This window comes from bacterium (genome assembly GCA_040754625.1).
Classification (GTDB): Bacteria; JACRDZ01; JAQUKH01; order JAQUKH01; family JAQUKH01; genus JAQUKH01.
Genome location: JBFMCF010000113.1, coordinates 1 through 43,175 on the forward strand (window position 1 = coordinate 1; position 43,175 = coordinate 43,175).

Consider the following 43,175-nt stretch of genomic DNA (forward strand, 5'->3'; position numbering starts at 1 on the left):
ACCGGAGGAATTTTAGTCCGAGAGAACTGTTATGACAAGAGGAATGTGAAAGGTTTGTTGTTGTGGCAGGTAAACCGGTGGATTAACTGTCTGTTTTGGCTACCGCGAAGCGGTTTCAGTTCAACATGAAATCATGTTATTGTCAAATTAAAAAGGCGTACCGGATAAACGGCACGCCTTACTAAAACAAATTTTGGTAATAAATTACAATTCCAGGAACGAATCCGCGAACATGATCTCGCCTTTGAACATACGGATGGCTTTATCGACGTGGCTGGCGGGAAAAACTTTTCTTATGTCTTCGCCTTTGACTACTGCCATGAATTTTTCATCATTGACATCAACAATGGCTCCGCTTAAGCCGGCTTCTCTAAGCAATGTCCAATAGACCGATGTTAAAAGCGGTTTCATGGAAGCAGGGGTCATGTTGACGACGTTGCTTAAGCCGACCAGGGAATGCATCGGCGGTTCATTCATTGTCTGGAACATCTGGACGGACTCGATTACAAACCTTGCCTGGTCCTGGTTTCCTTTTACGGTCATCGCAAGAGGATCGAGATAAATATTTTCCATCGGGACGCCAAGTTCGGCGGCTTTGGTCATAATATCGACAGCGATGGAGGCCCTTGTCGCGGCGTCGGGAGGTAAGCCGACGCCAGCCAGTGTCAAACCGATTATATTGCAGTTGTATTTCGCGGCAAGCGGCATGAATGTGTTTAATCTCTTTGTTTCGCCGGAGCATGAGTTTATCAGGGCCTTGCCATAGGCATCATTATAATGCTGTAATCCCATTTCCATTGCCTTTGGATTTGTCGTGTCAAGAGAAAGAGGGACTTTAGCCACAGCATGAACGATCTCGCATAACCATGGCAGTCTTTCCGGATCATCTTCAACAGGGCCGATATTCATGTCAAGCATGTTCGCGCCGCATTGGACTTGTTTTACCGCCATTTCCTGTAGCGGGCCTTTGTCGCGGTCTTCCATGGCCTTTCGCAGTACCTTTGTTACTACATTGATTCTTTCACCGATCAATAACGGATTTGGATACACTTAAAGCCTCCTTTAGAATTACATAATTTCTGAAAAAATTGCAATATACTATAAAAGTGTCACAAGTGTCAATGTGTCATATACTGTAAACCCTTGACACTCTGATACATGATACTTTGATACTTTTTAAAACAATCCCTTGACTTTGCCGGTTTCCACATCCACATCCACTCTGCGGTAAGCTGGATCGGAAGATGTCCCGGGCATAAGTTTAATGGCCCCCGCGATCGGCACGACAAAACCCGCGCCCTTGTATATCATTATGTCCCTGATATGGAGTCTCCAGCCTTTCGGAGCGCCTTTAATGTTCGGGTTATCGGAAAGTGAAAGGTGCGTTTTAACCATACACGTTCCAAGTTTCGCGATTTCCGGGTCCGCTTCCATACTTTTAGCTTTTGTCAAAGCTTCAGGCGAATAATCAACCCCATCGGCGCCGTAAACTTCTTTCGCGATCAAATCAATTCTGTTTCTCAACGGAGTATCAAGCTCATAGAGGAATTTAAATTTATTGGGTTCGTTGCACGCTTCTATGACGGCATCAGCCAGCTCCAGCGCCCCGTCGCCGCCTTTTTCCCAGTGTTTGGAGAGCGCGACACGCGCCCCGGCAGCTTCGGCTATCCTGCGGATTGTTTTAATTTCAGCGTCTGTATCAGTATGAAAAGCGTTGATACAAACAACAGGATTGATGCCCGCCTTTTTAACAACTTTAATTAAATGTACCAGATTGCTTGACGCGCCGGCTTCCACCCAGCCGACGTTTTCTTTTTTATATTCTTCAGGCAATGGGCGTCCCGGCACCGGGAGAGGGCCTCCGCCATGGCACTTTAAGGCTCTGACGGTGGCAACGACAACCGCCGCGTTAGGATGATTACCTGAAAAGCGGCATTTAAGGTTCCAGAATTTTTCAAATCCGATATCTGCCCCGAATCCCGATTCCGTTACATGGTAATCGCCAAGTTTTAACGCTATTCGGTCCGCGACTATTGAAGACTGGCCGATCGCAATGTTCGCGAACGGACCCGCGTGGACAAATACAGGCTGGCCTTCAACAGTCTGCATCAGATTCGGGTTAATCGCTTCAACCATCCAGGCGGTCATCGCGCCGTCCACCTCGAGGTCCGCGGTAGTAACAGGCTTTCCGGATTTACTGTAGGCAACAACTATTTTACCCATTCTTTCGCACATATCTTTCAGGTCTGTAGCAACTGCTAAAATCGCCATAATTTCCGAGGAAACGGCAATGGCAAATCCTGATTGCATCATAAAACCATCCATTTTCCCGCCGATACCGATTACAATATCGCGAAGCGCCTGGGCACAGAAATCCATGATCCATTTCATCTGGACGCTCCTCGGATCAATATCCAGGCGTTTAAGTTTGCTTTTTGCCAGCTGGGCATCATCATAATTAAATTCATGCTGCATTCTTGATGTCAGCGCCACCATTGCCAGATTGTGGGCGTTCATGATGGCGTTGATGTCCCCGGTCAAACCCAGGGAAAACGGGGTCAGCGGGATACATTGTGAAAGCCCGCCGCCCGCGGCAGACCCTTTAATATTCATTGTCGGTCCGCCTGACGGCTGTCTGATCGCGCCCACAACGTTTTTATTTCTTTTACCCAAACCCTGGATCAAGCCGATTGTGGTGGTTGATTTCCCCTCACCAAGCGGAGTAGGGGTGATAGCGGTTACGTCAATAAATTTCGCGTCCGGTTTATTTCCCAGCCGGTTTAAAACTTTTTTGTAGTCTATTTTGGCGACATAATGCCCGTGAGGAAGTAATTCCTCTTTTTTAAGGCCCATCTTCTCTGCCAGCTCATAGACGGTCTTCATACTTTTTTCTGAATCTTCAGCTATTTCCCAATCCGCGTGTTTTTTAGGGTCCAATGCCATAAAATTTACCTCCTCTTTTAAAAGCCGTTTAAACGGTTCAAACGGTTTAAACCGTTTAAACCGTTCTTAAATTTATATTCCCAGTTTTTTTCTTTTTGCCGCGATATGATTTAATATTAATTCGGCGGCTTTATACGGGTCCGGTTCGACCGCGAACCTTCCGCCGGTTACCTTTTCAATGTCCTCGTACATCAGTTTTCTTAATTTTGGGGCTCCTGTTACAGCGTGTGAAAGACCAAGCACCACGAGCGCTCCCTGGGCCACGAAATAATTACCAATCGTCATGGCCTTTTCGGACATCCATTCAAGGGCGGCCCCGGCGATAGGGAGTTCATCGTAATCCGTTCCAAGTCCGTGTTTAATCATCTCGGTGCAGGCCACAAGTATCCTGCTGTTGTCGACGCATGAACCCGCGTGAAGGACAGGGGGGCATCCGATTGCCTCGCAAACTTCGCGAAGTCCTTTACCAGCGAGTTCCATTGCCTCAGGTACCATAAGCCCGGCTTTAGCGGATGCTATTGCAGCACAGCCTGTATTTACAACGAATACATTATTTTTTATCAATTCTTTTGTTAGAGTAACGTTCGCGTAATCCTGCTGGATTTTACAGTTACTGCACCCGACAATCCCGACAACACCGAAAATCCTGCCGTTTTTAATGTTTTCCACGAGAGGGTTGTAAGAGGCCCTGTAAACGCCTCCCTGCATATAACTCAATGTTTCCGAGCTGAAACCCGCGATGATATCCATTGATTCGGACGGTATGTTTACTTTTGCCTTGTCCCTGTTTTTATAATTATCGATTGCTGTTTTTAATATCTCTTTCGCTATATCATATGCTCTTTTTTCATCAAATTCGATGTGAATCGCGTTTGGCATTTTTGCCTTCGGGGATGTAGTTATGATTTTTGTGTGAAAACAGCCCGCAACGTTAGGCAGTGAAGGGAAAAGGCACTGGACATCGACAACCATCGCCTCAACCGCGCCTGTAATTATCGCAAGTTCCTGCTGTAAAAAGTTTCCCGCTATCGGAACGCCTTCGCGCATAAGCACCTCGTTCGCGGTACAGCATATCCCGGCGATAACCACGCCTTTAGCGCCGGCCTTTTTGCATAATTCCAGGATTTCCTTGTCTTGGGAAGCCTCGACAATCTGCATCGAGAGCAGGGGCTCATGGCCGTGTATTATGACATTGACCTGGTCCTCGGCCAATACGCCGAGATTGACCTTGCTTCTTAACGGTTTAGGGGTGCCAAACATCACATCGGTCAATTCAGTGGCTATCATCGCACCGATCCACCCGTCGGCAATACCGACTTTCAGGCTGTCCATGAAAGTGTCATAATAATCCGAACCCATCCCCATATTTGTCCTGTGCATTGCCTGGACAATCTCTGAATTCACGCATTTGGGCACAATCCCTAATTTTTCCCATAATTTAAGCCTTTTTTCAGGCATTCTTTTCAGGAACCTCGGAGAACCGTGCGGGTTGGTAAATTCATCGAGGGCGATCTTCGCGACTTCTTCAGCTATTTTATTGATTTCTTTGTTTTCAATTTCAATGCCGTATTCTTTGGCCAGGGAAAGCAGTTTTTTGGTGTCTTTTATTTTGTAATTTTTGGCTTCTCCTGTCGCCGCCATCAGAAGAGTATGGGCTATTTCATAACCATGGTCTGAATGCGCCGCGCACCCGGCCGCCACGGAACGGGCCAGATTACGGCTCGCGATAGTGTCCGCGTCCGCTCCGCAGATACCACGGCTTGATTCATCTTTCACATTTATCCTGCAGGGCCCGAGCATACATGTTCTGCAGCAGATGCCCTGGACGCCGTATGAACACTGGACTTTTATGGCTTCGAACCTGTCCCACGCCGTTTGTATTTTAGCCTCGCAGGCTTTTTCCATCATCTTTTCGGAGGCCTTATCGATTGTCCGGGACTTTACATTTTTTATTTCCTGAGTCATATGCTCTCCTTGTTTTAAAATTTATTCAAACAGTTCAAACGGATTAAACCGTTCAAACGGTTTGAACTGTTTTTATTAAATCATCGGCTCCATTGTTAACGCCGGGTGGTTCACCCTCTGCAGAAATTCACAAACGGCACTGCTTTCGGTCCCGACAGTTTCATCCGCTATTTTATCAAGAAGGTCAGGTACACCCGCCTCAGCGGCGCGTTTCTGAATACCTTCCTTTAATTGTTCTTTTAATTCCTTGGGCATCCATACGATCCGTTTGATTCCGCCATCCGCGAGAAGGAATTTTTTACTTGTAAGGTATAATCTCCCGACACCGAGAAAACCCGGGGTCTGGTTTCCCCCGCCGACTGAACCGGCAAGCGTGGAAAATTTCATCCCGCACGGTGTCATATCGGTGAATCCCCGGTTTACTATCATTACGCCGTTTGCCTCGGGGAGAAGGGCGATAATACATTCAAAGCAACCGCATGATGTCATTGGATTGTCCATCATGGAGTATGCGTTAAACACGCTTATTGCCTGGTTTGATTTGTTATATACAAATTCATTGACACCTTCCCATTGTCCCTTGACGGAATCGATAATTCGTCCTTTTTTGATTGGCTGGTTCGGCCCCGTAGCGTCGATTTCATAGGCGGCTTTCCCGTCAAGCCAGTTATAAGCGCCGCAAAGCCCAAGACGCTCGGGTGTGATTACACACACATGATTTGGCGCGTAAGACTGGCATAAAGTGCAGGAGTAATAGATGTCGACAGTTTCATCGGTCAGCCCCGCGACTCTTTCATCTCTTTCCTTATAGCTTTTTTGCGCTTCAACTAAAAGCTTTTTTGCTTTTGCTTCATCGGTGATAAGCATTACTTCAACCTTGTCCACTATCGCCGGGAATTCGGAATGCATTCTCGCGTGAAGAATTTTACCCAGATGTTCCAGCCTGAATCCCGACTGGTATGCCTCTTTGCTTATCCTGATCCAGTTCATATCGCGCTGGCCCATATGAAATACGCCGTGGGCCTCGCTTAAAAAATGGTGGATTTTTCTCTCTAATATTGATTCAAAGTCTTTCTGCATTTTTCGCCCGGCCACTTCAACAAGGATTCCCATCGGGTATAATCCTTCTTTTTCGTCTATTTTTGGGCCGTCAATGATTATTTTGCCGTCAGAAACATCATCCATGTTTTTCATGCGTAAATATTCGAATGACATGGTTTTATTGGCGCCAATGTCAAGATATGTATCTTCTTTCCTTACACGCTCGCCTTCGAAAGCCGGGCCGTAAGGGACCGGGATATCTATTTTTTCAATCTCGATTTTTAACCCCCTGACTTCGATTGATTTGTCCACAATCTTGTCTATGTCGGGTTCCCAAACGACTTCCTCATACCTGCATACCCCGTTAGGCTTGATTTCAGGGACCTTGCTGTGCGATATCGCGGGGAAGCCCATACTGATCGCACCGGCGCCCGTGGTCCATTTTATATCATCCAATTCTCCAAGGACAAGGGCAAAGGCGTGGACCCTGTCAAGAGTGTATTTAAGAATGTCTTTGTAATTTCCTTTTTTGATTCCCCCGAACATCATTGCCGACCTTATTGCCCAGTTAAGAGCGTAAATTACAGAGATTGTGTCTTTCCCGAGCGGGACAATGTAAGTTTCCCAGCCCAGGTCGATATTTTCCTGGCGCAGTTGTTTGGTTACACTGTTGCCGTTGGTTTCCCCTGCAAGAAATATAAGGATTTTTCTTTCCTGCAGCTGCCGGATGACTTTTACGGCTTCCTTGCTGTCTTTCGCGGCGCCAAGCACTGCCGCGAAACCGGGCATCCGGCCGTCAACCAGCTGAATGCCGAGGTCTCTCAATATTGTGTCGGTAATGAACCCGTTATACGTAAAACCGTCCGCTTCTTTGGCCGGTTCTTCACCGTAAATGTAGCGGACAGCCTCAATAATTTCTTCCGCGAAAAGCGTGGCAATGCCGGCGTCAAGCGCTTCGCCGAGATAAGGCAGCCAGGACTTATCATCGGGTTCCGCGGAAAGCATGGATTTAGCGTGGTTAAGCGAGATTTCCATGTCGCCCAAAGTTTTTAATTCTTTCCCTGTAATGGCGTAATAAAAAGGAAGATAAAAAGCGGTATCTGGAAATTCAAATTTTAAATCTTTTCCTTTTTCAGAGATTGCTTTTTTAAGCGAAGTTTCCGCGTGATTCACTACCTGGTGCGAGCCGCGAATGACTGCCGTTGCGATAAATTTGGACATAGTTCCTCCATAGTAAAAAACAGTTTGAACCGTTTAAACAGTTTAAACCGTTTAAACGATTAAGTTATTTCCATTCATTCTTTAAAAAGACTGGAATGGCATTTGCCTCTCTCGGCCCGACAATAATCTTCCAGTCGGGCAATTTTTCCTGCAATGAACCGCTTAAAACGGACACGTAACCGGGAAGTATCAGCTTTTTATGGCTTACCAGTTCACCCGCTTTAAGGCTGGTAATCAACGCGGCAATAGTTCCGGCTGAGAATTTACCGGCCGCCCAGGCTGTCATGACTGATAAACCCTCGGAATCCTGGACGGCGAGCCAGGCGGAAACCTTGCTGTTTTCAATTTCCCCGGCCACGAGAAAATAAGTCAGTGAAAAATTTGTTGTAACCATCAGAGGCGAATTTTTATCAGGTTCGCCGATTTTATATATTTTTGGTTCAACTTTCATAGGTTTTTGCGGGTCGGTATAAATATTTTGCCTTAAGGCGAACAAAGGCAGTACCTTCCATATTTCAGGAGAAGATAACGCGATAATCGAGCCGTATTTTGCGATAGAAATACTCGCGAGCATCGTTTCGAGCATGTTATCGCCGGTTTTATGGAAGAAGGATATTATGGGATAACCCAGCGGCCTGAAAGATTTTCTTATCGCGGACCTTCTTATAATTGTGTTTTTTTCGATTATATCTTTTGCCTTCGCGGTTTGTGGGTCTAAAATAATGTCCTTGATACCCAGAGCGCTTATTTTTTCTGATAAGGCTGTCAGTTTTTCCAGGTCAGGCGCAGAAACAACCAGCGGACAGTTATTTTCTTTCGCGAGCTTTGCCATATTTTCATAGTTTGATTCATTCGCGGCAGATAAAAGGGGCCTTTTCCCTGAAACAACGGGCAATGCGGATTTCATGGCATCTGCGTTATCGGATTTTAAAATTAAAGGAAGACTGGTCAATCCCGCAATTTTCTTTACCGCATTACTGAATACCTGTATGTCTCCGGATTCGTTTTCGATGGTTATTAAATCGACTTTCAGGTGTTGTCCGACTCTTTCTACCGCCGCGTTTTTTGTTTCTTCTATTTTTCGCGCTATTTCGTTGTCGGTGGATTTATCGGATATAACGACCGCGAAACCCGGTGTGTGATAAAATGTTTTTTCATGCCGAAACATGACAGTTTCCTCGCCGACGGACACCGCGTTTTCGCCGGTGCCGATTGTGACAAGTCTGATCGGCGGGGCGGACGCCTCGCTTAATTTCGCTTTTGCCTCGGACGAAACATCGGGGCAACTGTCCAGTGATGCCTGTTTTACCGCGAGTTTCATCGCGAAAGCGAGACATGTCGGGAATTTGCATTTTCCGCAGTTTGTTTTAGGCAGGTATTTGAAAATTTCTATTCCTGATAAAGCCATATGTTCCTCCGTTTATTGTAAATAATTGTAGGGGCGTGATTTATCACGCCCTGTTTGGGCATTGTGCCATTTTTGGGCGCAATGAATTGCACCCCTACATTTCATATCATTTGTTCCACAGTTTTTCTTACCAGATTCATTGCCTCCGGGTGCCTCATAATTAAAAAATTCCCGCCGGCAGACAAAAAAGTTATTCCTGTAACTGCTTCCCAGAGTATACCCCGTTTTTCCGTATCACCCCATTCGGAAATATCAGCTTTTGCTTCCTTCGCCTTCCATGATTCAGGCCCGATATCGTTTACAATGGGCATTTGCATCATACCGTCATTTTGCTGCAAAGCCGCCAGCTTGCACCTTTCAATTACTGAAAATGTATATTCAAGCCCATATCCCAGCGCGCTTGACATAGTATCCATTATTATTTTTTCTTTTGGAAACCCTGATTGCGTGAGAAGGATATTCAATTGTTTCGCGAGGTTGATATCAAGGTCTGATAACGCGATTAAATAATGGTTAAAAGCCTGTGCGGCGGCGGCAAATGTTTTAAAATTTTTTTCCTGCGCCTTGCCGATAATAGACGGCTTTCCGCAGGCGGCGGCACACGGATTTATTAATTCAGTGTCCTTGTCCACGTGATTGGAACCGAGCAATATTAAAGGGACGGATATACTTGATGAAACTTTGGCGACAACATTCGCCGCGTCTTTCGCTGATTTATTTTCTCTGTCAGGGTGCGTCCCGGCCAGCCTTAAACATACAGCGTCCGCCTTCAATTCCTTTTCGCAGAATCCGGCCCATGCCACAGGGTCTGCCATTACTTTGCCGTAAATTTTAGTTAAAGCTTCCGGCCAGTCCTGTGGGACCACGTCCTGTATTTCAAGGGCCACTATGGGTTTTTTGGCGGGCACGCCCTCGAATGAAAGAAAGGGCAGGGTGTTTTCGCCGCCGATATCTATTCCCCCGAATTTAACTTCATTGATTTTCCCTGAATATGTTTCTTTTGGCAATGTGAATGGCATTTTTTCCTCCATGTATTTATATATTTACAAATTTATCCAATATTTTCTTTAAAGCCTCATAGGATTTTGAATCCCGGGGCAAATCAATCAGCGGTTTTCCCTCGATATCAAAATTCCTGACATTTTCATCCTCAGGAATTGTACCCGCAAGCTTAAGGTCATTCTTTTCTATCTCTGAGGCAATGGAAGCGTCTATTTTTTCCGGGCTTCTATTTAAAACAAGATAATTCCTGTCTATTTGCAGATTCAGCTCTCTCACTAACTGTTTAATTTTGCCCGCGGCTTTAATACCCCTGACATTATAATCAGAAACCAGTAAAAGCAAATCCACCTTTTGGGTGGTCCTGCGGCTGAAGTGTTCCATTCCGGCTTCCGTGTCTATTATGACAAATCTATATTTAGATGACAGTTTATCTATAAATTTCCTTATCAGGTTGTTAGTGTAGCAATAACAACCCGGGCCTTCGGGCCTTCCCATGGCCAGAAGGTCAAAACCGGAAGCTTCAACAAGCGTCTTGGTTATTTCATATTCAATAAAATCGGGTTTACTCATCCCCGCGGGAATGTTTTTTTCTCTTTCAAGAGATTTTTCACGGATGTCCGCCACATTCGCGTTTATGCTGACCCCTAAGCATTCGTTAAGATTTGAATTTGGGTCAGCGTCAACCGCGAGAATGGGAGACAGGTTTTTTTCCTTCAAAAACCTTATACAAAGAGAGGAGAGGGTGGTTTTCCCTGTCCCTCCTTTACCTGAAAGAGCGATAGTAAATGACATATTTAGTTTATAAAGTTTTTAAAGTTGTAAAGTTTCTACTTTATAACTTTTAACTTTATAACATCTTCTAATTAAATTCCCGCTTTTTCCAAAATCAGCGGCACCTTATCCTCCATGCCGATTGCCATAACATGGACACCATCGCAGATTGAGCGGAATTCATTAATCTGCCTGGCAGCTATTTGGATGCCTGTTTCCAATGGTTTTTCCGATTTCTCCAATTCGTTGATAAGCTCATCCGGCACCCTGATACCGGGCACAAATTTATTCAAAAACCTTGCCATCTTGGCGCTTTTAAGAAGGAGTATCCCGCCGATTATTTTTACGGGGAAATGGCGGGCTGTTTCCATGAATTCTTCCATTTTTTTTGTGTCATATACTGCCTGTGTCTGGAAAAATTGCGCGCCAGCTTTAACTTTTTTCTCAAATTTTAAAATCTGAGGTTCAATAGGGTCTGCCTCAGGCGTAACTGTGGCACCCATTGTAAACTCTGTTTTTCCTTTAAGCAGGTTTCCATTCATGTCCATGCCCCTGTTTAGCGTGGAAATGACCTGCAATAACTGGACTGATTCAATGTCAAAAACGGGCTTCGCCTGTTTATGGTCGCCAGCCTGCGTATGGTCGCCGGTCAGCGCAAGGACATTCCTGATACCAAGGACATGGGCTGATAAAAGGTCGGACTGGATTGCCAGCCGGTTCCTGTCCCTGCACGTTAACTGGTATATCGGGTCCAAACCATGTTCCAAAATCAGTTTTGAAGCGCCGAGCGAACCCAGGCGCATTACTGAACTCTGGTTATCGGTAACATTGACCGCGTCAACTTTTTCCTTCAAAAGGGAGGTGGAGTGAAGCATTTCCTGAACATCCGTCCCTTTTGGAGGGCCGGCCTCGGCGGTGATTATAAACTTGTCAGTTTCAAGAGCATTTTTTAAAGTGTTCATGATAATATTTTTTTGTAGGGGCGTGATTTATCACGCCCTGATTGGGCGCAATAAATTGCGCCCCTACGTTATTTCTTTCTTTCCAATATAAGCCTGTCAGGTTTTATATGTTTACTATAATTTTTAGCGGGCTGTATATTTTTAAATTTTTCAAGATGATTGAATTTTTTAAGCCTTTCATAAATCAGTACCCACGCGCAGTCAACAGGCCGCTCTTCAGTTGAGATCTCGCACTTTCCCTTGTTCATTCCCCCGCACGGTCCGTTTAACAGTCCTTTCGCGCAATTTGTTATAGGGCATATGCCGTCGGTGAATGAAATCACGCATTCCCCGCACATTGAACAATGTTCGTGGAAATGCCCGTGCCTTTCGATGTTTCCCAAAAACAGGGTGTTGCTTGCGGGCCGGACCGGTTTTTCGATTATTTCGGAAACCGATTGCGCGCATGCCCCGCACGCGGTTATCAGGATGGCGTCGGATTTATCAATCGCCTCCTTATGCACCTTTAAATCTTTTTTTGTAAGGAGAACATGGCAGGGCGCGTTGATTACGGCGAAACCTGTCACATTTTTGCCAGATGTTTTAAGTTTTTCAATTAGTTCTTTAGTCGCTGTTTCCCCGCCTGTCTGGCATTCATCGGCGCAGACCGAACAGCCGACAAGAAAAATATTATTTTCTCCCTCGAGGGATTTAACTATTTCTTCTATGGGTTTTTGTTTTGTTACTATCATAAATATTCCCGTAACCAGTAATTACCTGATTTTTATTCTATTTTATCAATCCGTTTGCCATTTTCACGGACTTAACCGTGTTATGCATCAGCATTGTTATTGTCATCGGGCCGACGCCGCCCGGGACAGGCGTAATCATTGACGTTAAATCCTTTACATTATCAAAGTCAACGTCGCCGCAAAGTGTCCCGTCAGGTAAACGGTTTACACCGACATCAATTACAACAGCGCCTTTTTTTACAAAATCCTTTGTTACAAACTTTGGTTTTCCGATAGCCGCGATTAAAATATCCGCGCGGCGGCTTACCGCCGGCAAATCCTTGGTTTTTGAATGGCAGATTGTTACTGTAGCGTTTTCCTGCATTAAAAGCATGGCGACGGGCTTCCCGACAATATTGCTCCTGCCGATGACAACTGCCTCTTTACCTTCCATGTTAACCTTTGAATATTCAAGCAGTTTTATGACCCCGTATGGCGTGCAGGCCACAAATGTAGGTGTTCCCGCGACCAGTTTCCCGACATTATAAGGATGAAACCCATCAACGTCTTTTTCAGGAACTATACTTTCTAAAACTATATTTGTGTCAATCTGCTTCGGAAGAGGGAGCTGTACCAGGATACCATTTATTTTAGGGTCATTATTTAACTTTTTAATTAATTTAATAAGAGTTTCCTGTGATATGTTTTCCTCAAGTTTATGTTCTTCAGAATATATCCCAAGGCTGTTGGAGGCCTTTTGTTTCATGCTGACATAAACCTTGGAAGCAGGGTTAGCGCCCACAAGAACAACCGCGAGACCCGGGATAATTCCTTTTTGTTTAAGTTGTTCAATATCTTTTTTTAGTTCAGATTGTATATCACCGCTTATTTTTTTCCCGTCGATAAGTTCAGGCATTTATATTCTCCTATGTTAGTTTATAAAGTTATAATGTTCTAAAGTAGTAAAGTTAAATCCATACGTTACAAATTTTATAACTTTCAACTTTATAACTTATTCAATTGCTTTTTTAAGTGTTCAATAACACTTTTGACTTCTTCCGCTGTTTTGCTGTTTTTATCAAACTGGTAATTTCCAGTCTGGTCCTGCTTAAGTATATCAGTGCTGAAAGAAATAAGACCAAGCACCGGCAAATTTATTTCTTTCTGAATAGATTCTATTTCATTATGATTTCTAACACGGTTTATTACAACAAAAATGTTTTTAATTGTAAGTTCCCTGGCCAAACGTTCAATCGTTAATGCCGTTTGCAGGCTTTTCCGGCCCGTGTCAATGACTATTATCAGGGCATCCACTGATTCAGCTGTCCCGCGGCTGAGATGTTCAATGCCCGCCTCCATATCTATTAAAATAATTTCTTCCCTGTTTACCAGGATATGTTTCAAAAGTGTTTTTAAAAGCGCGTTTTCAGGGCAGAAACAACCGCCGCCGCCTGATTTTAATCCTCCCAACATAAGAAATTTAATATCCGCATTGATATTTTTACTATATTTTTCAGGAATATCATCCACTTTTGGATTCATTTTAAAAAAGGGATTATTTATTCCCGGTTTAGTTCCTGTTCTTTCAGCAATGAGTTCTTTCATTTCAGAAAGAGGCACTATATCTTTTGTTTCTTTTAAACTTAATCCCAGTGACAGGCCTAAGTTTGAATCAGGGTCAGCGTCAAGCGCAAGGACCTTATTTCCGGCAGACGAGAAAGTAAATGCTAACAGGCTGGTTAATGTTGTTTTTCCGACTCCGCCTTTTCCAGAAACAGCGATTTTCAACCGCCTACCCGCCTTTCAACTCAACATTCATTATCCTAAACAAAAACAGGATATTTTTTACTTTTTTAAATTATTAATTTACAGTTATAGATAGTATATTTTAAATTAAATTTTATTTCTATAAAAATATTTCTCTTTAAAAGGTTATTTTTTCAGGTTGGATGGCAAAAAATAATTGTTAATGGCAAGAGGGCGGTATTATTTAATATCGAGATATTTTTTAATTTCATCTTCAATCTTTGTATTATATCCAATTATTTTATTTTTAATTTGGCCTTCAATATCCAAAATAAAAGTTACGGGTATGGATTTTATACCGCCATAAGCGGAGATTAAATTATCATTCGCCATAATTATTTTTATCGCCGGTTGATTTTCTTTAACATATTTTTTGACTTCATTGATGTCCTGGTCAACGCTAAAAGCAATAATTGATAACCCGTTATCTTTATATTTTTGGAAAAATTTTTCCATCTCAGCCAGTTCTTTGCGGCAGGAAGGGCACCATGTCGCCCAGAAATTCAAGACCGTGACCTTTCCATTAATAAGTTTTTTTAATTCAATATCTTTTCCCTCAAGGTCTTTGACGATTATATCAGGGACATATTTTTTAGCAGGGGAGGAAGATTCAGTGCTGATTTTATTTGTCGAAAATTGAATAACAGCATATACGGTTATTACTGCTATTAGTAATAATATTTTCTTCATTTTACCCCCCCCGTTCTCTCAGGAAACATATTTTTCAGCGGCCATCGCCGCGGTTGCTCCGTCTCCAACAGCCGTGACTACCTGCCTCAGAAATTTTTTTCGTATGTCTCCGGCCGCAAAAATACCAGGCACATCGGTTCGCATGTCTTCATCTGTAATTATATAACCATTTTCATCTGTCCGCACTATATTTTTTAATAAATCGGTATTAGGTTTATGGCCCGCGTAAATGAAAATACCCGAACAGGCCAGAAACGAAATTTCTTTAGTTTTGACATTTTCTATTTTAATTTTTTCAACCTGGTTATTTCCAATTATCTCTTTTACTATTGAATTTAAAACAGTTGTAATCTTAGGCTGTTTTAAAACGCGTTCCTGAAGTATTTTCCCCCCGCGGAACTCATCCCGCCTGTGTATCAAATAGACTTTGTTCGTGAATTTTGTAAGGAATACAGCTTCTTCAAGCGCGGCGTTACCTCCCCCGACTACAGCAACATCTTTATTCTTGAAAAAAGCACCGTCACAAGTCGCGCAGTAGGAAACGCCTCGGCCTCTGAATTTTCTTTCGCCCGGGACATCCAATTCATTTGGTTTCGCGCCGGCCGCGATAATAATAGCGTTACATTGAATAGTTGTTCCATCATCCAGAATAATTGTTTTTTCTCCAGCATCCGCATTCCTTATTTCAGCTACCTGCCCGAATTCTATTTTCGCGCCAAAATGTTTTGCCTGTTTTTCCATATTATTCATTAAATCCAGGCCTCTTATTCCGTCATGGAAACCCGGGTAGTTTTCAATAATATCCGTGGTGGCGGCCTGCCCGCCGGGGGCTGTACTTTCCAGTATTAAAGTTGAAAGAAAAGCCCGGCTTGTGTAAATCCCGGCTGATAATCCCGCCGGCCCCGCGCCGATGATGACAACTTGATATTTATCCATTATTAGTCTCCATTTTTATAGTTAACAAAGTTAGTTTTCACACAGTCTGTTGTTTAAGCGGACGCTGATAGATTTTGTATGCCCAGATACAAATTTTCCATCAGATCCTTTGCCGTAAAACCCGTTATTCCCTTTTTCTCTGCCAGCAAATCTCCTGTTTTTCCGTGCAGGAAACAGGCAAGATTTAAAGCATTAGCAGGGCTTAATTTCTGGCCTAAGAAAGAAACAATCATTCCGGATAACACGTCTCCCATGCCGGCCTGCGCCATGCCGGGGTTGCCTGTGGGATTAATGAACTGGTTTCCGTTCGGCAGGGAGATAATTGAATAAGCTCCTTTAAGCACAAGATAAATATTGTGCTTTATCGCGAAGTTACGGCTGATTGTTAAACGATCTGCTTGAACAGCGTTTGAAGTTGATTTTAATAGCCTTCCCATTTCTCCTGGATGGGGTGTTAACAGAGCAGGATATTTTCTTTTTTTCAGGATAGAAATATTTTCTGAAAGGGCGTTTAAACCGTCCGCGTCAATTACCAGAGGTTTTTTTATTTTTCCTGTCAGTATCCTTATTAATTTTATTGTTTCTTCATCATGTGACATCCCGGGACCTATTAAAACCGCATCTTTTGTTTCAGCCAGTTTTAATATTTTTTCTAAAGAAGAAATGGCCAAACTCTTATTTTTTGTTTCAGGCATAGGATGCAATATAATTTCCGTGACGCGTTTACTTAAAGAATTATAAAGCGATTCAGGAACCGCGAGTTCAACAAGCCCCGCGCCGCTTTTTAAAGCCGCCTGCGCGGCAAGAAAAGGGGCGCCTATATAATTTTTTGAGCCGGCGATTATCAAGGCTTTACCCCGCGATCCTTTATGGGTGGAAGGCGGCCATGAAGGAATAAGCGGTTTAATATCTTTTCCCTCCAGGAGATCAATTAAAATTTCAGGATTTTTTGTAAGCCTTGGAGGAAATCCCAATTTAGCGATTTCAAGTTTTCCGGCATAATCAATCGCGGGGGGTAGAAATAATCCGGGTTTAGGTAATTCCATTGTTATGGTTAAATCCGCTTTCACTGCGACTGCTCCGATCTGCCCTGTGGACGCATTTACACCGGAAGGGATGTCAAGCGAAACGATGTTTTTACGGGAACTATTTATCAATTCAATTACTTTTTGGTGGAGATCGGGCATTAAACCGTGAAAGCCTATCCCGAATATCGCATCGATTATCATCTCGCAATCATGCAAATATCTGTTTATTATATTAATATTTTTATGGGTGAGGAGGGTGATGCTGAATCCCGATTTAAGAAGAATATCAAGATTTGTCTTTGCCTCATTTTTAAATTTAGCGGGGTTTGATAAAAGAAAAATTTTTACATCAGCGTTTGAAACAAAACACAGGTGCCGCGCAAGGCATAATCCATCGCCGCCGTTATTGCCGCGGCCCGCGAAAACAGCTATCTTTTTATTTTTAAGAGGGCCAAAATGTTTTTCCAGGATTTCTTTTGAAGTTCGCCCGGCGTTTTCCATTAATAGTATGCCGGGAATGCCGTATTTCTCCCTGGCAAGGCTGTCGATTTTTTTTATTTCAAGGGAAGATGGTATTTTCATAATAAATATTATATTATTTTTGGAGGCTCTCCCTGGTCCTCTTCAAGATAATAGTCACAGACAAATTTAAAAAAGGTTATGATGAACCCGTATATAACTCCCAGGATCCCGAAACCTAAAAGATAAAAAAATGGTTTTTCTTTTGAAGGGTCTTTTAAAAATGCGCTTATAATAAGAGCAATAAATCCAAAGGACGGAGAAAATATTAACGTCCATATGCGTTTTTTCTTTTTATCTTCTTCTCTTATATCACTTAATAATATGCCAAAGCCAACAGTCGCCCCCAATAATAGCCCGTCTATCGGAGATAAAACAAACAAGAAGAAGTTTTGAACAAACATCGGGGATAAAAATCCGGCGATGGCGCCTGAAACAAGGAGCAGGAGATTTTCTAATTTTTTAATCGGAATAAGTTTTGGTATTAAAGTGAATATAAAACCAAAGCATAAGCCGAAAGTTGCGTCTCTAATGAAACTTAAGGTAATCGCCTGGCTTAACGATGTTGCTCCGGTTGCAGTTAAATCGAAATTGGTATTTGTAAAAGTTATCGTTTCTACGATAATTCCAAACATTCCTGTGCCGATAGCGATAACTATTCCATGGAGTGCTGATAAAAGTATGGGTGAGATACAAAGCCGTATTAACGGTTTTAAGTATTGTAAAGACAGTTTTATACCGACTATAATGAGGCCGCCCCATATTGCGCCATAAAATGCGCCAAGAAAAACAATTTTAAAATCCACTGATTGCAGTAATTTAATTTCGACAAGGACATTAAATATAAAATTGCCGATAAATCCGGCTGTCATGCCGGCCAATAGATAATAAAACAGCAATTTTGCCTTATTTATTACTTTTTCTTCAATACTCTCAATCATAACAAAAGAAATACACAAAAGACTGCTGTCAAAACCGGATGCGAAAAAAGTAAATTTATCGTGAAGTATTATTCCGGGTATCCCGCCGATTACAAAACCGATAATTAAAGTATTTAATAAATAATAGTGCTGGATTTTAACACGTCCGAAAAATGGGATTTTAGGCAGAAAAAGCGATAGATATATTGTTAAACTTATAAAAAATCCGTCAATAATGCCCGAATATAATTTTACCCCCGAGATTACCCTGCCCAGTCCTGAAAGGACACTTCCTGCCGCAATAATGCAGATGAATGAACTTATAAGGTCTAACAGGTGTTTTTTTTCATTTTCCATGTTTTTCTCCGATGGCCATAGCAACAGCGTAATTTTCAGTATGAGAGATGCTTATTAAAAATTTTTTGAACCCCAATTTTTTCGCGAAAAGTTTTGTCCCTCCTGAAAGTGTCACCCTTGGTTCCCCGTTTTTGCCGTTTTTAATTTCGATTTCCCTGTATATTACAGGTTTAATATTTTCTCCGAATAATTTCGCTATTGCTTCCTTGGCCGCGAACCGTCCCGCGTAATTAATAAAATAATTTCTTTTTTTCCCGCAGTATTCAATTTCGGAATCAGTAAAAATTTTCGTAATAAAGTTTTTATTTTTTATTGAGTTCTTAATCCGTTTTACTTCAACAATATCAGTGCCGATGGAATGAATCATGCCGCTTCGCTCCAGTTAAAAGTTAGAAGTGAAAAGTGTAAAGTTGAAAACAATAAAATAATCGAGTTTTACTTTAAAACTTTTAATTTTTCAAATTTGACATTTGTAAAATATTGACCATTTCCTTCACAGCTTTTTCCAGACCTACAAATACCGCTCTCGAAATAATACTGTGCCCGATATTCAATTCTTCAATATCGGGAATTCGGGCCACATTCTGAACATTTACATAATTAAGGCCGTGCCCGGCGTTCACGCGAAGGCCCGACTTTTTCGCGAACATAGTGCAATCCTTTAACTTTTTGAGTTCAGTTAAAATATCTTTTTCGTTTTTAGCGTTGGCGTAATTTCCCGTGTGAAGTTCAATAAATTCAGCGCCGGTTTTTCCTGCTTTTGTTATCTGTTCAATATCGGGGTCAATAAAAAGGCTCACGATTATGTTCCCCTCAGAGAGTTTTTTTACGGCTTCGCGTATTTTGACGAAATTTTTAACGCAGTCAAGCCCGCCTTCCGTGGTTATTTCCTGCCTTTTTTCAGGGACAAGCGTGCATTGTTCGGGTTTTATAGCAAGCGCGATTTTAATAATTTCATCTGAAACCGCCATCTCAAGGTTCAATTTTGTTTTCACTGTTTCGCGCAGAAGCTTTATGTCCCGGTACTGGATATGCCGCCGGTCTTCGCGAAGATGCACTGTAATCCCGTCAGCTCCCGCGAGTTCACAGATTACGGCCCCCGCGACAGGGTCGGGATCATTCCCACCCCGCGCCTGGCGCAGGGTTGCGATGTGGTCTATGTTTACGCCTAATTTTACCATTTTATGTTTTTATCTTATTAAAGTTAAAAATATGTATATATTTCCAGTAAAAAGCACTTTTGATTTGTATTTTATATCAAAATTATTTTTAATGCAAATTTATTATATTTAATTGTAATAAATTGATGAAGAAAGTGGCAGCCATTATAATCGCGGCTTGACTTTTAAGCGGGCTTATCAAATTTTGTGTTGTCTATCCCAAATTTTCTTTGAACGCAAACGCAATTTTGTTTGCCAGTTTCTGGATGTGCTCCTGGTTCTGGCCTTCAATCATGACGCGGGCGAGGAGTTCCGTCCCTGAATACCGGACTGAAAGCCGTCCTTTGTCATTTAATTCCTTTTCAACCTCTTCGATTGATTTTTTTATTTCTGGAATTGTTAAAAAATCCTTTCTTTCTTTAACAGGGACGTTTACCAGTATCTGCGGGTAGTTTTCAAATTTGTCTTTTAATCCGGACAATTTTTCACCGGTCTCTTTCATGATGCAGGCAAGATGAAGCGCGGTCAGCAGGCCATCCCCGGTTGTCTGGTAATCGAGATTGATAATATGGCCTGATTGCTCCCCGCCCAAAACAGCGTTTCTTTTTTTCATTTCCTCAAGAACATACCGGTCCCCGACTTTCACCCTGATAAATTCTATGCCGGAATTTTTCATATATTTTTCAAGGCCCAGGTTACTCATTATAGTTGAAACAAGGACATTGTTTTTTAATCTATTTTTAGATTTCAGATATGAAGCCCAGACGGCCATTATCCTGTCGCCGTCGACAATTTGTCCGGTTTCATCGATTGCGATTACGCGGTCCCCGTCACCGTCAAAACACAATCCCAGATCGGCTTTGGCCTTAACAACTTTCCTGGTTATATTTTCGGGATGCAGTGACCCGCAGTTATGGTTAATATTTGTCCCATCGGGCAAAATATGATAATTTTTTACTTTTGCCTTTAATTTTTTAAACAGCCTGGGTGCTATGTTAAAAAGAGCGCCGTTACTGGTATCGATAACAATTTTGAATTGTGACAGGTCGTAACCGGAGGGGATAGTTGAAATTAAATATTTTATATAGTCGTCTTTATCTTTATGATGAGGCAACGTCCGGCCGAGAGCGGAAGGAGAGGGGGTGAATTTTACTTCACCAGTATTTTTCTCTATTTCTTCTTCTTGCTCATCGCTTAATTTGAACCCATCCGAATTAAAAACTTTAATTCCATTGTCTTCGTAAGTGTTATGTGAGGCGGATATGACTATCCCGGCATTTGCTTTATAAATTTTTGTCAGATAAGCGACTGCCGGTGTCGGGATGACACCAAGGGGAAGGATGTCCACCCCGGCGAAATTAATACCGGCGCTTAAAGCGGATTCCAGCATATCGCAGGAGATTCGCGTATCTTTGCCTATTGCTATAACCCCCTTTTTACCTTTAGTAAGGCACCAGCCTATGCTTTGGCCGATTTTGAACACAAATTCCGGTATTAAAGGAAATTCATTGGCTTTACCTCTTATGCCGTCTGTTCCAAACAAATTTTTCACCCGTTCCTTCCTTTCCGTGCTTTCCGTTAAATGTCCCCCGACATTTCTATTTCGCAAGATGAACTAAATAATTTATTATAACAGAAAATCAAACACTTTTAAAATAATTTTAAATAATTATAGCTTTTTATTATAATTACACATATAATATCCAAAAATAGTATAATTTATAGTATAATTTTGCCTAATAATTAATCATTATATTTAAAAAACAAATCAATTATCAGGGATTTCGGGAAATGGAACAGAGTCGTTTCTTTTCCTGAAATGGCAATGAAGCCTGTCTGGTGATTGATTTCAAAAGGAGGAATTTTAAACAAAATGAATCTACAAGGACCGAATGCAAATGATGCGACAAGGACGTCAAATCGTTCCAAAAGTGTTGTGCCGATGAGCGGTTTGTGTACCCGGTGTGTTGATGGCTGCCGCGGGAATTGTGAAGTTTTTAAGGCAACCTTCAGAGGCAGGGAATTGATTTATCCGGGACCTTTTGGGGAAATAACAGCGGGAGGTGATAAAGATTATCCTGTTGATTATTCTCACTTAAATATTCACGGGTATGCTTTGGGGTGCAAAGGGCTGCCGAAAGGGGTCAAAGGAGACCCTGATACTGCAAGGTTCCCAAATGTTAATACTGAGACAGAATATGGGTGGGATAAAAAGGTAAAGATGAGTATTCCAATTTTTACCGGGGCCCTCGGTTCAACTGAAATTGCAAGAAAAAATTGGGAGCATTTTGCGGTTGGAACGGCGATTTCCGGTGTTACACTTGTCTGCGGTGAAAATGTTTGTGGAATAGACCCCGCATTAGAATTGGATAAAAATAAAAAAGTTGTAAAAGCCCCTGACATGGACAGAAGGATTGAAATGTACCGGAGGTATCATAAAGGCATGGGTGAGATATTGGTCCAGATGAATGTAGAAGATACAAGGCTTGGTGTGGCGGAATATATCATTGACAAACATAAAATTGACACTATTGAATTAAAATGGGGACAAGGTGCCAAATGCATAGGCGGAGAGATCAAAGTCAACTCGCTTGATCGTGCCCTTGAGCTTCAAAGGCGGGGTTATATTGTAACACCTGACCCGTCAGACCCTGTTAATAAGGCGGCTTTTAAAGACGGGGCTATAAAAGAATTTGAACGGCACAGCAGGCTTGGTTTTATTGATGAAGATGGTTTTTATGATGAAATAAACAGGCTTAGAAAACTCGGTTTTAAACGTATCACGCTTAAAACCGGAGCATACGGTCTACGGGAACTTGCAATGGCGATTAAATGGGGTTCAAAGGCAAAGATTGACCTTTTAACAATCGATGGCGCGCCGGGCGGAACAGGAATGAGTCCATGGCGTATGATGGAAGAATGGGGTATGCCGAGTCTTTATCTTCATTCCGCGGCTTATGAATTCTGCAATAAGCTTTCGTCTAAAAAAACCAGGGCCCCTGATATAGCTTTTGCAGGAGGTTTCAGCAGTGAAGACGGTGTATTTAAGGCACTGGCACTGGGTGCGCCTTTTACAAAAGCAGTTTGCATGGGACGCGCTTTAATGATACCTGGTATGGTCGGCAAAAATATTGATATGTGGCTGAAGGAGAATAATTTGCCTAACACTGTAAGTAAATTTGGCACAACCAGGGAGAAAATCTTTGTTTGTTATGAAGAAGTTAAGAAACTTGTTGGTGAAAAAGAAATTGATAAAATACCTTTAGGCGCGATAGGTATTTACAGTTATTCGCAGAAGATTAAAGTTGGATTACAGCAGTTAATGGCAGGTGCCAGATGTTTTGACGTTGCATCAATTACAAGAAATGAATTAATGTCCCTGACAGAGGAATGTAAAAAAGTAACTGGTATTACTTATATTATGGACTCTTATAGAAAAGAAGCAGAGGAAATACTCACCGGTAAATAGTTTGTTTTCAGTGTAAAAAACGCATTGGTGCTTTATAGCGCCAGTGCGCTTGTGCACCAGAGCACTCTGGTGTACTAGCGCACTGTCATGCTACTTTGACTTTATCGTGGCATTGACGGTTTTTGGATTGTAATCGATATATTCTATCCCCGCTGGCAGTGATATATCGACCTTTCTTTGATACGTTCCAGGTGGAAGTTCATCTAAATCTATTGAGATCTTTATATCCTCCTTTTGAAGGACATCTATCTTATTCTCTAAACCCTGCACAGTGATATTTATAGTTTCCGGCAGCAGTCTCGCTTCAAAATTTTTATTTAGATTTAAAACTGTTATTTCATGATTATGAAATAATTTTTCTTTCCACAAAACAACTGTAACTTTTACAGAATTAATATTTTTTATTTCAATTTTTTTCTCTGATTTCAAATTAATTTCACGGGTGAAATTACCCCGGATCCCGTCTATAATAATTGGGACGGTTTCAATATAGGACGTTATTTTTAATTCACGCTCCGCGCCTTCAATTATAACAGTCGGAGGAACAACAATAAAATCATAAATTATAAAATTAGGGGCGGGATGGCCCGTCGTGACCACTTTTATGGGGACCTCTTTTGAAACGGGATAATCGAGGTCCACGGTAATTTGATCGGGTTCAATCTTTACAACTTCTACTTCTTTGGGAGTAGAGATGTTTTTTGATGTTAAACGATAGGTTATTTTGCTTGATTCCTGGAAAGAAAGGTCTAATTCCACTTTTAACTGGTCCTTGGAGAGGCCGTTTATTACATTTCTTCTCCCTTTAAAAGTGACATTTATATATTCAGGCGTGTCCCCGAAAATAGCCATATTCGAAGCTTTAGCTATATGCAGAGGAAGGTCAAATGTTATTTCCGACCTGCTTTCCGCCTGGACATAACCCCATAGAATTACAGCAAGCAGTAAAGAAATAATTTTTAAAATAAAATTTTTAGAAGAAGGATAATTTATTTTCATAAAAAAATACTATTTTTTCTTTTTGCCCCATGAAAAACTTTCTCTTTTTGGCAATAAAATCTCTTCTAACGATTTTTTTAAAGAGAGAGTGTCTATTCCCTGCGAAATTATCCCGCCTTTAACAAGGGATATATTCCCGGTTTCTTCCGAAAGGACAATTACAATCGCGTCAGTTTCCTCAGTCAAGCCGATTGCGGCACGGTGGCGCGTTCCAAATTGCTTGGGGATATGAGGGTCTTTACTTAAAGGCAAAATGGAAGCGGCAGACGCAATGTCGTTGTGCTGGATAATAATAGCCCCGTCATGAAGAGGGGTATTTGGCGTAAATATTGTGTTTATGAGTTCAGAGGAAATATACGCGTTTATTTTCGTGCCGGTTTCTATCAGGCTTTTAAGGCCCACATCTCTCTCTATAACAATAAGTGCGCCATATTTTTGTGAAGTCAGATAAATGACAGACTTTATTATTTCATCGATTAAAAACGTTTTGTCACTAAAATAATAACCAAATAATTTTCCTGTTCCAAGGCGCGCCAGGGCGCTTTGAAGTTCGGTCTGGAATACAATTATGAAAATTATTATCCATATTGTCCAGAGGTTTTTTAAAAGCCATGTAATAGTCTGGAGCTGTAACCGCTGGGAGATAAAAGTTGCAATAATAATAATCGCTAATCCAATAGACATCTGGACCGCCTTGGTTCCTTTAATCAAATTAAAGAGCCAATAAAATATTAATGCAACAATGATAATATCCACTATATCAATAAAGTGAATTTGGGAAAATATGTTTAAAATATTCATGGTTAGGTATTTATTTTAGTATTGCCTCAGCCATATTTATTGCTCTTTTGACAGCCTTTACATCATGCACGCGTAAAAAACTGGCTCCCCGGATCAGGCCTATTATGCAGGAGGCAATTGTTCCTTCAAGACGATTTTCAATATCGGCATTTAATATCTTTCCTATAAAAGATTTACGTGATGTTCCAAGCAGAATAGGGCGGCCCAGTATTTTAAAATGGTTAAGATTTTTTATTAATTCTATGTTATGTTCGATCGTTTTTCCAAATCCGATACCCGGGTCAATAATAATCTTTTCTTTTTTGACGCCTCCTTTTTCGGCCAGTTCAATGTTTGTTTTCAAATAATCCGTTACTTCAGCAATAAGGTTATTATATGAGGGAGTTAGCTGCATATTTTCAGGTTTTCCTTTAATATGCATGATAATTACAGGAACGTCGTATTTAGCGGCGGTTAAAGGCATTTTTTTATCAAACCGGAGGCCGCTTATATCGTTAATTATTTCAGCGCCTTCTTCAATGGCCTGCCGGGCCACGTCTGATTTACATGTATCTACAGAAATGGGGATTTTGATCTTGCCTGATAGCTTTTTGATAACGGGAATGATTCTTTTCTTCTCCTCAGCGGCAGAAATCCTGTTTGAGCCGGGACGGGTTGATTCGCCTCCTATATCTATTATATCTGCACCGTCTTCTGCAAGTCTCAGGGCATGCTCATATGCTGTTTCAGTGTTAAAATATTTATTCCCGTCTGAAAAAGAATCAGGTGTAACATTGACAATTCCAATAATATAACATTTTTTGTTAAATCTAAACGTCTTTGATTTACAGGCTAACGGGGGTGGTATACTTTGATAATTTTTCAATATCTCGTTTAAATTCCGCCCAAGTTTTTTTAATCCGCCAAACGGCTGAATACTCAATTTGCATATCAAATATTTATATTGTTTTAATGTACCGAAAATAAGGACATCAGTTTTCTTGTTTTTTAAACCGTAAATTTCTTTGCTTACCGCTGCTTCCCCCCCGAGGGAGAGCATTTCCTGTTTTAAGATGTTCGCATGGACACAATCCACAGAAAAAAGTTTTAAGGGAAAAATAATTGCTTTACCGGCCATTATTTTTATGGCACGGCTGTCTACACCAATCTTTTCCAGTTCTTTCCCTGCTTCTGATAAATCTTTTATGGAAATTACTTGTGGATTATACATCTATCCTTTTATCAATGTAAACGCCTCGGCCCTGGTTGCCGGTTTTCTGAATATGCCGCGTATAGCGGATGTAATTGTATGGGCCCCGGGTTTTTTTATGCCGCGCATCGTGATGCACATATGTTCAGCTTCAATTACTACCAATACACCTTTGGGTAAAAGTTGTTTCATAAGGGAATCGGCTATTTCAGTGGTTAATTTTTCCTGGAGCTGGGGGCGTTTAGAAAAGAAATCAACGATTCTAACCAGTTTACTCAATCCTGTGATTTTATTTTTACTTGGGATATAGGCTACATGCGCTTTGCCGAAAAATGGCAGAAGGTGGTGCTCACAAATGGAATAAAAAGGTATATCTTTTACTAAAATCATTTCATCTTCATTTTGCGTGGAAAATATTTTAAGGTTTTCGTCAATTGCACAGGGATTAATATTGCATAGAATTTCTTCATACATCCTAGCGACCCTTAAAGGCGTATCTTTAAGTCCTTCACGTTTGGGATTTTCTCCAATGGCTTCTAATAGCATCTTTACAGAATTTTCAATTTTTTTCTTGTCGATTGAAAATATTTTATTTTGCATAAATCGTGCCTGTTAAACTTTAGTTTCGTTTACCGGATTTGTTTCTGTGGATTTAGTTTTTTTATGGTTAACGTGTGTTTCCGCAATATACTTTTCTAGTTCTTCTGGAGTGCTTTTTAATATTACATTTACATCCTCAGCATCCAATACTTCTTTTTCCAAAAGTATATTAGCAAGAATATTAAGCTTGTCTTTTTTTTCTTCAAGAAGTTTTTCGGCCTTACTGTAACAATCTTCGACTATCTTGCGTATTTCTTCGTCAATTTCAATAGCAGTTTTTTCGCTGTAGTTTTTATCTTTAACAATATCGCGGCCTAAAAATATCTGTTCATTTTTTTTGCCGAATGTGATTGGCCCAAGTTTTTCACTCATTCCATATTCACATACCATTTTATGGGCCGCCTCAGTCGCGCGTTCAAGGTCATTTTGGGCCCCTGTAGTTATTTCATTGAAAATCATTTGTTCCGCTACCCGCCCGCCGAGGAGGACAATCATTCTATTCATAATTTCACTCTTTGTAATCAGGTACCTGTCTTCCGTCGGAAGCTGTAGTGTATAGCCTAAGGCCGCTATCCCGCGAGGGATAATTGATATTTTATGGACAGGATCCGAGCCCGGGATCATCTTAGCTAATAACGCATGGCCAGATTCATGAAAAGCAACTATCCTTTTTTCTCTATCGCTTATAACCCTGCTTTTTCTTTCAGGGCCCGCGACAACTCTTTCAATCGCTTCTTCAAATTCCTGCATTTCAACTTTATTTTTATTTCTTCTCGCGGCCAAAAGCGCGGCCTCATTTACCATATTTGCCAAATCCGCGCCTGAAAAACCAGGCGTGCGCCGCGCCATAATTTTCATATCTACTGAAGGGTCAACCGGTATATTTTTAGAATGGACTTTTATAATTCCCTCGCGGCCGACAATATCAGGCCTGTCAACAACTATTTGCCTGTCAAATCTGCCGGGCCGAAGCAGTGCGGGGTCTAATACGTCCGGCCGGTTTGTAGCTGCAATAATTATTACACCTTCATTGGATTCAAAACCATCAAGTTCCACGAGGAGCTGGTTAAGTGTTTGTTCACGTTCATCATGACCTCCCCCAAGTCCCGCGAAACGCTGGCGGCCGACCGCGTCAATTTCGTCAATAAAGATAATACACGGCGCGTTTCTTTTGCCCTGTTCAAAAAGATCGCGTACGCGGGAAGCCCCGACACCGACAAACATCTCAACAAAATCAGAACCGCTGATGTTGAAAAATGGCGTGTTCGCTTCGCCGGCCACAGCGCGTGCCAAAAGCGTTTTACCTGTTCCCGGTGGTCCGAACAATAGAACACCTTTGGGAATTTTCCCCCCGAGTTTTTGGAATTTCGGAGGATCTTTAAGAAATTCAATTATTTCCTGCAATTCTTGTTTTGGTTCATCGCATCCCGCCACATTAGCAAATGTAATCTTTGGAGACTTTTCCGAATGTAATTTTACCCTTGCTTTTCCGAAAGAAAGGGCTTTGGTTCCCGGTCCCTGCATCTGGCGCATGAGGAAAATCCAAACACCTATAAATAAAATCATCGGGGCCCATGAAAATAAAAAATTTAAAAGCCACGAATTAGATTCATTCGGCTTCACAGTAATGTTGACTTTTTTTTCTCTCAGCATTTTTATCAGTTCAGGATCATCAGGCGTTAAAGTAGCAAAATATGTGCTGTCCTCGAACATGCCCTGTATATCTTTATCTTGAATTTCCACATTTTTTATCTTATTTTCTTCCAGTTTATTCAAAAATTCGCTGTAATTAATTTTATCGTGTGTTTTTTGTGCAATATTTCCCAGGTAAAAAACAGAGATAGCTATCGCCATGATGATAAGCCATATACTTAAATTTTTATAGAATTTATTCATTAAATTACCTCATTTTATGTTTAATTTTCAGTACTATTATACCACAATTTAAATTTATAATTATATATGATATTTTTAATTATTACAATAAAATAATAATTTTTCACGAATTTTTTTAGCAATTAATTTCCGGGGGAGGTTCGTTTTTAAATTTTTGCCGCTCAAAATTTTTTGTATGGCTTTTATATGATTGAAGTCTATATTATGTCCTGATGTAAATTCCCTCGCGCAGGATTGAAGAACACGGGCCTGGACAGCAGGGTGAAGTTTTAATAGTTTATTAACGGAGACCTCTAAAATATTATTATTTTTTTTGGGTTTTTTGATAATGATTTTTTTCGCAATCCTTCCGGCCAAATTTTCAAGATAATCATTTTCCAATGATAAGATATTTGACATATTATTTAAACGGTTTTTTAACTGCGGCTGATAGTATTTTTCTAAAAAAGGAATCAATTTCAGCCTGATCTTATTACGCATGTAAATTATTTTCTTATTAGAGGCGTCTACACGGAAGGTTATCTTTTCTTTTTTTAAAAAACTTAAAATATCTTTACGTGAAATGGAAAGCATGGGATGGACCAAAACTATTTTTTTTGTTAATGGCCTTTTTACAGGTATACCTGATAAGCCCTGCTTGCCGCTTCCTCTTAAAAAATTAAATAAAACGGTTTCCGCCTGGTCATCAGCCTGGTGCGCTAAAGCGATTTTGTTCACGTTGTGTTTTTGCGCGATTTTCAGAAAAAATTCAAGGCGCAGTTCCCTGGCGGTATCCTGTAATGAGTTATTGGAATTTTCAAGTATATTTTTGTTTACCGGCAGAAGGTAAAAAGGCAGTTCAAGTTTACGCGCCATGTTCCTGCAGAAATTTTCGTCTTTATCTGAATCTTTACCCCTCAAATGATAATTAATATGGACCAGAAAAAGGGAAAGATTATTTTTGTTTCTAAGTTTATTTAAAAGAATGGCCAGCGCGGTTGAATCAGGGCCTCCGGACAAGCCTATTACAATACGGTCATTTTTTTTAATTAAGCCGGAAGTTGTAATTTTTTCGATTAGTTGTTTTTCGGGCATTTACAATGTAGTTTGTGTGTGTAGTTTGTAATTTGGGAAAAATTTTCATGCCGTCAGTGTAAAATTGAATAAGGTTACGCAAATTACAAAATACAAATTACTAATTACACAAAATTTTCGCATTATGAAAATTTTTGGTAGCGGTGGTAGGACTTGAACCTACGACACCACGGGTATGAGCCGAGTGCTCTAACCAACTGAGCTACACCGCCAAAAATAGAAAATCGAAAATTGAGAATCGAAAACTGACCGCTGATTTCTTTTTCTCCATTTTCGATTTTCTATTTTCGATTGCTCTGATTTTTCTGCCTTTGGCAGAAAAATATGGTTGCGGGGGCTGGATTTGAACCAGCGGCCTTCGGGTTATGAGCCCGACGAGCTACCAGGCTGCTCCACCCCGCGATAATCGTTAAAAAGATTTAATTATACATCAAAATATTATTTTGTCAAGCTTTAATGGTGTTTTTCACCTTTAATGTAATAATGAGCCAGCGGCGCGATGAAACTGAAGAGCATAAAAGCAAGCAAAATTTTTGCAAAAATGAGCATTTTCCCATAATGAGGCCAGATATGGGAAGAGGTGTGGATTTCTCCATGTTCAGCGCTTCCTTCCATGTCTCCAGCCGTTTTTCCACCATCTTTAATATTCGCGGCATCATGTATTGTGCCATCGGGGTTATGGCCTATGTTTTTCTCATGGCTTGCCTCTTCATGGACTGCCGAAATATTTTTAAAGAAAAATGAAATTCCAAGAGACACACTTATCATGCAAATAAAGATAAATTTATTCGTTTTACGCATAGTGGCCCTCCGTTTTTAACACAATTATAATATGTTTTATTATTTACTTCAAGTAATATAAACACATTTTTTTTTACATAGCGGGTTTTTTTTAACATATCCTTCTATAATATTTCCGATTGGATTTTTCTTTACCGCAATATGATACGCCCAGTGGCTGTGAAGACATTTAAGAGATGACAAATCTTTAATACCGTCTATACCTTTTCCTTCAAGTGATTTAACACGTTTTATACTTAAGCCAGGCGGATAAAATTTTTTACGGTAACCGGCAAAATTTTTATTTATTGTTATTATATTTTCTTTTAGGGAGGTGTTTATTATAAATTTATTTTTTATTTTTTTTATCAACCCGTCCGATTCAAGCCTGGAAATTAAATAAATTTCATGAGGGCAAGTAAGCCAGAATATGGTGGGAGAAAGCTCCGGAGAGCTTAAAATCACCCTTGGAAGTTTATAACGGCATTTTTTGATGACTTTTAATAAGTTGCGCGGTTTTCTTCCTATCTGTTTTTCAATGATTTGAGTGATCTTATCGCGGTGTGATTTGGAATATAATTTCGCCTTTTTCTGCAAGTCCCAGTTCCTCTCTAGCCAGCCGTTCTATATATTCGGGATTCTCTTTGAGATTTTTTATCTCTACCAGCAGCCTTTTATTTTCATTTTCTATATTTTTGTTTTGTTCCTTCAACCTGGCATAAGTTTTGCGAAGATTTCTAAAATGAAGGTAGCCCTTATCTCCTTTTATGAATATTAAACTGAAAAGAAGAAAAAGGAAGAACGTCCATATCACAAAAATCTGGTTGTAAACCATATGGTGTTTTTTCCTTTTTCTGGTCCCTTTTAAATCAGTCAGTTTTTGGTATTTCATTTTATTATATTATAATTTTATATAGCGTCGATTAATTATTTGATATAATATTATTCGTAACTTATTATTAAAACTTAAGTAAAATAACTATGAAAAATATAACACGCAGACGTTTTTTGGAAAAAGCTGTCAAAATTACCGGCCTTTTAGCCTTTTCTAACGCAATGCCGAAGGGTTTAATGACTTATGCAATTGGAGAAGATACTAAAAAATCTTTGATAGGAATCGGGAAAGGTGAAAATTACGGAAAGATTGCAAACCTGGCTTTAGAAGCGGCTGGAGGAATAGGGAAGTTTGTAAAAAGAGGGGATAAAGTAGTCATCAAACCCAATATTTCATGGGACAGGCCGCCGGCATTGGCCGCAAATGTCCACCCGGAGGTCTTGAAAGAGGTTATTGCGATGTGTCTTAATGCAGGTGCGGGTAAAGTTATTATTTTTGACCGCCCATGCAACGATCCGAGGCGAAGTTATGTAAACAGCGGTGCAGAAGACGTTGTTAAAGGTTTTAAAAACAGCCAGGTAAATTTGATACATGTTGATAATAAAAATTATATAGAAAAAATATTCAAAGAAGGAAAATTTATTACGAAGTGGAATATTTACAGGGAAGCACTGGAAAATGATGTTTTCATCAATCTTGCTAAAGCAAAACATCACGGCCTTTCTAAACTTACCCTGGGAATGAAAAATATGATGGGAGTCATGGGAGGTGATCGGGGTGTAATGCACCAGCATATTGACCAAAATCTGGCTGATTTGAATTTTTTAATCCGGCCCAAATTAGTAATACTTGATGCGGGCAGGATTCTATGGCGGAACGGGCCCCAGGGCGGAGATATTTCAGATACTAAAAAAGCGGACCAGGTAATCGCAAGCCAGGATGTTATAGCGGTTGATTCATACGGTTCAACCCTATTTGATATAAAAGGAAGCGATTTAGGATACATAACCATTGGGAAAGAAATGGGATTGGGAGAAAGCGATCTGAAAAAAGTGGAGATTAATATTAAACAATGAAATGGCGGCGCAGGGCTGTCCAGATTTTTATTTTTGTTTTTTTTGTGTTTCTTTTCCTGGAAACCACATATCAGGGAAAGGATATTCTTAGTTATCCCGTTAATATTTTTTTGCGGCTTGACCCTTTAATTGCGCTTGGCACTATGATTTCCGTACGGAAATTTATAGAAGGTTTTGGTGGGGCATTTTTGATTCTGTTTGCAACTGTTATTCTTGGCCGTTTTTTTTGCGGATGGGTATGCCCCTTAGGGACATTTTTAGATGTTTTTTCAACTGTATTTTTCAGAAAAAAGAGATTTTTTTATAAAGAAAAACAAAATTATCAAAAATACCGCTGGAAATATTATATATTAATTTTTCTTTTGGTTACATCGGTCTTCAGCATTCAGTCTGTTTTTCTGCTTGACCCTATAAGCCTTATCACAAGAAGTTTTACGATAACTGTTTATCCTGCCTTTAATTTTTTATTTTCACGCTGGAGTTTTTTCCTGCCCGCGTCCGTTAAAAAATCGGTTTTTCTTGATGCGCAACCTGTTTTTCTTTTAAATATTTTTATAACTGTTTTTTTTATTATTATACTGTTCCTGGAAAATTTCGGGAAGCGTTTCTGGTGCCGGAATTTATGCCCCCTGGGAGCAATGCTTGGTTTAGTTTCAAGATTTCCATTGTTCAGGCGCGTTGTGGGAGAAGGCTGTAATGACTGCGGGCTGTGCGGGAAGAATTGTAAAATGAACGCTGTGAGGGACGATTTTAAAAACAACCTCTCCTTCGAATGTATTGACTGCTTTACCTGCGCGGACGCATGCCCTGCGGAAGAAGTCAATTTCGTATTCTCACCGGATATTAATTCGAGGCAAAAATTCGATTTATCCAGGCGTCACGTGTTATTTTCTGTTTTTGGAGGGGTTTTATCCGTCCCCATAATAAAAAACATTTATCTCCAAAAAGATGAATTATTCAAGGCGGGAAATGATTATTTAATCCGCCCGCCCGGGGCCGTGACGGAAACTGAATTTTTAAATCGTTGTATAAGATGCGGTAAATGCATGCGCGTGTGTTTAGGAAACGCTCTCCATCCCGCATTAATTGAGGCGGGATTGGAGGGATTATGGTCTCCCATGCTTGTCCCGAGGTTAGGATATTGTGAATATAATTGCACGCTTTGCGGACAGGTTTGTCCTACACAGGCGATTAAAGAGTTAACTCTGGATGAGAAGAAAAAGAATATAATCGGCCTTGCGCATTTTGATAAAAACAGGTGTATTCCGTATGCGAGACGGACAAATTGCATGGTTTGCGAAGAGCACTGTCCCACATCTCCAAAGGCAATTGTTTTTGAAGAGACCAAAGAATTAACCAGAGAAGGTTATCCTATCAAGCTTCCCAGGGTTGTTGAGGATAAGTGCATCGGCTGCGGTATCTGCCAGAATAAGTGCCCGGTCCAGGGGAAAGGGGCGATCATTGTGACTAGGGAAAAAGGGATGAAATCCGGAGATTAAAAATGGCAAAAACAGGTAAACTTATTTCTATTTTGATTTTAGCTGCAAATCTTTTAGGTTGTATAAGAAAAATCCCTGATGAGATCAGGAAAACAGGTATCGAGGGACGTATAGTACATTATGACCAGTTATTGGAAAGCGCTTACGTTTACGCCTATCAGGATTCGGATTTCACTAAACCGCCTTTATTTGTTTCCGGCCCAAGCAGTGACAACGGCCGCTATGATTTTGAAATACCGGCAGGGAAATACTTTATCGCGGCTAAAAAAGATAACATTTATTTCAGCTATTTTGGAGGAAACCCGATAATGGTCAGAAATAATGAATACTCGTGGGTCGGCCTGAATTGCATAAAAACGGAAATTGACGATTTAAAAGCTTATGAAAATTCCAATAAAGAGGAGACGGTTTTAAAAGGCCGAGTCACATACCAGGACAATCCGCTTGAAAATGCGTATGTTTATTTATATCTTGAGGACAAAACAGATTTTAAAGGAATGGGATTCCAGACATCGCTTCCGACGGATAAAGATGGAAGATTTAAATTTACTAATTTACCGGAAGGCAAATATTATCTTTACGCAAGAAAAAGAAACATTCCCGGGCCCTCCGGTCCGGTCCAGATAGGGGATTATTCGGGATATTTTCATTTAAACCCGGTTGATGTCCGGTGGGGGGTAACAAGTGAGGTTAATATAAAATGCATTGTCCGTGCCGGGGAAATAGGAAAAGAAGTCCTTTCAATAGGAAGCGGCAATATAATTATCCGCGGGAAAATCCTTGATTCAAAAGGCCGGCCGGTTAAAGGAATATACGCTTTTTTATATAAAACGCCTGTTATTGGCCATGAACGGCCGGCATATATTTCTAATGTCACGGATGAGTCTGGTATCTATGAGATTCGTTTAAAAACCAGCGGGAAATATTATCTGGGAGCCAGGCAGATATTCGGTGATTCGCCCCGTCCGGGCGAACTTTATGGCCTTTATGATAACACGCCGGACCATTCAGTTACAACAAAAGAAGGGGAAATTATTAAAGGGCTTGTCATTATTGTAAATCCAATCCTGAATCAATGAAAAAAACTGGCCATTAAAATCCTGCTAATTTTTATACTTTAGATATTTCAGAAAAAATCCGATTAAATAATAATGCTGAGTGGACTAAAAAAAGAATTATATTTTAAGATTACAATAGTAGGAGTCATATCTGTTTTGGTACCAAGTTTGGTCTTTTATTTTTCTTCCGCTAAAATCCTGACTAAAATGGTGGGTGCGAATCTAAAGGGGATTTCAGAACGGTTTTCCAATAATTTCCATTTGGTTATTGCAAATAATATAGAACATGTGGAAGATCTGGCCTGCAATCCTTTCCTGGTTTATTTCACACAAAAAGCCAATGAAAAAAATACCGCCGGAAATCAAGAAAACACAAGCAAGGCAATTCAGGATATAGATACAAAGTGGATAAACGGAAGTTTACCGCAGGATTTTATCGATAATATTTTGAAAAATTCCTTAAGTATTTTGCTGAGAGATAACATAAATTACCAGGCAAATTATATGGAAATTTTTGTTACAGATAAAAGGGGCGTTGTTATCGCGGCAACGAACAAGACGTCTGATTATTATCAAGCCGATGAGACATGGTGGCAAAAAGCGTATAACAGCGGCAATGGTGAAAATTATATTGATAAAATCGGGTTTGACAGCAGTGCGAACTTATATTCTTTGGATATATGCCTTCCAATAAGGGATAAGAAAGATAATAATGTAATCGGAATAATAAAAGCGGTTTCTGATATTAAAAAGGTCATATATCCGGCTTTTTCCGAAAAGATAGGTGAGACGGGCAGGGCGGGACTTATTTCTTCGGATGGTACAACCATATTTGGCAGGGACGGTTTCATGGTCAAAGTATTCAATAAGGAAATAACAGACAAAATTAAGCATGAAAAAGATTTTTTTGTTGATTACTGTCCCCGGACCAAAGAGAAAATGATTTTTGCCGCTGCGCCTGTTACCCAAAAGGAATTTTCAATCGGTGATAATATGTATGTTGTAATCAGCCAGAATTTAAGCGAGGCTGTTAAACCGGTAAAACAATTAATAATGATTATTTTTATTGTCGGATTTATGACATGGATAGTCGTTATTTATTTTGTGAGATTGTTTTTAACCAGGCTTGTGAATGTTATAAATATTATTAATGAAGGCATGAGGGCGATTGAATCCAGTAAAATTACTATTGCCCATCCCTCAAATGCGAGGGATGAACTTGAAAATCTGACTATGACCTTTAATAGTATGGTGCAGGCTATTAAGGAAAGAGATAAATTAAAAGTAGATAAATCAGAATTGGAAACAATTTCAAAGGAACTCATTGATAAAAATGTTGAATTGGGGGAATTTATTTATTCCATTTCTCATGATTTAAGGGCGCCCGTGGTTTCAATAAGCGGATACTCTTCAATTCTTTTGGAGGAATACGCTGACAGATTAGATGACGAAGGGAAAAAATATTTGAAGAGGATAAGTGAAAATACGGCGTTTATGGAACAATTAATTCATGATCTGATTGATTTATCCCGTGCAGAAAGGATTAATTTTGTTTTCCAGGACGTTGACGTATCGGAAATATTAGAAGCTGTTTCCTCGCAATTCAGCGAAGAAATCAGAAAAAAGAAGATTAATTTTGTCGTTAAATCCAGGCTGAAAAAGATTTATGCCGATAAAATAAAAATTATACAGGTATTTAATAATCTTATCGGCAATGCCATAAAATATATAGATACTGACAAGGCTCCGTATATTGAGATTGGAGGAGAAATGGACGGGGATTTCTATAAATTTTATATCAAGGACAATGGTATCGGAATCTCAAAGGCGAATCAATCCAAAATATTCAAGCTTTTTTACCGCGTGGAGGGAACGGGTATTTCAGGGACAGGCGTTGGTTTGAATATTGTCAAGAAAATTGTTGAAAGACACCAGGGAAAAATCTGGGTTGAATCTGAGCTTGGCAAAGGATCAACTTTTTATTTTACCTTGTATAAATCACTCTGTGATATTAACGAAAAAAATGATAAAATTTAAAGGAGGAAATTTAATGTCAATGAATTTGATCGAAATTTTGCTTGTAGAGGATAATCCTGACCATATTACTTTGATTTTGCATGCCTTGAAGGATAATAAAGTGGTGAACAATATTCATGTGGCTGAGGATGGAGAATTGGCCATGGATTATCTTTATCACAGGGGTAAATTTAATGATACAAAAAAGTTCCCGGCGCCAAACCTGATTCTTTTGGATGTTAAACTGCCCAAGCTCGACGGATTTGAGGTCTTAAAAGCTGTAAAGGGCGACCCCGCATTAAAAAAGATACCGGTTGTTATGCTGACTACCTCGGATAAGGATGAAGAAATTATCCGAGGTTATAGCGAAGGAGCCAACAGCTACGTTACCAAACCCGTTGATTTTAATGAATTCCAGAAAAAAATAAAAAATCTTGATATGTATTGGGCGCTGGTGAGCGAATTACCTACTTGAGAGGACAGTGATGAAACAATAGTCATAATAATAAGGTAAATAGAATAGTAAAAAAAATTGGAGCTTGCCTAATGTCGGGAGAAAGAAAAGTAAAGGTTTTAGTTGTTGAAGATAATAATGACCACGCTTTTTTAGTTAAAAGAGCGTTAGAAAAAACACCTGAATTTTTTTTAGTTAAGGTAGTTGACAGCGTGGAGAAATGCCTTGAAGAGATTCAAAAAGGAGAATTTAATATTATAATAAGCGATTATAAATTGCCCGGTTTTACCGGACTGACATTATTGTCGCAATTAAAAAAGAAAAACATTGATCTGCCGTTAGTTATGCTTACAGGATCGGGGAATGAGGAGATAGCGGTAAAGGCAATGAAAGAAGGGGCTTATGACTATGTAATTAAAGAGCCGGATTATTTTAAGACTATACCGCTGGTTATAAGAAGGGCCTTGGACCGCTACAGGGATAAAAAAGAAAAAGAAAGATTGGAAGATGAGATTAAAAAGAAAATGCTGGAACTGGAGGATGTTAATAAAAAATTGGCCATTCTTTCGATAACAGACGGGCTTACAGAAATTTTTAATTACCGCTATTTGGGCGAGGTTTTGGAAAAAGAATGTGAAAGGACAAAACGTATTGAAGGCAATATTTCCTGCATAATTATAGATGTCGATTTTTTTAAAAATATTAATGATAAATTTGGGCACCAGGCCGGAGATTATATACTTCAGCAGCTTAGCAAGATATTTTATAAAAATCTCCGCCGGATTGATACTATAGGACGCTATGGGGGCGACGAGTTCATTTTAATTCTTCCTGAAACGACCGCGGAAGGAGCGGAAACCGTAAGTGAGAAATTAAGGAAATTGATTGAGAACAAGGTTTTTGTTTTTGAAGGAAACAGCATCAAGGTTACTATAAGTATCGGCATTGCTTCATTTAAGGGGGAGAAACTACTTACAAAAGAATTGGTTATAAAATTGGCAGATGATGCGCTATACAAGGCTAAAAACAACGGGCGCAACAGGATAGAAGTGGTGTCCGGTTAAGCATAAACATCTTCCAAGGCTCTAAATATTTTTAATGATTTTTAAAAGATAAACCAGCGACCGTTCTTCCGAGGATATGGATTTCTCACTTAAAATTTTAAATGCTTTTCTGATTTTGTTAGCTGGAAATTTTTTCATGAGTTTGAGTATCTCTTCCACGGTATCAGGGTCGTATTTTTTATAAATTATTGCTGCATATTTGACGGCCTTTTCGATATCTTTCTTATTATAATTCGTATTAACGTTTTTCCACTGCGTTTCTGTAATCTCCCAGGAATACAAAACCAGGACTTTATATTTGATTTTCGGCTTATTATTAAAGATATTTATTTCTTTTGAACTGAAAGCTTCCAGCAAATTGTATTGCAAAAGCTCTTCCAAACCTTCATTTATTTGGGACAAACTTAAATTATATTTCAAGGCAAGCATATCGGGGTCTATTTCCCAGTGGGTATCAAAAGGAATTAGTTTTATTTCCATAAGATTGATAAAATAAGTGAATAACCCTGTGAATGAAAGCCTTTTCTCCCATCCAAAAATCCAGAGGGTTTCGGGAATGACAAGATAATCAATATTAGGATATTTATACGGCAAATGGTCTTCTTTCAGGCTTAATAATTTTATTCCGGGGTTATCTTTAAAATGAGGGTCAAATTCAATAAGTTCATATTTTTTATAAAGAATATTCAGGATTTTTGTTATTTTATCGTAGGCTTTTTTGGATGTCATATCAGGACAAAGATATTCTTTGATATCTGCGTATTTTACTTTAACTTCACCATTGACGTCTCCTGTGAAATTTTTTAAAAGAAACAGATAGGCCAAAAAAACATCTTTATCATCGGAATACAACATTCTTTTTCCAAACGTTTTATTTGTAAGAAATTTTTCAGGGAGAAGGATGTCTTTTTTTATGGATTGTTCTGTTTGAATGAAAAGTTTTTTTTCATTTGAGAATTCTTCCGCTCTTAGGCACGTAAAAGATATAAGAAAAAGGGTTAAAAAAATTGAATATCTGTTCATGAATAAATTATACCTGAAATTTATTAAAATATACAAAGTTTTTGTGTTAAAATATATTCCGGAACCATGATAAAAATAAGTTTATTGATTATACTTCTACTTATCGGCTGCCAGAAGACAAATTTTAGGGAAACTGTTGTTAAAAATGGCAGATTTGAAAATATATCTATATCACAGGATATAGTTTGGGAAGGCAATATAAACATTGCCGGGGTTGTTACAGTCAAAAGACGGGCAGTTTTAACAATTCTCCCCGGGACAAAAATTTTGTTCAAAAAAGTAAACTTGGATAATGATGAAATAGGAGACAGCGAATTAAATATTGAGGGGAAAATTATCGCAGAAGGTACAAGGGAAGCTCCAATTGTGTTTACATCGTTTGAAAAAGACAAAAAACCGGCTGACTGGAAATTTGTATATCTTTCTTTTAATGATAAAAGCCGGCTTTCCTATTGTAAATTTGAATATGCTTTTACAGGCCTTCAGGTGCATTATTCGGAAGCGTATATTGACCATTGTTTTTTCGAAAATAATGTAGAAGGCATGCGGTATTCAACTGTGAAGCTTCTTCTGAAAAATAATATGTTTCGTAATAATATTTATGGGTTAAGATATGAAGAGAGGCGGTCAGAAGCTGAAATTTCGCATAATGATTTTTCACAGAATGATTTTGGGGTTTTTTGTGTTATGAGGTCGGACAATAACACCAGGTTTTATAACAATAACATCTGCAACAATAAAAAATATAATTTTATTATGGGCCAGGAGCAGGAAAAAAGTATAACTGTGAAATCAAATTATTGGGGGTCGGATAACGAATCTGAAATTCTCCTGGGGATATTTGACGGCCGGAAGGAGGAAACAATAGGGATAATTAATTTTTTACCTTATTTGCGGGAAAAAGTTGTTATAGACGGATGGGAAAGTTTATGAAAATACTTGCGCCAATTGATAATATCAATGAGTTAGAGGGATTAATTACGGAGGGAGCTGATGAGTTCTACGGCGGTTTTATACCCTATGCCTGGTTCAGGGAATATGGGGCCGCGGGTTCTCTCAACAGGAGAAATTTTCTGTCTGCACAGATAAAAAGTGAAAAAGAACTTTCAAAGATTGTTGAAATTATCCATTCTCATAAAAAGCGTTTTTATCTTGCTTTAAATCAAAAACTGTTTTTTTCCAGTCAATACCCGTTCATGAATAATTTTATAAAATATATTGCGGGTATACATGTTGACGGCATTATTACCGCCGACCTGGGATTTAACCTTTATCTTAAAAAAGAGGACTATAATATCCCTGTTATTCTTTCAACGCTTGCGCAGGTAATGAACAGCGGCTCTGCCGGATTTTATCGTGAATTGGGAATTAAAAGGATTGTTTTATCACGTGATTTAAGCTTGAAAGAAATTAAGAAAATAGTAAACGAAAATCCGTCTCTTGAATTTGAGGTTTTAATACTTATCGGAAAATGCTTTAATTTGGAAGGTTTTTGCACCTATGAACATTGTAATCCAAACCGTATCTGGCCCTGTAACCAGGAATATAAAATAACTTTTAATAAAGAAGTTAATTTTGAAAACGAGGTTGCAAGACAGATTAAAGCCTGGAGCCAGACCAGGCGGACAGATGCATGTGGATTATGCGCCTTAAATTATCTGAAGAAAATCAATATAAAAAGCTTAAAAATAGTCGGCCGGGGTGCAAGCTATGAACGAAAAATAAAAACGGTAAAATCTCTTAAATTTCTTTTGGATTATTTAAAAAATAAAAAAAATATTGAAAATGAAATGTTTTACGCTTTAGCCAAAAAAAAATATGAAAATATTTTCGGACATAGCTGCGTAAAAGCAAATTGCTATTTTCCGGAGCTGGCCATATGAAAATTTTAAATATATCAAAAATCGAAAAAGCTGTATATTGTAACGATGTTTCAATTCTTAAAAAAATTAAGAAAAAGAATAAGTTCTCCAGAATTTATTTCGGAGAGGAATTTTGCCCGTTTCGTCTTCCCACAAAAGAAGATTTAGAATCAGTGATTAAATATGCCAGGAAAAATAAATTGCAATTTACATTTGTAACCCCCTGGCTGACGGATGATGCCCTGGCAAGGGTCCGGGGTTTATTGGAAGTTGTTCCTTTTGGCTCCGAGGTCGTAATAAATGATTACGGGCTCCTTTTGGCGCTTAAAAGGGAAAAAAACAATTTTATTCCGGTCCTTGGCCGTTTATTAAACGGCCAAATCAGGGGATTACGGGCCAATTATGAAAGACGTTTAACCAAAAATATTTTAAAAAATTTCCAGAGCTGTCATCCGCAGATTGAAACTTTGGCTGATTTCTATAAAAATAACGGCATAAACAGGATAGAACTGGATAATTTGCCACAAGGGATTAAAACCGGGTTTGAAAATAAGCGTTTTTCCGGATCATTGTACTATCCTTACGGGTATATTACTGTAACAAGGTTCTGTCCTTATATTATTTTAAAAAACAGATTTAATCTTATTTTTTCGATAAAAAAATGCAATAAAACATGTCTTAAATCCATTTTTCCCATGGAAAATAAAGAGACTGACAGGAAAATTTTTGTAATAGGGAATTCTCATTTTTTTAAAAACAACAACATACCTAAAAATTTATCTGAATTAGGGATTGACAGGTTGGTAGAGGAATTATTTTAATGGAGAATATTTTTAGTGTTTTTTATGTAATTTTTGAGGAAATAAAAATAATGGGCCCATACTTTTTTTTTAGCGTAATTTTGGGGGCAGTGCTGAAAACATACAAAATTGACCGGAAGCTTTATAGTTTTCTCAACCAATCTCCTGTAATTTCTATCCTTATAGCGACAACAGCAGGTGTAGTTTCACCAATGTGTTCATGCGGCATACTTCCGGTATTTATAACCCTTCTGGATATAGGTGCTCCCTTGTCTGCGTCAATAAGCCTTTTAATTACGTCACCCGTCATGAGTCCTGATGCTTTTATTTTAACCTATGGGGGCCTGGGGTATAAGATGGCTTATATTAAACTATTCGGGGCAGTTTTTATTGGTATCCTGTCCGGTTTTGTTTTTTTGTATCTTGAAAAAAGAAAGTTCTTTTCGGAAAGCGTCCTGAAAAGCAATATTTATACAAATAAAAAAGGAGTGTGCCAGATAAAAAAGAGGTCAGAAATAGATAGTTTAAACGGTTTGAACTGTTTGAACCGTTTAAACGACAAAGAAAAACGGCTTCCGGTTGATACCCAATTGGCGGACAATAAACTCCTCTTTTTTTACAAAAGGGCAAGGGAACTTTTTATCTTTATTGGAAAATTTTCACTGTTAGCCGTAATCGTTGAAGCAATAATCGCAGTATACATACCTTATGAATGGGTAGAAGCGGTCTTGGGGAAAAAAGCCGGAATTTTATCGATTTTTAACGCGGTATTAATTGGTATCCCTCTTCCTGTTAACGGGATATCGGTGATAAATGTTTTAAAGGGATTAATGGAAAAAGGCATGTCAAACGGCGCGGCTGTTGCTTTTATGTTTGCGGGTCCTGTCACCGCAATACCCGCGATAACAGCCCTTGCCGGAATGGTAGAAAAGAGGATCGTCTGGATATTTCTGATTCTAGGCATACTTAGTTCGGCAATTTTAGGATTTTTCGGACAGTTCATTATTTAAGAAACTTAGCCGATAATAACAAGGTATATATATTTTAGGAGGTATAAATATTTTTGTTTCATATTTTTATTAGATTTTGATATAATCATTTTATGAATTTTAATAATAAGGAGATGATACGATAAATTAAAAGTCAAAAGTGTTAGGTGAAAACTCTGGATTATAGGTAAAATAAACCATAGTCTGGAGTAGATAGGTTATAGGTTGAATTTGATTCTGGGGCTTAATTGA

39 protein-coding genes and 2 tRNA genes are annotated in these 43,175 nt (G+C 39.5%); 11 read left to right on the plus strand and 30 right to left on the minus strand.

Annotated features, from left to right (window positions below; genetic code table 11):
• Window positions 1–204: 204 nt before the first annotated feature.
• The 18 genes from AB1498_10885 to glmM form a co-directional block, all read right to left on the minus strand.
• Window positions 205–1,050, minus strand: coding sequence for a dihydropteroate synthase (locus tag AB1498_10885; GenBank protein MEW6088794.1), 846 nt, complete (start codon window positions 1,048–1,050; stop codon window positions 205–207).
• 126 nt (window positions 1,051–1,176) lie between these two features.
• Window positions 1,177–2,943, minus strand: coding sequence for a formate--tetrahydrofolate ligase (locus AB1498_10890; protein ID MEW6088795.1), 1,767 nt, complete (start codon window positions 2,941–2,943; stop codon window positions 1,177–1,179).
• 72 nt (window positions 2,944–3,015) lie between these two features.
• Window positions 3,016–4,908 (minus strand): anaerobic carbon-monoxide dehydrogenase catalytic subunit, encoded by a 1,893-nt coding sequence (cooS, locus tag AB1498_10895; GenBank protein ID MEW6088796.1) that lies wholly within the window; start codon window positions 4,906–4,908, stop codon window positions 3,016–3,018.
• Between the two features lie 75 nt (window positions 4,909–4,983).
• On the minus strand, window positions 4,984–7,170 hold the full coding sequence (acsB, locus tag AB1498_10900) for an acetyl-CoA decarbonylase/synthase complex subunit alpha/beta (GenBank protein MEW6088797.1): 2,187 nt from the start codon (window positions 7,168–7,170) through the stop codon (window positions 4,984–4,986).
• A 64-nt stretch (window positions 7,171–7,234) separates the two neighbouring features.
• Window positions 7,235–8,578, minus strand: a complete 1,344-nt coding sequence (gene acsC / locus AB1498_10905; GenBank protein ID MEW6088798.1) for an acetyl-CoA decarbonylase/synthase complex subunit gamma — start codon at window positions 8,576–8,578, stop codon at window positions 7,235–7,237.
• A gap of 101 nt (window positions 8,579–8,679) precedes the next feature.
• Window positions 8,680–9,597: an acetyl-CoA decarbonylase/synthase complex subunit delta gene (locus AB1498_10910; protein MEW6088799.1), complete on the minus strand. Its 918-nt coding sequence runs from the start codon at window positions 9,595–9,597 to the stop codon at window positions 8,680–8,682.
• Window positions 9,598–9,613: 16 nt separating this feature from the next.
• Window positions 9,614–10,372, minus strand: coding sequence for an AAA family ATPase (locus AB1498_10915; protein ID MEW6088800.1), 759 nt, complete (start codon window positions 10,370–10,372; stop codon window positions 9,614–9,616).
• Window positions 10,373–10,443: 71 nt separating this feature from the next.
• The gene (locus tag AB1498_10920; GenBank protein ID MEW6088801.1) at window positions 10,444–11,313 is read right to left on the minus strand and encodes a methylenetetrahydrofolate reductase; all 870 of its coding nucleotides are present in this window, start codon (window positions 11,311–11,313) and stop codon (window positions 10,444–10,446) included.
• 68 nt (window positions 11,314–11,381) lie between these two features.
• Window positions 11,382–12,044 carry a methylenetetrahydrofolate reductase C-terminal domain-containing protein gene (locus tag AB1498_10925; protein MEW6088802.1) on the minus strand — a complete coding sequence of 221 codons (663 nt, stop codon included), beginning with the start codon at window positions 12,042–12,044 and terminating at the stop codon, window positions 11,382–11,384.
• A gap of 37 nt (window positions 12,045–12,081) precedes the next feature.
• Entirely contained in the window at window positions 12,082–12,939 is an 858-nt protein-coding gene (gene folD, locus AB1498_10930; GenBank protein ID MEW6088803.1) for a bifunctional methylenetetrahydrofolate dehydrogenase/methenyltetrahydrofolate cyclohydrolase FolD, read from the minus strand.
• 89 nt (window positions 12,940–13,028) lie between these two features.
• Complete coding sequence (locus AB1498_10935; protein MEW6088804.1) at window positions 13,029–13,811, minus strand: AAA family ATPase; 783 nt, start codon at window positions 13,809–13,811, stop codon at window positions 13,029–13,031.
• Window positions 13,812–14,009: 198 nt separating this feature from the next.
• Window positions 14,010–14,519: a TlpA disulfide reductase family protein gene (locus AB1498_10940; protein MEW6088805.1), complete on the minus strand. Its 510-nt coding sequence runs from the start codon at window positions 14,517–14,519 to the stop codon at window positions 14,010–14,012.
• Window positions 14,520–14,537: 18 nt separating this feature from the next.
• Window positions 14,538–15,455, minus strand: coding sequence for a thioredoxin-disulfide reductase (trxB, locus tag AB1498_10945; GenBank protein ID MEW6088806.1), 918 nt, complete (start codon window positions 15,453–15,455; stop codon window positions 14,538–14,540).
• A gap of 53 nt (window positions 15,456–15,508) precedes the next feature.
• Window positions 15,509–17,065, minus strand: a complete 1,557-nt coding sequence (locus tag AB1498_10950; GenBank protein ID MEW6088807.1) for an NAD(P)H-hydrate dehydratase — start codon at window positions 17,063–17,065, stop codon at window positions 15,509–15,511.
• A gap of 8 nt (window positions 17,066–17,073) precedes the next feature.
• The gene (locus AB1498_10955; GenBank protein ID MEW6088808.1) at window positions 17,074–18,279 is read right to left on the minus strand and encodes a hypothetical protein; all 1,206 of its coding nucleotides are present in this window, start codon (window positions 18,277–18,279) and stop codon (window positions 17,074–17,076) included.
• Window positions 18,269–18,646, minus strand: coding sequence for a holo-ACP synthase (gene acpS / locus AB1498_10960; protein MEW6088809.1), 378 nt, complete (start codon window positions 18,644–18,646; stop codon window positions 18,269–18,271). Before acpS ends, AB1498_10955 begins: the two co-directional genes overlap by 11 nt.
• Before the next feature lie 82 nt (window positions 18,647–18,728).
• A complete protein-coding gene (locus AB1498_10965) occupies window positions 18,729–19,460 on the minus strand; it encodes a pyridoxine 5'-phosphate synthase (protein ID MEW6088810.1) in 732 nt (243 codons plus the stop codon).
• 193 nt (window positions 19,461–19,653) lie between these two features.
• Window positions 19,654–20,991, minus strand: a complete 1,338-nt coding sequence (gene glmM, locus AB1498_10970; protein ID MEW6088811.1) for a phosphoglucosamine mutase — start codon at window positions 20,989–20,991, stop codon at window positions 19,654–19,656.
• A gap of 321 nt (window positions 20,992–21,312) precedes the next feature.
• Here glmM and AB1498_10975 point away from each other — a divergent pair, with 321 nt between their 5' ends.
• Window positions 21,313–22,908 carry an FMN-binding glutamate synthase family protein gene (locus AB1498_10975; protein MEW6088812.1) on the plus strand — a complete coding sequence of 532 codons (1,596 nt, stop codon included), beginning with the start codon at window positions 21,313–21,315 and terminating at the stop codon, window positions 22,906–22,908.
• Window positions 22,909–22,998: 90 nt separating this feature from the next.
• Here AB1498_10975 and AB1498_10980 read toward each other — a convergent pair whose 3' ends face one another.
• From AB1498_10980 to AB1498_11030, 11 genes are all read right to left on the minus strand, one after another.
• On the minus strand, window positions 22,999–23,907 hold the full coding sequence (locus AB1498_10980; GenBank protein ID MEW6088813.1) for a CdaR family protein: 909 nt from the start codon (window positions 23,905–23,907) through the stop codon (window positions 22,999–23,001).
• 9 nt (window positions 23,908–23,916) lie between these two features.
• Window positions 23,917–24,708: a diadenylate cyclase CdaA gene (cdaA, locus tag AB1498_10985; GenBank protein ID MEW6088814.1), complete on the minus strand. Its 792-nt coding sequence runs from the start codon at window positions 24,706–24,708 to the stop codon at window positions 23,917–23,919.
• A 10-nt stretch (window positions 24,709–24,718) separates the two neighbouring features.
• Window positions 24,719–25,918: a dihydropteroate synthase gene (folP, locus tag AB1498_10990; protein ID MEW6088815.1), complete on the minus strand. Its 1,200-nt coding sequence runs from the start codon at window positions 25,916–25,918 to the stop codon at window positions 24,719–24,721.
• Window positions 25,919–26,497 carry a GTP cyclohydrolase I FolE gene (gene folE, locus AB1498_10995; GenBank protein ID MEW6088816.1) on the minus strand — a complete coding sequence of 193 codons (579 nt, stop codon included), beginning with the start codon at window positions 26,495–26,497 and terminating at the stop codon, window positions 25,919–25,921.
• 12 nt (window positions 26,498–26,509) lie between these two features.
• Window positions 26,510–28,393 (minus strand): ATP-dependent zinc metalloprotease FtsH, encoded by a 1,884-nt coding sequence (ftsH, locus tag AB1498_11000; GenBank protein MEW6088817.1) that lies wholly within the window; start codon window positions 28,391–28,393, stop codon window positions 26,510–26,512.
• 75 nt (window positions 28,394–28,468) lie between these two features.
• Window positions 28,469–29,467, minus strand: coding sequence for a tRNA lysidine(34) synthetase TilS (gene tilS, locus AB1498_11005; protein ID MEW6088818.1), 999 nt, complete (start codon window positions 29,465–29,467; stop codon window positions 28,469–28,471).
• A gap of 135 nt (window positions 29,468–29,602) precedes the next feature.
• Window positions 29,603–29,679 (minus strand) — tRNA-Met (locus AB1498_11010).
• A gap of 113 nt (window positions 29,680–29,792) precedes the next feature.
• Window positions 29,793–29,869 (minus strand) — tRNA-Met (locus tag AB1498_11015).
• A gap of 51 nt (window positions 29,870–29,920) precedes the next feature.
• The gene (locus tag AB1498_11020; protein ID MEW6088819.1) at window positions 29,921–30,268 is read right to left on the minus strand and encodes a hypothetical protein; all 348 of its coding nucleotides are present in this window, start codon (window positions 30,266–30,268) and stop codon (window positions 29,921–29,923) included.
• A gap of 48 nt (window positions 30,269–30,316) precedes the next feature.
• Window positions 30,317–30,844 carry a DUF501 domain-containing protein gene (locus AB1498_11025; protein MEW6088820.1) on the minus strand — a complete coding sequence of 176 codons (528 nt, stop codon included), beginning with the start codon at window positions 30,842–30,844 and terminating at the stop codon, window positions 30,317–30,319.
• Window positions 30,801–31,139: a septum formation initiator family protein gene (locus tag AB1498_11030; GenBank protein ID MEW6088821.1), complete on the minus strand. Its 339-nt coding sequence runs from the start codon at window positions 31,137–31,139 to the stop codon at window positions 30,801–30,803. The genes AB1498_11025 and AB1498_11030 overlap by 44 nt, the downstream gene beginning before the upstream one ends.
• A gap of 89 nt (window positions 31,140–31,228) precedes the next feature.
• Between AB1498_11030 and AB1498_11035 the strand changes: the two genes are divergently transcribed.
• The 6 genes from AB1498_11035 (at window position 31,229) to AB1498_11060 (ending at window position 38,249) form a co-directional block, all read left to right on the plus strand.
• The gene (locus tag AB1498_11035) at window positions 31,229–32,158 is read left to right on the plus strand and encodes a DUF362 domain-containing protein (protein ID MEW6088822.1); all 930 of its coding nucleotides are present in this window, start codon (window positions 31,229–31,231) and stop codon (window positions 32,156–32,158) included.
• Entirely contained in the window at window positions 32,155–33,657 is a 1,503-nt protein-coding gene (locus AB1498_11040; GenBank protein MEW6088823.1) for a 4Fe-4S binding protein, read from the plus strand. The genes AB1498_11035 and AB1498_11040 overlap by 4 nt, the downstream gene beginning before the upstream one ends.
• Window positions 33,658–33,659: 2 nt before the next feature.
• Window positions 33,660–34,736 (plus strand): carboxypeptidase-like regulatory domain-containing protein, encoded by a 1,077-nt coding sequence (locus tag AB1498_11045; GenBank protein ID MEW6088824.1) that lies wholly within the window; start codon window positions 33,660–33,662, stop codon window positions 34,734–34,736.
• 135 nt (window positions 34,737–34,871) lie between these two features.
• Window positions 34,872–36,752, plus strand: a complete 1,881-nt coding sequence (locus AB1498_11050) for a sensor histidine kinase (GenBank protein MEW6088825.1) — start codon at window positions 34,872–34,874, stop codon at window positions 36,750–36,752.
• Between the two features lie 19 nt (window positions 36,753–36,771).
• The gene (locus AB1498_11055) at window positions 36,772–37,206 is read left to right on the plus strand and encodes a response regulator (protein ID MEW6088826.1); all 435 of its coding nucleotides are present in this window, start codon (window positions 36,772–36,774) and stop codon (window positions 37,204–37,206) included.
• A 71-nt stretch (window positions 37,207–37,277) separates the two neighbouring features.
• Window positions 37,278–38,249 carry a diguanylate cyclase gene (locus AB1498_11060; GenBank protein MEW6088827.1) on the plus strand — a complete coding sequence of 324 codons (972 nt, stop codon included), beginning with the start codon at window positions 37,278–37,280 and terminating at the stop codon, window positions 38,247–38,249.
• A gap of 21 nt (window positions 38,250–38,270) precedes the next feature.
• Here AB1498_11060 and AB1498_11065 read toward each other — a convergent pair whose 3' ends face one another.
• Complete coding sequence (locus AB1498_11065) at window positions 38,271–39,272, minus strand: hypothetical protein (protein ID MEW6088828.1); 1,002 nt, start codon at window positions 39,270–39,272, stop codon at window positions 38,271–38,273.
• A 66-nt stretch (window positions 39,273–39,338) separates the two neighbouring features.
• Here AB1498_11065 and AB1498_11070 point away from each other — a divergent pair, with 66 nt between their 5' ends.
• The 4 genes from AB1498_11070 to AB1498_11085 are packed head-to-tail and all read left to right on the plus strand — an operon-like array spanning window position 39,339 to window position 42,944.
• Entirely contained in the window at window positions 39,339–40,205 is an 867-nt protein-coding gene (locus AB1498_11070) for a right-handed parallel beta-helix repeat-containing protein (protein ID MEW6088829.1), read from the plus strand.
• A complete protein-coding gene (locus AB1498_11075; GenBank protein ID MEW6088830.1) occupies window positions 40,202–41,155 on the plus strand; it encodes a U32 family peptidase in 954 nt (317 codons plus the stop codon). Before AB1498_11070 ends, AB1498_11075 begins: the two co-directional genes overlap by 4 nt.
• Complete coding sequence (locus tag AB1498_11080; GenBank protein ID MEW6088831.1) at window positions 41,152–41,955, plus strand: hypothetical protein; 804 nt, start codon at window positions 41,152–41,154, stop codon at window positions 41,953–41,955. Before AB1498_11075 ends, AB1498_11080 begins: the two co-directional genes overlap by 4 nt.
• Window positions 41,955–42,944 carry a permease gene (locus AB1498_11085; GenBank protein ID MEW6088832.1) on the plus strand — a complete coding sequence of 330 codons (990 nt, stop codon included), beginning with the start codon at window positions 41,955–41,957 and terminating at the stop codon, window positions 42,942–42,944. Before AB1498_11080 ends, AB1498_11085 begins: the two co-directional genes overlap by 1 nt.
• Window positions 42,945–43,175: the final 231 nt, after the last annotated feature.

Bases quoted from the DNA above. Each gene is read 5' to 3' on its own strand.
- AB1498_10890 (MEW6088795.1), bottom strand. From the start codon at position 2,943: ATGGCATTGGACCCTAAAAAACACGCGGATTGGGAAATAGCTGAAGAT.
- cooS (MEW6088796.1), bottom strand. From the start codon at position 4,908: ATGACTCAGGAAATAAAAAATGTAAAGTCCCGGACAATCGATAAGGCC.
- acsB (MEW6088797.1), bottom strand. From the start codon at position 7,170: ATGTCCAAATTTATCGCAACGGCAGTCATTCGCGGCTCGCACCAGGTA.
- acsC (MEW6088798.1), bottom strand. From the start codon at position 8,578: ATGGCTTTATCAGGAATAGAAATTTTCAAATACCTGCCTAAAACAAAC.
- AB1498_10910 (MEW6088799.1), bottom strand. From the start codon at position 9,597: ATGCCATTCACATTGCCAAAAGAAACATATTCAGGGAAAATCAATGAA.
- AB1498_10915 (MEW6088800.1), bottom strand. From the start codon at position 10,372: ATGTCATTTACTATCGCTCTTTCAGGTAAAGGAGGGACAGGGAAAACC.
- AB1498_10920 (MEW6088801.1), bottom strand. From the start codon at position 11,313: ATGAACACTTTAAAAAATGCTCTTGAAACTGACAAGTTTATAATCACC.
- AB1498_10925 (MEW6088802.1), bottom strand. From the start codon at position 12,044: ATGATAGTAACAAAACAAAAACCCATAGAAGAAATAGTTAAATCCCTC.
- folD (MEW6088803.1), bottom strand. From the start codon at position 12,939: ATGCCTGAACTTATCGACGGGAAAAAAATAAGCGGTGATATACAATCT.
- AB1498_10940 (MEW6088805.1), bottom strand. From the start codon at position 14,519: ATGAAGAAAATATTATTACTAATAGCAGTAATAACCGTATATGCTGTT.
- trxB (MEW6088806.1), bottom strand. From the start codon at position 15,455: ATGGATAAATATCAAGTTGTCATCATCGGCGCGGGGCCGGCGGGATTA.
- AB1498_10950 (MEW6088807.1), bottom strand. From the start codon at position 17,065: ATGAAAATACCATCTTCCCTTGAAATAAAAAAAATCGACAGCCTTGCC.
- AB1498_10955 (MEW6088808.1), bottom strand. From the start codon at position 18,279: ATGGAAAATGAAAAAAAACACCTGTTAGACCTTATAAGTTCATTCATC.
- acpS (MEW6088809.1), bottom strand. From the start codon at position 18,646: ATGATTCATTCCATCGGCACTGATATTGTTGAAGTAAAACGGATTAAG.
- AB1498_10965 (MEW6088810.1), bottom strand. From the start codon at position 19,460: ATGGTAAAATTAGGCGTAAACATAGACCACATCGCAACCCTGCGCCAG.
- AB1498_10975 (MEW6088812.1), top strand. From the start codon at position 21,313: ATGAATCTACAAGGACCGAATGCAAATGATGCGACAAGGACGTCAAAT.
- AB1498_10980 (MEW6088813.1), bottom strand. From the start codon at position 23,907: ATGAAAATAAATTATCCTTCTTCTAAAAATTTTATTTTAAAAATTATT.
- cdaA (MEW6088814.1), bottom strand. From the start codon at position 24,708: ATGAATATTTTAAACATATTTTCCCAAATTCACTTTATTGATATAGTG.
- folP (MEW6088815.1), bottom strand. From the start codon at position 25,918: ATGTATAATCCACAAGTAATTTCCATAAAAGATTTATCAGAAGCAGGG.
- folE (MEW6088816.1), bottom strand. From the start codon at position 26,497: ATGCAAAATAAAATATTTTCAATCGACAAGAAAAAAATTGAAAATTCT.
- ftsH (MEW6088817.1), bottom strand. From the start codon at position 28,393: ATGAATAAATTCTATAAAAATTTAAGTATATGGCTTATCATCATGGCG.
- tilS (MEW6088818.1), bottom strand. From the start codon at position 29,467: ATGCCCGAAAAACAACTAATCGAAAAAATTACAACTTCCGGCTTAATT.
- AB1498_11020 (MEW6088819.1), bottom strand. From the start codon at position 30,268: ATGCGTAAAACGAATAAATTTATCTTTATTTGCATGATAAGTGTGTCT.
- AB1498_11030 (MEW6088821.1), bottom strand. From the start codon at position 31,139: ATGAAATACCAAAAACTGACTGATTTAAAAGGGACCAGAAAAAGGAAA.
- AB1498_11035 (MEW6088822.1), top strand. From the start codon at position 31,229: ATGAAAAATATAACACGCAGACGTTTTTTGGAAAAAGCTGTCAAAATT.
- AB1498_11040 (MEW6088823.1), top strand. From the start codon at position 32,155: ATGAAATGGCGGCGCAGGGCTGTCCAGATTTTTATTTTTGTTTTTTTT.
- AB1498_11045 (MEW6088824.1), top strand. From the start codon at position 33,660: ATGGCAAAAACAGGTAAACTTATTTCTATTTTGATTTTAGCTGCAAAT.
- AB1498_11055 (MEW6088826.1), top strand. From the start codon at position 36,772: ATGAATTTGATCGAAATTTTGCTTGTAGAGGATAATCCTGACCATATT.
- AB1498_11060 (MEW6088827.1), top strand. From the start codon at position 37,278: ATGTCGGGAGAAAGAAAAGTAAAGGTTTTAGTTGTTGAAGATAATAAT.
- AB1498_11065 (MEW6088828.1), bottom strand. From the start codon at position 39,272: ATGAACAGATATTCAATTTTTTTAACCCTTTTTCTTATATCTTTTACG.
- AB1498_11070 (MEW6088829.1), top strand. From the start codon at position 39,339: ATGATAAAAATAAGTTTATTGATTATACTTCTACTTATCGGCTGCCAG.
- AB1498_11075 (MEW6088830.1), top strand. From the start codon at position 40,202: ATGAAAATACTTGCGCCAATTGATAATATCAATGAGTTAGAGGGATTA.
- AB1498_11080 (MEW6088831.1), top strand. From the start codon at position 41,152: ATGAAAATTTTAAATATATCAAAAATCGAAAAAGCTGTATATTGTAAC.
- AB1498_11085 (MEW6088832.1), top strand. From the start codon at position 41,955: ATGGAGAATATTTTTAGTGTTTTTTATGTAATTTTTGAGGAAATAAAA.